General features: G+C 54.4%; 25 protein-coding genes. 4 read left to right on the top strand and 21 right to left on the bottom strand.

Annotation, left to right across the window (positions count from 1 at the left end):
- Window positions 1–30: 30 nt before the first annotated feature.
- The 7 genes from AC3WUF_RS20795 to AC3WUF_RS20765 form a co-directional block, all read right to left on the bottom strand.
- Window positions 31–339, bottom strand: a complete 309-nt coding sequence (locus tag AC3WUF_RS20795) for a hypothetical protein (RefSeq protein WP_492429284.1) — start codon at window positions 337–339, stop codon at window positions 31–33.
- Window positions 340–722: 383 nt separating this feature from the next.
- Window positions 723–1,529 (bottom strand): hypothetical protein, encoded by an 807-nt coding sequence (locus AC3WUF_RS20790; protein WP_492429282.1) that lies wholly within the window; start codon window positions 1,527–1,529, stop codon window positions 723–725.
- Between the two features lie 328 nt (window positions 1,530–1,857).
- Entirely contained in the window at window positions 1,858–3,027 is a 1,170-nt protein-coding gene (locus tag AC3WUF_RS20785) for an SH3 domain-containing protein (RefSeq protein WP_492429280.1), read from the bottom strand.
- A 107-nt stretch (window positions 3,028–3,134) separates the two neighbouring features.
- Window positions 3,135–3,350 carry a type II toxin-antitoxin system MqsA family antitoxin gene (locus AC3WUF_RS20780; protein WP_492429278.1) on the bottom strand — a complete coding sequence of 72 codons (216 nt, stop codon included), beginning with the start codon at window positions 3,348–3,350 and terminating at the stop codon, window positions 3,135–3,137.
- 241 nt (window positions 3,351–3,591) lie between these two features.
- On the bottom strand, window positions 3,592–4,179 hold the full coding sequence (locus tag AC3WUF_RS20775) for a hypothetical protein (RefSeq protein WP_492429276.1): 588 nt from the start codon (window positions 4,177–4,179) through the stop codon (window positions 3,592–3,594).
- A complete protein-coding gene (locus AC3WUF_RS20770; RefSeq protein WP_492429274.1) occupies window positions 4,179–4,673 on the bottom strand; it encodes a GIY-YIG nuclease family protein in 495 nt (164 codons plus the stop codon). Before AC3WUF_RS20770 ends, AC3WUF_RS20775 begins: the two co-directional genes overlap by 1 nt.
- A gap of 9 nt (window positions 4,674–4,682) precedes the next feature.
- On the bottom strand, window positions 4,683–5,693 hold the full coding sequence (locus AC3WUF_RS20765) for a DNA-binding protein (protein ID WP_492429272.1): 1,011 nt from the start codon (window positions 5,691–5,693) through the stop codon (window positions 4,683–4,685).
- A 112-nt stretch (window positions 5,694–5,805) separates the two neighbouring features.
- On the opposite strand from AC3WUF_RS20765, the gene AC3WUF_RS20760 reads away from it, so the two are divergent.
- A complete protein-coding gene (locus AC3WUF_RS20760; RefSeq protein WP_492429270.1) occupies window positions 5,806–6,912 on the top strand; it encodes a site-specific integrase in 1,107 nt (368 codons plus the stop codon).
- 540 nt (window positions 6,913–7,452) lie between these two features.
- Here AC3WUF_RS20760 and AC3WUF_RS20755 read toward each other — a convergent pair.
- The 5 genes from AC3WUF_RS20755 to AC3WUF_RS20735 all read right to left on the bottom strand — a co-directional run bounded on the left by AC3WUF_RS20755 (window position 7,453) and on the right by AC3WUF_RS20735 (window position 17,854).
- Complete coding sequence (locus AC3WUF_RS20755) at window positions 7,453–7,902, bottom strand: DUF5675 family protein (RefSeq protein WP_492429268.1); 450 nt, start codon at window positions 7,900–7,902, stop codon at window positions 7,453–7,455.
- A 316-nt stretch (window positions 7,903–8,218) separates the two neighbouring features.
- The gene (locus AC3WUF_RS20750) at window positions 8,219–9,694 is read right to left on the bottom strand and encodes a hypothetical protein (protein WP_492429266.1); all 1,476 of its coding nucleotides are present in this window, start codon (window positions 9,692–9,694) and stop codon (window positions 8,219–8,221) included.
- Between the two features lie 671 nt (window positions 9,695–10,365).
- Complete coding sequence (locus tag AC3WUF_RS20745; protein ID WP_492429264.1) at window positions 10,366–10,779, bottom strand: hypothetical protein; 414 nt, start codon at window positions 10,777–10,779, stop codon at window positions 10,366–10,368.
- Window positions 10,780–11,191: 412 nt separating this feature from the next.
- Complete coding sequence (locus tag AC3WUF_RS20740; RefSeq protein ID WP_492429262.1) at window positions 11,192–14,878, bottom strand: RHS repeat domain-containing protein; 3,687 nt, start codon at window positions 14,876–14,878, stop codon at window positions 11,192–11,194.
- A gap of 60 nt (window positions 14,879–14,938) precedes the next feature.
- Window positions 14,939–17,854, bottom strand: coding sequence for an FG-GAP-like repeat-containing protein (locus tag AC3WUF_RS20735; RefSeq protein WP_492429260.1), 2,916 nt, complete (start codon window positions 17,852–17,854; stop codon window positions 14,939–14,941).
- A gap of 932 nt (window positions 17,855–18,786) precedes the next feature.
- Between AC3WUF_RS20735 and AC3WUF_RS20730 the strand changes: the two genes are divergently transcribed.
- A complete protein-coding gene (locus AC3WUF_RS20730) occupies window positions 18,787–19,308 on the top strand; it encodes a hypothetical protein (protein WP_492429258.1) in 522 nt (173 codons plus the stop codon).
- A 368-nt stretch (window positions 19,309–19,676) separates the two neighbouring features.
- Here the strand turns inward: AC3WUF_RS20730 and AC3WUF_RS20725 are convergent, their stop codons facing one another.
- The 4 genes from AC3WUF_RS20725 to AC3WUF_RS20710 all read right to left on the bottom strand — a co-directional run bounded on the left by AC3WUF_RS20725 (window position 19,677) and on the right by AC3WUF_RS20710 (window position 27,625).
- A complete protein-coding gene (locus tag AC3WUF_RS20725; RefSeq protein WP_492429256.1) occupies window positions 19,677–20,336 on the bottom strand; it encodes a HEAT repeat domain-containing protein in 660 nt (219 codons plus the stop codon).
- Between the two features lie 12 nt (window positions 20,337–20,348).
- Window positions 20,349–24,617 (bottom strand): RHS repeat-associated core domain-containing protein, encoded by a 4,269-nt coding sequence (locus tag AC3WUF_RS20720; RefSeq protein WP_492429254.1) that lies wholly within the window; start codon window positions 24,615–24,617, stop codon window positions 20,349–20,351.
- Window positions 24,618–24,721: 104 nt separating this feature from the next.
- On the bottom strand, window positions 24,722–25,729 hold the full coding sequence (locus AC3WUF_RS20715) for a TolB family protein (protein ID WP_492429252.1): 1,008 nt from the start codon (window positions 25,727–25,729) through the stop codon (window positions 24,722–24,724).
- Window positions 25,730–25,732: 3 nt separating this feature from the next.
- The gene (locus tag AC3WUF_RS20710) at window positions 25,733–27,625 is read right to left on the bottom strand and encodes a M4 family metallopeptidase (RefSeq protein ID WP_492429250.1); all 1,893 of its coding nucleotides are present in this window, start codon (window positions 27,623–27,625) and stop codon (window positions 25,733–25,735) included.
- Window positions 27,626–28,284: 659 nt separating this feature from the next.
- Here AC3WUF_RS20710 and AC3WUF_RS20705 point away from each other — a divergent pair.
- The gene (locus AC3WUF_RS20705; protein ID WP_492429248.1) at window positions 28,285–32,562 is read left to right on the top strand and encodes an RHS repeat-associated core domain-containing protein; all 4,278 of its coding nucleotides are present in this window, start codon (window positions 28,285–28,287) and stop codon (window positions 32,560–32,562) included.
- Complete coding sequence (locus tag AC3WUF_RS20700) at window positions 32,535–32,924, top strand: hypothetical protein (protein ID WP_492429246.1); 390 nt, start codon at window positions 32,535–32,537, stop codon at window positions 32,922–32,924. Before AC3WUF_RS20705 ends, AC3WUF_RS20700 begins: the two co-directional genes overlap by 28 nt.
- Before the next feature lie 291 nt (window positions 32,925–33,215).
- Here AC3WUF_RS20700 and AC3WUF_RS20695 read toward each other — a convergent pair whose 3' ends face one another.
- The 5 genes from AC3WUF_RS20695 to AC3WUF_RS20675 all read right to left on the bottom strand — a co-directional run.
- Window positions 33,216–34,148, bottom strand: a complete 933-nt coding sequence (locus AC3WUF_RS20695; protein ID WP_492429244.1) for a hypothetical protein — start codon at window positions 34,146–34,148, stop codon at window positions 33,216–33,218.
- A 37-nt stretch (window positions 34,149–34,185) separates the two neighbouring features.
- Complete coding sequence (locus tag AC3WUF_RS20690; protein WP_492429242.1) at window positions 34,186–35,700, bottom strand: TolC family outer membrane protein; 1,515 nt, start codon at window positions 35,698–35,700, stop codon at window positions 34,186–34,188.
- A complete protein-coding gene (locus tag AC3WUF_RS20685) occupies window positions 35,700–37,127 on the bottom strand; it encodes an HlyD family type I secretion periplasmic adaptor subunit (protein ID WP_492429240.1) in 1,428 nt (475 codons plus the stop codon). Before AC3WUF_RS20685 ends, AC3WUF_RS20690 begins: the two co-directional genes overlap by 1 nt.
- A 1-nt stretch (window position 37,128) precedes the next feature.
- Window positions 37,129–39,276: a type I secretion system permease/ATPase gene (locus AC3WUF_RS20680; protein WP_492429286.1), complete on the bottom strand. Its 2,148-nt coding sequence runs from the start codon at window positions 39,274–39,276 to the stop codon at window positions 37,129–37,131.
- Between the two features lie 262 nt (window positions 39,277–39,538).
- Window positions 39,539–40,687, bottom strand: a 1,149-nt coding sequence (locus AC3WUF_RS20675; RefSeq protein WP_492429238.1) for a calcium-binding protein, incomplete at its 5' end; no start/stop codon positions are given.

Below are 40,687 nucleotides of genomic sequence, written 5' to 3'. Positions count from 1 at the left end.
GATTTACCATCCAGTTCGAAGACAGGATGCCTATCCGTTAACCCACCCGCCGTTTACACAAAAATCCGGACACGCTCTTCTGTCGATTCGGTTCCAGTTCGCGAAGGCAGCTTTACCTGAGGTTTTAGTCAGCAGCTGCGACAGGGCGACTTGGCATAGAACGATGTGCTCCGGCAGAGCCTCCTGGAGTCGCCAGTAGAACTTCTTCTCCGTGGCATTAACGAGGTCGCGGGCGGGAAAGGCGAACGGAGAGCGCCCGGACCCGGCCGTCGTTTTGGCACCGGCTTTGAGCAACAGCAAAACGACGATGACGGCAACAACGATCAGGAACGTGTTCACGAGGAGTCCTTGTCGGGCAGCGTTAGGAGAGGCTTCTCGTCAGTTCTCAGGCAGCGAGTCCGCCATGGGGGCAACGATGGCCTCGCTGACTCCGCGGCTGAACTCGCCATAAGTCCGGCCAGCCTTGCGTGCGGTCGAGTCTTCAGCCTGGGCCGCTGTGACAAGCGCCAGTACCATCAACGCCAGAGCAAGGGAACGCATGCGAGATTTCCTTGAGGTGAAAGTTGAAGCTTTCCCTAGGCTCCATCCTAATCGCAATCTAGCATAATGTATATTATGTTAAGTTATCGAGATCTCAATCAGCCATAAGTTGTCGGGACGCAGAGATTTCCGTCCTTGGACACTAGTTGTTGCCCCCAGCCTCCAAGGACGTGTTCGCGGGTTCAGCCCTTAGACTTCCGGGGCTTACGGCGAAGAACAGCTAGGCGTTCCTGCGTCAGCGCGGTTCGAAGCGCCTGTATCGATTTCAGTACCACTAAGGGCGTCGGGACGCTCCCAATGTGGCAAAAAGCCCCCTTTAGATCCTTAAGCTCGATGTCCGCTTGCCTCGCGAAAGCACTCAGGCTGCCGAAGGCGAATATTCCCCCGCAGATGACATCAATCGCGATTTCCTCGTTCAGCCGCGTGCGCCGGAAATAAGCACTCGCCGCGAAGTTGAGCATCTGTTTGGCATCTGCCCCTGACTCTAGAAAGGCTTGTCTCGAAAGCTCCGTAACGAGCTCCCTGAGGTGTTCACGCTCCGATTGCGGCCCTATCCAGAGGGCCTCTTCATCCAGATATTTGGCTTGGATGTCTTCCGGAACCCAGGCGAAATCTGCCGGGTCCGGCGGATTGGGACTGTCGCAAGCCAGCACCGTTGGTTCATCGTCCTCCGGAAACTCCCTTGGCTTCACGATCAAACGTTCGAACATGCCCTTCCGCTTGCTTTTCGTACGCCGCTTTGGTGCTGAGCTTGGTGGGCCGTTTGGTGAGGCTGCCTCTGTTTGCTCAGCTTTCTCTCTGAGCGCGCGCACCTGTTCCTCCGCTTCTCGAACCTTTCTCGCCCCGCTGATGGCGCTTTGGCAAAGTTCGTCAGACCACGCGACTTCGAGATTCGCGGCCGCGTGAATTGTCGAGAAAGATTTGAGATACGCCCGCAAGCCTGAAGCTGATACGCCGGCGACGATGCGCTCAAGTAAGAACTGCTGCATCGCAGGCTGCCTCATGGGCAAGACCTCGCAGCGGTGTACTTCCGTAAATATCTTCCACGCGCGCCAATGTGCGTCAATTCTCTTGAGAGTCCCGACGGTGGCGCAGACATTTTGCTCCTGTAAAAGAGTGGAAATGAACGTGGCCACTTCTGCGGGGGGTAGAGACGAGATCTCAAAGGCGGCTGTGCGGTTTCGCATGGCCGAACGATATCGGGATTTTGGTAATACTCCCCGCTACGTCCTTAGAGTAGGAAGTCGTGGACCGCTGAGTCGCCGGTCTCTGCGCGTGCTTCTCGGTACTGCTTCAAAGTGACCGTAAGTCGCTGATTTATTGGAGATCCAAGTCGCGAATCCCGGTTTCTTTATTTGCCGCCGGAACCGGAACGAGAAAATCTGACTTCACCCAACCAGTTTTCCTGTCCTGCCACGCATCTACTGTGAAGCCTGCGGACCAACCGTCAACTTCCTTTGTCACAACGAATTGCGCGCCCGCGTCGAGGGTTTCTAGGACATCGTTCTGCAAACTAGGCCCACTCCGGAGATGAGCCTCGGTGGTCACTTGGGTTACAACGAAATCCAAACTCGAATGTATTTTTTCTCGCATTGACTCGACCGCTGCGAACGACTCCGCAAGCTGAGTCTCTACTTGTTTGGCAATCTCGGGGCGATCACGCGCAGCGACTGCATCAGCGATTTCCTCCTTAGTCGGCGCAGTCCACGCGGCATACGCCTGGTAGATCGTCAGCACGAAAATCAGCGCAGCGTACGCTCTATTGAGTGCTACTAGGACCTCCGCCCTCTTGAGGGTTCGCGCGTCCTGATCAGCCGGTTCCTGGCGAACCTCCGCAGCGACGTCGGCCCCATCCTCTGACGATTCGTCCTCTAGATTTCTAAACGTCGCTGCAACCCTATCAATATCTGCCCGAACTGGTCGCAAAAGGCTCAGCCAGTCGGTGGATGCGAATTGCGCATAGTCCTCGGTGTTGAAGCCCTCGGTGATAGCAGCAATATCTTCAAGGGTTTGCTTGGTCGCGAGATGGAACTGTAGCGTGGAGGGATCTGTGGAAATCGCCCTCAACGCAGCAATCGAATCGTTCTGAAACGTCGAAAGCAGCGTATTGATTGAGGCAATAGCCGGCTGAAAATACTGGCGATATGAATCAATTCCTGCTCGCGTCAAATCTCGAAGCCGGCTAACTGCTTCCGAAGCGGAGCGAAACTCGCGCATCGCTTCTGAAGACATAAATGCGGACTGTTGCCGACCCAGTTCTTCGATATCCTTTAGTGCAGAAGAGCCGAATGAAGACGATAGTCGACGGATCTCGTCTGCCTGGCGTTGGTGGCTCAGCACTATTTCGGCAGCGCGAGTTTGCCACCGCGCCTTTTCGAATTCGCTGTGTTCTCGGATGGAACGTTCAACATCGCGCTGCTCCTTCAACATCCGCTCGATGTCGCGTTGCTGCCTCAGGAACCTCTCAAAGTCGTCGTCAGAGCTCATCGTTCACTCTCTTCGTCAGCTGTTCATTCGGCTCAAGCCTTGGCAGGGATTTTGACGGATCGAGTACAAAACCTTCGTAAGTCCCTAGTTGAAATACAGATAGCCTTTTAGTGGCTTTGCAGCACGAAGCCCGGTACCTGCTGGTTGAAGTCCCTCATCTCCAGCATCACGCGGTTCGATTCCTCAGGCGCCAGGATCGCTTCGCCGCAGGCTGGGCAAAGCTCGCCGCTCACGCTGCGAATAACCGTCTTTTCGCCCTTGCAGAGATATTCCAGATCGCGAACGTTGACGATCAACTCTGCTGTGCCGCAGTTGCATTTCATAACTCGCTCTCCATAGAGAGTCGCAAGCAGCATGTCGTCGATCGCAAGAAATTTTGAAATTCTAGGCTAGCTCGCAGTTCTAAGTCATGCAGCATTTTCCCAGCAGCTTGGCTGCCGACATCGTTGAAGATCACCGACGAAACCATCGTGGCGCTGATGCGATGCAGTCTCGATCCCAAAACCGCGAAGGACGTCGACAGCCAGTGCGTGAAACGAGTGCGCTAGGGAGACCGTGCGCGGGCTAAGGCGACGTAACGCAAGTTCCGCTCAGGCCCACGGCGACGGTGGTGACGCTGGCTAACGCCCAGATGCCAAGGGCCATCGGGGTAAAGTCCCAGAGGCAGTGTCTCGGACGGAACATTCTGCAGATTCCGCTCACTACTGCGGACCAGTGAACGGTGCCTGCGAGTAACACGAACGTTTCGTAGCTCTCCGTACCGTCTGGGCGTGGAAATCTGCCCAGCTTCTGGACCGAAGGAAATATCGATGCGCGCAATCCACCGTAAGGCGATGGGCGGTTCGGGTCCTGGGAGGCAATGACAACCTCAGATCGAACGAGTTCAATCACGCCCGGATTTGACCGGTAACCATTACCAAAGCTTTCCGATAAATCCGGCCAGACGTAGATCGTGTGAAAAATCAATGCTGCCCCTAGCAGGGCAATTGAGGCAACCGGAAACAGCAAGTCGCTGGCCGTGACGCCGGCGAACGAGATGATGCCGGCACTGAAGCTAAAGCCTGTAAACGCCAGCCAGCCATGCGATACGGGCAGCACAACGAACGCGGTCATCAGCAGAATGAACGTAGGGGTTCGAGGTGAATCGAACATCACTCGTACTCCTCTGGCTCGTCGTACGAGATGTCGAGAATCCCGCATTTCAAACAGGCTTCCGCGCCGATTGCGTCGTCGTAGTGCACCCCGTAGCCTGACCCGCACTGCGGACAGAAGTCACAGAGGTCTACGTCATCCCATTTCCAAGGACCCACGAACTCGGGAACGCCGTTTTCGTCGCGCGATGCGATTTCGAAAGCGTCGCCCTGCAGTTCGATGAATGAGTGCATTCTGTACTCGCGAAGGATGTTCAGTACTTCCTCCTGCGACAAAATGAACCACTCGCCGCGGTGCCTTTTCGCTTTGAGTTGCTTATGTAGCTGTTGTTCGAGCGAGCGGTCCGCCTCAATCTGCCCCATCAGGGCAAGCTCACTGGCGTTTCCGGTCTGTAAGGCTTGCAGGCGCTTCTTGATCCGCTTGCTCCATCCGATCTTCACTTCTAGGCGATCGAAATCCGTCAGCTCATTGTTGGCTACGAAGTAGACAGGCATGGCGGAAGGTTATTTTGCTTTCTGCAGGCGCCGGATTTCGGCTTTGGCTTCGTCAAACTGGCTCTGAACAGCGGCGAGCCGGCCCTCCAATTTTGCCGCATCACGTATGGCCTCATCGCGATCGCGTCGATGCTGATCGGCTGCGGCCGTGAGTTGCTCGTTGTCGGTGCGTGCCCGATCGAGTTCCGTTTGGCGCGAAGCCAGATCCTTCGTGAGTTGCTCTTGCACACGGCCAAGCCCGATTTCAGCCGCAGTTGCGGCTTCCCGTGCCTTGGCCAGCTCGCGCTGTGTCGACGTTAAGTCGGCACGTAAGGAGGCATTGAGCTTTGAGGATTCGGAGAGGGAGGTTTCCAGCGTGGCAGCATGCTTCTCTGCGGCTGCAGTTTCGCGCTCTCGATCCTGGACTAGCCGCTGGAGCTGGCCCTTCTGCTCCTCGATGCGGCTCAGCAAATGGCGCTCATTCCCCTCTGATTGTTCCCGCTGCCGCTGAAGCTCGGCCGCATGCTTCTGGATCACGCGATCGCGTTCCTCCTCTGCCGCTCGGAACTGCGCTTCGGCGGTCGCGGCGCGTGTGGACTGGGCAGACAGCTCCTTCTCGGCGACTGCGAGTTTGCCGCTATTAGTCTTCAACTGATCGCGCGTTCGATCGATGTCCGCGACGAGGTCGGCCACGCGCTGCTGATTCGCCATACGCTCGGCATCGAACTCTCGCTTTTCCTGAGCAAGCCGCTCGCGATCGTCCGCCATCCTTTTTTCGAGGGCCGCGCGTTCCGAAGCTAGGTCGTCCATCGCAGTCGATCGGACCTTCTCGTAGAGCTCGGCTGCGGCCGTGGCGATCGGCGCCGGCAGATTCAGGCGCGCGGGCAGGCTCTGGTAGTACTCCTTGAGCAGCGTGTTGACGGTGTTCGGGGAGCCGGTGCCTAAGACCTTGCGTATGCCTTCGACGGTAGGCCGATCGCCAGCGGCGAGAAGCTCATCGGCCGCCCGAGTAATGTCCGCCAGAGTGACGCCAGTGCGCATAAAAAACGTCCCCAATTCTCAAAATCGTGCTTTCCTGCTATACCTACGTTAAGTGTTCGTTAACGTAGGTACACGACCCATAACGTAATGAATAATACAGAATACATAACATATGAACTATGATTTGGATATCTTCGACACTGGCAGCGGCCCCAGCCAGCTTGCCCGAATTCCAGCCGATCCCGCGGAAATCCAGCGCGACGTCGACGACGCCGTGCGCGCGATTCACTTCACCGCGAAGCCGACGAACACCTGGAAAGCCTACGAGAAAGCGCTACGGTACATCGGCGCCTGGACTCAAGTCCGCTTCGGCGAGCCGCTGACGCTGCCGGTTTCGATTGAGCGCATCCAGGCCTTTGTTATCGATCATTTCGGGCGCCCAAAACGCGTACGGACCGACAGCGATCTGCGCTTGATCATCCATGAGGCTATGCCACCAGCCGTGGACGCCGCGCTGGTGGCTGCCGGCTTCAAAACCGAGCTGGGCCGGCACCGAATGACGACCATCGATCAGCGCCTGGCCGTGTTGTCCTGGGCGCACCAGCAAAAGCAGTTTGAAAGCCCAGTCCAGGATCCGGCCGTTCGCCGTCTGCTATCGGCTTGTCGCAAGCTCGCCCTCGAGTACGGCGAAGGTCCCAAATCGAAGACTGCCGCGACACTGGACGCCTTGGATCTGATGCTCGAGACCTGCGACGACTCGCTCGAGGGACGCCGCGACCGCGCCCTACTCCTCTTTGGCTGGGCCAGCGGTGGCCGCCGGCGATCTGAGATTGCGAGGGCTGAGGTCCGCGACTTCGAGTGGATTGGGCCGAGCAAGGCGGTGTTTCGGATGCGGCAGTCGAAAACGGGAGATCACACGCCCAAGCCGGTGATCGACGAAACGGCTACTGCGCTGAAGGCGTGGCTCAAGGCTGCGGAGATCACCGAGGGCGCGGTGTTTCGACGTCTCTGGAAATCCACGAGGGTTGGTGAGGCGCTCTCCCCTCATGCCATTGCAGCGATTGTGCAGCGACGCGCCCTACTCGCCGGACTGCCAGGGGACTTTGCTGGCCATAGTCTGCGTCGGGGGTTTGTTACGGAAGCAAGTATGCACGACGTGCCGCTTGCCGAGACTATGGCACTCACAGGACATCGCCTTGTTAAAAGCATTGTTCGGTACGCTGAGGTTGGCGATGTGTTGCGTAGTAAAGCCGCGTCGCTCCGTCGCGGGAAAAAATAAACAACTTTGGTTAAAACCTACAGTGCCGAGTTCTGAAGTTTCTCTAACGAATCTCTATTCTCTGAATCGATTCTAGACTGCAGTCTGGATAGGCAAACTGAAGTAATAACACAGCCGATTGCATACAGAACAATCTGGTAGTAGTTCGGAGAGCTTAGCGATCCTGGCTCCACAATCGCGCCGAGAGTCGCGATTGAGAGAAGTAGCCCGCCCACGCTTCTGTAAACTCCCAGAGTCGCGGATCCTGCCTGACTTAGGCAATGAGATAGAAAGGAAAATGTGTACTTAAGCCGTCTATTCTCATTATAGGTGGCTTGATTTAAGGCCCAAGCTACAGGGTGCGCTGCGGTCCATGCAAAGAAGTACCAAACTAAGGAGTTGTTCACAACAAGCGATTTGACAACCTCGGTCATCGATCCCGCGTCACTGGCAGCGAGGAGCAGGAAGAAAGGACCGCTCCCGAGAGCCATCGATACTGCTAACTCAGAGAATATTGATGTGTGCAGCTTGAGCATGCTCAATTTCCCTGATACGTCATGGTTATCGATCGCGATCCAAAAACTCGATCTTCAAGTTCTCTTCGGCTGCCGCATCTACAACATATTTGTAGAGACGAGTGTAGGCAACCGCGCTACCTCTTACATTCATGGCGCCGGGCTTCGTTGATGCCTGATCACCAACTAGTAGGCACCCCTCTGTGTCGGAATCTGTATTTCCGATGTGAATAAGAATCCACTTGAACTCGGGCACGTCGACGATGTGTAGCATGCCTTTATGGAATGCCCCAAAGCGCTCACTGTACCGAGCATGCATCGCTCCACTTTTGCGCAATCGTACTTCGTAGTTGCCGGCCCAAATTCTCGTCTCCTTAGGAACTTTGATTGTTTGGTACTGATCTTCAAGGCCGAAGCAAATTACCTTTCCGTCGACACTAACGTGGCTGATCGTCGATTCGGAATCAGAGACGAAGCGGTTCACCGATATCAGCATTTCTCATCTCCCAATCTACTTGCAAACTTAGTTTGACTATTAATAAGGCTGATTCGAGGCGGCTGTTCGGATTGCTGCGACCAATCAAGCGGTAGTGTCCGCGGAACGCCGATCCCTGCAGTGCCGCTACGTTCGAAGCAATGAATCAAGGCTCTGAAGGCGCTGCCTCCGCCGCAAGATCCCCAGTAAATATTCATTCAGCTCACCGGACAGGGTGCCCAGATAAAATGGCTATTTCCGTCGTAGTTGATTTCATAGTTAAGCCCTGCTGAGCCTGGTCGTCGTTGGCCGCGCCGATGATGTTCGAGCGCCCGCTTCAGTACAATCGAAGGATCGGCAGGTCGTAAGCGATCGAAAAGAACACCGCATCGGTCTCCCGCACATCGCTAACCTTAATATCCTGCTGATAACCGAAGATAAAGGTTACGGGTCTCCTGGGGAGGCTCAGGGATAGCGAGACGCTTGGGGCAACGACGTCCGAGAACTCTGCCGAGTAGTCCTCGCCTTTGAGCTCTTGGGTGATGTACGCGCCTACGTCGATCGGCGCATACGTAAGCGATACCGGCATGCCCCGAATGCTGAATAGCTTGAGTTCGATGCCCACCGGCCCGTATGAGCGGAACTCAACGCTGTCGCTTCCGTCTCCGTCCTCGTCCATGTTAGCCGCAGCTACGCCAAACGAAGAACCGACAAATATCGAGTTATGGCACATAAACGGTACAAGGCATTTAACTGAATCTGTTCTCAGCCTTTTAGCGCGATAGGCCTCGTCTTCGTCCACAAAAGCTTTAATCGCTGACTCCACCCCGTCCGGATCGTTGTCTTCTCCGGCGTCGACTACTTGGGCCAAGAATAGAAGGCTGCTTTGGAACCCATGAAATTCGGCCACTTCGTTCGCGCCAACAATTTTGATGATCCTGAAAAGCCAATGAACCATCATGGTGTAGGGAATTTTCTCGATCCCGGCGGCACTATTTGTTTTTTTATACTCAGTGATTTCGTTCAGGAGACCCGCGAGAGCATTTAGCGTGGGCTTATATTGACCATTCAACCTTAACTTAGCGGCGAGGATATTTGCGTCTAGCCTCGACTGCGCGAGATTGAATGTCTTGGAGCCCGGGGGCGCGGCGGCTGTGTCTGCCTTTGGTAGGTCCTTCTCGGGGCACTTCTCTATTCCAGCTAGAGCGCTTTGATCACCGTCCGCGGAGCTTTGTATCCGGCGGCTCTCTTCGCGCTGATATTTCTCCGGCGTCGCGCAAATATCTCTAATCTGCGTAGCATTTTCCCTAGCTTGGAGCGCCGACAGCGCCTGCATGTCTTCGAGAAGTTCCTTTGTCGTGCGCTTGGGTGTGTCTTCCTTCACGAATTTCTTCAGCAGTGCGAGGGCTGCTAAGACGTTGGGGGGAATATCTCCACCCTCTGGAACCCCTCTCATGGCCTCTACGATATGGCTTACTTCCTTGGAGACCCTCTTGATCGTCTCAACATCACTTTTGAAAAACTCCCTAACCGTTGGCAGAAGTCGCTGCCCTGAGATGCCGTCATAGACTTTGACGGCGTTGGACGTTTCCGGAAGAAACTTTCTGAGAAGGTCTTCATCCATTAAGTCCTGAACGAACAGATCAAGCGTAGCGCTCTCCACGCGCTTTGCCTGATACTGAACGAAACCTTGAACTATCGCATCACCACTACTGGATGGTGAAACTCCGTTTGCAAGCGCGATCCCGCAAAGCGATCCCGCAGTAACCGCGGACGCGAAGGTGTGCAATCCGAAACGAACCAGCGTGTTCATGTTAGCCCCCCGGCCAGAACAAATTTCCTCGCGTGCCCCCGCACAGCGAAGTACCTTGGACTCGACAACTTAACTTGATCGATAAAGCTCTAAAGATTCGAGAGTGCGATCTCCGGCGATCATGCGGGTGAAATTCTCACGTGCAGATTGGGCCTCGAGTGAATATAGCAATATGTAACTGACCCGCTGCACTGACCAAATGGACAGGTAAGATTTGGAACTCCCGCTTGCCGGACTCACATTAGAACTGCTGACGGATGAACTCTTTGATCTCAGGCCTATCGGAATGAATCGGAAAGGCGAACTGGCTCCAGTTGCGTTTTTGACGTGGACTTCGGCGTGCAACAAAGAGTGCCCGTTCGGCTAACTCCTTTGGTTCGAAGTTCGTCTAAAGCTGGCCGCCTTGCTTCACCGCTTGAGCGTACGATTCAACCAGGTCATGTATGACGTACTCAATACGTCTCTTCACTAGGCTGATGCCGTCCTGGCCGTGCGCCAGCGCAGGGCGATCATTCGCTCTGATCAAGGCTGTCAGTAAGGCAGCGACGACTGGCGGCTTCTACCTTAAACCGTCGCACCACGACGGCTGCGCCGCCGAACCTCGCAACTCAAAAAATTGGTCCAGCCCTCAAAATCTCGGGAGTAGCACGCCAATGGGGCTGGATTCGCGCCTACCGCAGGCTCGCTGCAACTGCGCTCACGCCGGCCATTTGAGCAAAAAGCCGGTGTTTAAGATCCAATGAAGAGTCGTCCCCACTCTCGTAGTAGCCGTAACCCGGGATAATTGCCGATAGCAGGATGGGGTGAGGCATATCATCATCGGACCGATCGATAAGTGCCACGTTTAGCGAAACTGCGAGTGGCGATGATCCGCTCTTGATATCGGCTGATACGGAGATCGAAAGGCCTTTGCATGCATCAATAACGTAGGTCTTTCGGTCTTTCACAAAGCCTTGACTGGCCGCGGAGTTTTCAAATGCGGCACGAACAAGAATCTTCGATGAATTTAGTTCCGATTCTGGATCAGTGAGTGCAACGACCTTTCGCGACTCCTCGGATATTGATATCCGCACCTGTTCGGACACTGAAAGCGCATATTTTGGATCTGAAGCGCGTCTAGCATAAAAGCTATCTAAGCAGGGATGGGGTGCTCTGACTCTCTGTGGAGCCCCCTCTCCCTGCGTCGCTGCGAGGCGCTGCTCGAGTACCAGTCTATCGATGACTGTCGATCGAAAAGCCGCCTCGCCTAACCGATTCCAATCAAAAGTTGCGCGTCGGCTCTCGCTAATTTTTCCGCCGGAGCATAGGTACTCCTTGCCACGTTCGTCGAAGTAGGTGGCTAGAGAAACATCGCAAGCGTCAAAGCGCGTCGCGCAGTGCTCTAGTACGAGCTCCTCATAGCGTCGATACGCCGTGAATCCTTGCGAACTCAGGGCGGAATGTATCGACGCCAATCCCTTCCAATGCCGCCCTAAACTCGGAAAGATCATGTGTTTGTTAGCAGGCCATTGCACAAATAGCGGCTGCAGCTCCCGAGGCAGCTCGTGTTGCAGGTAGCGCTCGAGCCGCTGCCCCGATCGGAACCATAATAACTCCCGGGTTGAGACGATAGGAGTACAGCACGATTCCTGGCGCCGGCATCGTATACGTGTAGACCGCGTAACGGCCAGCAAGGGTCAAAGTCTGACCGCCGGAGAAGAGGAAATCCGATCCACCCGGCGAATAGGTTTGTCCAGTGAGGCTGCTTGCTAACGCGTACACCAACAGCTGCGCCGCACCTTGAGAAATTCCTGTTTGCTCTGACTTGATCTCCCAGATTTGGAAGAGACCGCGATGACCTATATCTGGGCGACCAAAGAAGATGGTGCCCTCTCCATCGGAAAACCTATCGGTGAAGACATTCTCAGGATCTAGTTCGCGAGCATACTTCTGCAGAGGCCGATGTGCGTCTTGACCTAGAGCCAGCTGAGAGATCATCTGGTTGAACAGATAACCGAATGCGCCGGTTACAGCGCCATTGGCGAACGATCCTCCTGTAATCTCAGACGTCAATCCGGCCGAGGCGGACGCAGCAGCGAACCGCAGCGCACCATTCATGATGTCCTTGGTCTGAATTGTGGTCCACTTGCCGACGAACGCCGCGGCGGCTCCACTGGCGCAGTTGCCTCCCCCAGCGCTCGCGCTCAAGCAACCAACAGCGGCGTGCCCTGCGTACCGAGTGATATCGTTGGATGCGTTCAATCCAACGTGTCGAAAAGCAAGCGCTGTGCCGGTTGCGATAGTAACGCTCCGAAGTAGCGCGCTACCGGTTACGCCCTGGGCTCGTCCTACTCCAGCTTCAGTTGCAGCAACCACGGCAGCGACGCACCCAGGGGTCCCTGCAGTGCATAGAAGAGAGGCAGCAGAACCCGCCACACGGAGAGCAGGCCCGAGCAGGCTGTCCGGTCGCCGAATCTCGTGTCTGAAATCTCGCTCGAATCGCTTTGCTTCATGCCGAACGCTGCGTTCGACACTTTTGAAAGCGCGACCGATTCCAAATATGTGCCCGCTAGGATCTGAGTAGATAAGCGGATTATTGATGACGTAGCTGTATCGGTTATAAGCAGCTATGTCTGTTCCATAGGGAATGATCGCATCTGCGCTCATGAACCGTCCAATCGCAGCGTCGTAGACGCGGCCATTCATGTGGATGAGGCCGAGGTCTTCCAGGTGCTCATGATTTGTAAACCCGCGGTGGCTATAAGTGCCGGATAGGCCAGCTGCTTCCTGGCCGTCTGGCTGCCGCCTTGTTCCAAATGGTTCGTACCCCGCTCGTTCAACAACGACTGCCGAAGCGTTCGTGATTGCTACTGTCGATCCAAGTGCGTCCCGATGGAAGTACTGCGTTGAAACAACCACACCTGCATCCGTTCTACTCACTTGAGCGACTGGCATGCCACCCGCGGATATGTAGTAGATATTCAGAGTCGACGAAGGTGTTGTTCGCTTCTCATACTGCATGTTTCCGACATTATCCGGATGCAGATAGATGGTCGTGACGTTTCCTTCCTGCTGTTTAATGCGCTGCCTCTCCGGTCCGTAAGTAAAACTCTGTGACACTGGAGGCACGACGGCGTCGCCGGTTCTAACGAACGAAGTCGGCAGGTTGTAACTGCTGTAGCTGGTTGTCACTGCTCGGGAAGCAATCGGCGTCCCACCTGAGTCAAGCTCGGACCTCTGATGCAAATTTCCGTTGGCGTCGTACTGGTACTGAAGTGTTCCACCTGCAAATAACGCGACCGATTGAACCGCATGTGGCTTTACGCTTGATGCTCCGCTGGAGTTATAGCTGTATGTACCCACACCATCTCGCGAAGTCAGATTTCCAATCTCATCGTACGAGTAGTTGCGCACTGTCGTGCCTAGTGTCGACGACGCGAGTGTGGCTTTCTTCAGGCGGTTCAGTACGTCGTACTCGAATCCTTCAACATACCCTGCGTTTCCGTCGCTACGACTACTCAGGTTCCCAGCGGCGTCGTACGTATAGCTCCAGTTTAGGATTCTGTTGGTCAAGCCGGCACGAATGAACTCTATGCGCCCGTTCCTGGGGTCGTAGCCATACTGCGTTGACGTCCCGCTGCCATATGACTGAACTGTGGCTCGTCCCTCTGCGTCTACGGTGGTGGCTGACCAGTACAGGGAGTTGTTGCCACCGTTGCGAACTTCCTTGAGATGACCCAAAGCGGTGTAGATATTTTTGGTTGAGAAGCCCCCTGGAGATGTCTGAGTTTCGACCCCTCGGCCGAGAGCATCGTAGGTCAAACTTGTCGAGTAGCTAGAACCATCGATCGTCGTTGCCGCAGATGCGGGACGACTTAGACTGTCATACGACTGGACACGGCGGTATCCGTTACTGGATTCGGACTCGCACAACTGTCCTATTCCATTGCTGCATGTCCCACCGCCCTTGTACGCGTCGTAGTACCAGTTGGACGATAGATCCGGCTCAGTTCTGGCCGTCATTCGTCCAAGTAGATCGTACTGTAGAGAAGATATTTGGGACTTCGCGTCGGTCTGGCGGAGAAGTTGTCCGATCGCGTTATAGACGTAAGTCCACGTCCCCATGTCGGGGTCTGTCATACCGATCTTTCGCCCGCGAGTGTCGTACTGCATCTGCACGACGTTCCCCAGAGGGTCTATTGTTTTGAGTAGATTGCCGACTGGATCGTACTCATAGTTCAGGATTTTTCCGGCTGCGTCTTTTGTCGCCGTAAGCCAGCCCTGACTGTTGACTGTTTTCGATTCCGTCTGACTTAGTGCATTAGTGACGGTGGTTTCGACGCCGTTGTATCCCATCGTCATTGTCTGACCGTCTGGATACGTAGTGACAAACGGGCGCCCTAGAGCATCAAACGTTGTATAGGCCCATTGAATAGTGCTGCCGACGAAATATGGCCTTGACGTTCGCCAAACCCGGCCAAGAGCGTCGTGATTCCGATCGGCACGAATAACTGTCGTGCCATCGAATCCCACGGTGTCGGTTCGAAGCAAGCGTTCGAGCTGATCGTAATAGCTCTTTACCCAAGGGCCGTTAGCCGCCCCTGTCGAACTTTGAGGCTGCACCGTGACGACATACCTCCCGGAAAACGGACAGGACGCGGTTCCGCCGTTGAATCCGCTACAGAACTCGTACGACCAAGATGTGCGCGTGCCGTCGGGTCGAATCTCCAGGGACTTCCGGCCCCATGCGTCATACTCAACGGAAGTTGATAGCCCATTCACGTCCGTTGAGCTAATCGGGCTGCCGTACCTCACTTCGTAGGCTACGGTCGCTGTATGGCCGAGGGCATTCGTCTGACCCGAAGGGTATCTTCCTATGGCGTCAAAACTCGTGCTCGTCGATCGAGGGAGGAATGTGGCGTCACCCACCGGCGCCGAAGCTTCATTCCCCGATGAAAGCGGACTGCCGTTGCAGTTTCTGGTGGTCTCCCCCGTGGTGTTTCCGAACTCGTCGTAGCTATAAACCACGACCAGGCACAGATTTGATATGCCAGGTTCGACTACTTCCTTCTTCAGTTGTCCATTTGAGTCGTAAGTAAACGCTGTTGTGCGAGTCGTCGTTGCAGCCAACGACACTTCAGCCCAAAGAGCGGTGCAAAGTGAGAGCGTAAGAGCCGCGCGTAGCGAAATAACCAGCTTAGGCATGTCAATCCCCTATTCCCGTGCGTGCCATACAGAACAAAGTCCCAGCTAGACCTGCACTGGCTAAGGCGAAGTAGTGGTAACAGTCGCGCTCGTCAACCGTCCTAAAATCCAGTCGGCTACGTTGTTCGCATATGAGTTTGAAACAGTCTTCCCGTACCCATCACTTGTTGTTGTTATAGATTGAGTGGCGTTACCAAAGTTGTCGTACTGAGTGGACGAGCTTACGGTGGGGAACGCGGATCCATTCAGGTCTGTGCTCGTGTCCACAGAGCTCGACGCATATGGAAAGTATCTTTGTCCTGCAGATATGGTGCACGCAGCGCCACTTGCCGGATTTCGGCATGCATATGTTGACGATGTGGTGCTGAGTGTTTTATCTGTTCCGCTATCTGAGTAGGTTTTGACCACAGAGCTTGGAAGACCAACGTAAGGGAAGTCTTGTCGGTACTCCGTACGGACTCGGAGGTTTGTCTGAACTTGAAACTCTTCCATCCAGCGAAAACCCAATGAACCTCGGCCCCGCTGCTGAGCCTTGAGCCCGCCATACTTGTACTCAGTGGTCAGGCTACCGCCTATCCCATCTGCAGCGACGGCCCAGTAGACCACCCAGAGCGCAAACTGTAGGTCAGTGACTGGATACACCGCCGTGGTGTCGCGCGTATGCATACCCAACCACGGCAGTGGCTTGTGAAAGATGCTGGTCGAGTGTCCTAGACCATCAACGATCTCAAGAATCAGATCGGCACCCGCTCCAGATGCGAACCAATGTCTGATCCCTGCGTCACTTCTATAAACCAGATCACCTAAGCCATCTCCATTCACATCCGCCAGGTCAATGGTCCGGTAATTGTCCCCGTCATTGCATTGCCCATTCGCGGTTGAGCCGTTTGCGCAAATTGTAGTTGACTGCCAGTTCGTGAAGCTCAGGCCGGTCGAGTACCAAAGCTGAATGCCTTGATCGCCGCGGTACATCAAATCAGAGCGACCATCGCCGTTTAAGTCTCCGAAGAAGCTGATGCTCTCGAAATTACCCCCGCTATTACATCCGCCATAATTGGAGGAGCCATTCGCGCAGATATCGGTGATCAGTGGGTTTGCGAGGTCAAGCCCCTTGCCAGACGATCTGTAGCATCGGATGCCATCATCTGATCGGTAGCACATGTCAGGAATGGCATCTCCATTGATGTCCGTGTACCGAATGGTAGTGAAGTTATCGGAGCTATTGCATGAACTCGGAGAGATAGAGGCATTGGCGCATACGTTCGTAGATTGAGCCAGCTCGAAGCTAATAACCCCATTTGGAGCTTGCTTCGTGAACCAGAACTGCATCCCTTCGTCACCGCGATACGCGAGATCCGCGCGGCCATCGCCGTTAAAATCCACGTAAGAGATAGTGTCGTAGTTGTCTGGATCATTGCAGACGCCATGTAAGTTCGAATTGTTGGCACATACATCACTTGTTACAGGAACAAGCAGAAGGCCGGTACCTGTGGAAATGAAGCAGCGCACACCCTGGTTGCTCCGTAGGCACACATCGGTACGGCCGTCTGCGTTGATATCTGCCAATCGAATTGACTTGTAATTGGTGTCGTTACCGCACCCTCCATAGAGAAGCGAATCATTTGCGCAAACCGTGGACGAATACTGATTGGCAAAACCAGCTCCTGTGGAGTACCAGATCTGAATGCCTTCATCTCCCCGATAAACCAAGTCGGCCAAACCATCGGCGTTCATGTCTGCGTAGCTAATCGTGTCGAAGTTATCGCTGTCGTTGCAGACACCATGAGCGAGAGAGCCATTTGCACAAATGGTAGTTTCGATGGGATTTGCTGTGTCCCAAGAGTTTCCGTTGGAAAGCATGCATCGAATGCCTGCATTTGACCGAAAGCAAACGTCAGAACGACCGTCGCCGTTAATATCTGGATACTTGATGGTGTAGTGATTGTCCGATCCGTCGCATCTTCCATAAGACGTGGAATCGTTGGCGCAAATATCCGTATTTCCCACCTCTGGGAATCTTGCCGAAGAGAGTGATGGGCTGTTCCAAATGAAGGTGGTCGGTGGCCTGCATTGCACTGGACCGACAACAGGTTGTGCGCACTCTGTAACGCTTTCGACCCTGGAAAGGGTCGACGCCGGGCTCGCCCCGTAGGCGATTCTGTACTCCTTTACGAGTGCCGAACCAACCGTTGTTCGTATTCGATTGACACGCCGCGCCGCGCCGAAACGCGCTCCGGCCTGGTAAAGGTAGAAGGCATCGGGTCTATTCTCGATATCAATGTTGATCGTGGTGTCTGGGGCTTTCCCGGCGTTAGCGTTCCCCGTGTAACTGATCGACGACGCATGGTAATCGCTAAGATTCTTAACATAGGCAACCGTAAGATAGTTCGTTTGTCGGTCGGATACCCGATTCATGGCCCATACGCGAATCGTCTGAGAGCCGGGAACGTCCATGCGGGAATCGCTAGTATTTCCATACTCAATAATCTCCCCCGCCTTTGTCCAGACCTTGAAACTCTGCGGGCCGGATCCCGATACGCCGTAGGACACAACCTTCGAGAATGAATCGATCTCGGTGCGATACTCGGCTCCGTCGGCGCCGTATGCCGATCCAGCAACCAGCATGAGGCGCTGTCCGTCCAGGCAAAATCGATCGTCGGCATCGAAGTTCACGCCTCCGCGCATCGCATCCTGATCTACTGTCCGCTGGCATCTATGGATAATCGATAAACCGGTCAGGGTCCAGCCGATGCCCATCCACCCGTTGCCTCCTTGGCTGTTGTAGTTGAGCGCCAGCTTGGGCTCCATACCCGCTGTCCCTGGCGGGGTATCAATCGGGATCGTGTAGCTCGCTGCGCCGGATGGGGTGATAGTGAGATCGCCAGGAGTGCTCATGGGACCACCAAAAGCGGAGACCGGCAGCGTCAGCCAAATAGCTGCTGCGACGATACCCGCAGCGGAACGGCGAAGGTTCATGTCTCTCTCCAGCGACGATTTACTTCGTCGATAAGTCGTTTGGATTCTGTTTGACGTCTGTTCTTTTCGCGCACAATGCAGCGAGCCGAACGCGCGCGGCATCACGGCGAGTGCGTTCGGCTCTTTGGTCGATGGAAAATCGATCGTCGCGTAAATCTTTTGCGAATGGAAAGTACGGCACCCGCGTGGCTGGTTTCATCCCTAAAACCCCCGATCGAGATCAGCGTCACAACTCAGATGTTCGTCCAACGAAAGCCGCTGCCGGACTCAAACCTCACTTAAGTTCGATGTATATAAATCCTGCGTTGATAGAGAGCATCCGGCCCCGTATCAGGCGAATCGAATTCAAGCTGTCGATTAGGAATAGCAAAGTTTAGTGACACTCGCAAGCGCATGAGCTTAGTGACTGCTCTGCTTCCCCATGACAGATTCGGTCACATCAAACAAGCCAGAAGCGTCGCTTGTCCGTAGAGTTTGTGGCCTGTAAAAGCAGATTGCTGTCTATAAGAGAAATCGCAGGGAATCTGTTCATTGCATCTGACTTTGAAAAAAGGGCTATTCACCTGTCCAATTGGTCAGGTTGTCAGCGCGTGTGTGCTGATGTTTCCTTACAAGACGTCAGACATTAATCAGTTGAGACCGCTTCTAGGTTTGGCTAACAGAGTTCGACAGACACACGATCGTGTGATCAGCAGTTAGAGCTGCGTTCACGTCAGTCGGAGCGCCGTATCTTTCTTAACCAACCTTATTAACTCCCTGGGAATCACATGGCAAAGCCTAAACTGGAGCGAGTCAGAGACAACTAGATTGCGGAGGTAGACGCTGCGGTAACCCTCTGTGCTGCTATTGCAGCCGTTCCTAGCTCTGTCAAACCGAGCACCACGCCTTCGCTTCACCCAAAGTACAAAAGGCAGGTTATCGAACTGGCCTTCATGGGCGTTGTTGCGGCTTGGGAGGAGTTTCTCGAGGGCAGCTTGATCAGGTATGTGGCCGGAACAAATCCCATAAGCGGGGTCGTTGCGACTCCGAAATTCGGAATCGCTAACGATATCGGTCATGCGTATCAACCAGTTGCAGGGCGGTCAAATTTCGATCCGGCAAACGACTATTTGAAGGTTTCAGACACTTCGTGGGTCAAAGGAAAAGCAGATTTTTTCTTCTCCGCGCACTCCTACACCACACTCGCGGGAAAGAAGGCGGTTTTTGAGAGGGCTAATAAGATCAGGAATCGTGTTGCACACAGCTCGGAGAAGTGCCGGGCAGACTTCAAAGCGACGGCGCTGCACATGCTTCAGCAACCGCAAGCTGGTAATTTGAAGCAGGGTTACTCTGCAGGGAATCTCTTACTTGAGCCACCTACAGCAGTAGGATTTGGATTGGCTCCAGTCGGTGCAACCTACTTTGCTGCTTACATGAATCTTTATAAGCAATGCGCCCTGGCAATCGTACCTTGATCTCCGACCGTTGATCGGGGCCGAAAACGCCGGCACGAGGTGGTTGCCATCGTCCTTGTCCGCCGTTACCGCGCCACAGTTCGATCGGACATTGATCGGCCTTACGAGCAGCAGAAATGGATGCTTAGCGGAATTGTCACGGCCCTCCGAGCCATCATCGGCGTTGCACTCGCTGTGATCTTTCTATCTCTGCCAAATCCGAGAGGCGCCGACACCGAGTGACGGCGTTCGGCCCCTGGGGAATCATCGGACTACTGCAGGCGGGAAATACTTACCAGGCGGGCCACCGACGCATTCGATCCACAACCTCCTGTCTTGGCTCGGTGATTTGACGCTAGTCTAAGATTACCGCGACTGCGCTCTGACGTTTAAGAAGAGCCGCACCACTTAGCATTCGTTTTGAGCGAGTCCGATTTCGCAATCGCGCCACGCACATACTCGCGATTCTTGTCCCCTACTTTCCTTACCAAGTCGCTTAAAGCCTTCACAGATTCCGTGCCGCACATTCGCGACAGAGTTAGAACCGACGCGCGGAATGTTCGAGGGTTCTCTTGACGCGCAATATCAGCGATCGCAATGACATCCCTCGGATCCTCAAGAAAACCAAGCGCCATGACGGCTTTGTTTGAGATCAATGGATCTCGATCGTGGATTTTACTTCTGACATAGGCATGCACTTCGTTGATCGCAGGGACATAGCCGCCATTAGCTTTGTCTTGAATAAGAATATCTGCCAACTCCAGACGGACTGCATCTCGATTGACAAATTTCCACGGTAAATCCGGGTAAAGATCAGTTCGTTCATGCCAGAGATCAGAAATCAGAGAGATCGTATTGGGTTGTGGTTGAGATCTCTTAATTTCGTTCAGCATCTCAATACTACGTTCTGTGTCCTGCTGCTGAAGACTGGATAACAGTTCGGCGCTAATGGAGCGCTCATCTCCCGCCGCACTTTCGTAAACAAAAGCCATCTGACACAGCGCGACCAAACTCAGGACGCGCATCAACTTACTCGAAGTCTGACGCATTCTTACTGCCTCCTAAGGGGTAGATGATGAGCCTACCGAACCAATCACCCTTCGCACCTCGTGGAGGTACTCGTCGTACACTTCCGTGTCCAGTACGGTGGTTCGGGTTTTATCGTACTGAAAATCATATGACTGCTCCCGACCGCACTCATCGATTCGAGTCTCTTGACAAAAAATCTTCAGTTTCTCGATCAATGCCAGCTCACTGATCAGCTGGACCCAGAAGTATTTGTACTCGACCGCGATGAAATCGAGAGCGATACCAAGACTTAATGGCATCCTAGGCATTCTAACGCCATGTTGAATGTTGGGCCCTACATCTGCTCTCGGGAATCCCAGTTCTATCATGACGACGTCAGTTAGAAAAGTCGTGTTGCTTCGCTCAGACCTGTTTCTCACGCTCGAGAGCACGTGCTCAACGCACGTCGGATACAGACCATTTCTATCGACATACTTCAGAGGACTCGACTCTGCGTAGCTGTATGTCGACAAGCTACCGCCGTACAAGCCTGTCGGGTCAGCTTGAATGTATCGACCGATAGCGGGGTTGTAATATCGATGCCAGTTGTACATCTGGCCACTTTCGATGTCGGAGTACTGTCCCGGTAGTCGAAGGTTGTAGACGAAGTCTACCCCAGTGCTCAGCGGATCCTCATCCGGTGCATCAAATCCAAACGCATCTCCGCTCCAAATCCATACGACATCACCACTTGAATCCTCGATCTGACGAGGGGTATTCAAGTGATCGGTCTGGATATAATAAGTTCCATTTGACGTCAGTACTGCTACGGGCGTCTCTCCCATCCAAATGGTCTCTGAAATGGGCACGCCCGCTGAATCGTATTCACCTTGAATGTGACCTTGCTCGTCGTATGCAAACAGAGTTGAAACTCCGTTTACACGCTTCACAACTCGTTGGCCAAACCCGTTATACCCATACTCACTTGGGGATGGAGTACTTCCGTCCAGAAGCGCCAGCCTCCCCGCAGAGTCATATTCATATGTATGGCTCCCGTCTGCAATTAAACTTCCGTTGGCATCGTACGAAAGGTTTCGAGTCACGGCCCCTGTGGCAATTACATTCAACCTATTACTAGATGGGTCAATGGTAAAGCTAGTCGTACCTCCACCTGTTCCCTGCAGAGTTCTGTTGCCATTGGCGTCGTAAGCGTAGGTCAACCCCGGTCCGATGCTCTGACTAGAAAGTCGATCCAAGTCGCTGTGCGTATAGGTCGCCGTACCGGTTAAAGCAGAGTTGCTACCTTGCGTGATGCTGACAATACGATTGTCGGTGTCGTAAGCAATGGCTCCCAGACTATTGGCGACCATACGACCCGACAGGTCGAATGAACGTCTGACTTGGCGGCCATTGGCGAAGTCCCATGCCGATATCAGACCGTCGGAGTTGCGCTTGACGTCGTCTAGCAACGGTACCCCGTCAAGGGTCATGGAAACCACATGGTTATCCACCCACTGCATCTCCACCAAGCGGCCGGACGGCAGCGTATGACTGATTAGCCGCCCGGCGCTGTCGTAGATGTAAGAGCTCTCAAGAATTTTCGAATCTGTAACCTGCTCCTTTGCGACAATTCGCCCATGGGCATCGTACGTCCAGGTCGTGGTGCCGGTTGCATCTGTTACACCCGTTAGCCGGCCTTTTCCGAACGTGCCTTGATCGTATGAGTAGATGACCGGACTCGCTCCTGCATAGGTAATTTTGGTCGGACGGTTCAATTCGTCATACTCAAAAGCAGTTAGCTGACCTTTCGCGTCCAGATGGCTCGTTAGATTCCCTGAAAGGTCGTACGATGAAGAACTCGTGCCGCTGTCGGGGCTCTGAAGTTGAGTCGCGTCACCGAATGCATTTCTGCTGTAAATCGTTGCTAGACCGCGCGGGTCGTTAACACCGATCAAGTGGTCTAGTGCGTTGTAACTTAATCCGGTTACGCCGGCGGCAAAGTCCGAGTGCTGAATGACTCTATTGAGCGCATCGTACGTTCGAGTAGATGTGCGACCACCCGAGGACTCTGTAAGAGGATTTCCGTTCAAATCGTAGGTAAAGTCGGTCCGCTGGCCTGCACCCCCGAGGTCAGCAGTGAGTAGTCCGAGTGCGTTGTATTCCCGATCCTGGCTGCGCTGTAGTACTCCGAGAGGATCGCGAACCTGCTCGGCAGTGCGATTGCCCATCATGTCTAGGGTGTACTCAATGTGGTTGCCGAGCTGATCACGAACGTCGGTTAATCGGCGCGCTGCATCGTACTCGTACTCGAGAAAGGAGCCGTCCTCTTCGGTGATCTTCAATACCTGCCCGGTGGCGTCATAGTCGAAGGACGTAGAGCGTGCATTGACCGTTCGGCTTACCAGGTTCTGCCGAGCGTCGTACGCCAGATCGGTAACCACACCGTTTGCATCGATGAATTTTCCCGGCTTCCCGTCCGCGTCGTAATTTTGGATTTTAATGAGGTGACCAGCAGCATTCTCGACTTGGATTAGGTTGCCGCTGGCGTTGTACGAATAATGCGTGACGTCGACCACATCAGAGCGCGGGCCATCGACCGTGGCGAGCAAGCCCGCCGCATTGTAGGTGAAGCTCGTTGAACGACTGGCATTCGTCAAGGTGTCAATGATCGTCATATGGATACGACGGCCTACCGCGTCATACTGATGAACTGTTCGGCGCCCTGGCTCATCAACTTGGGTCGGCAATCTGTACTGTGGATGCCATTGCGTCGTAATGCTGCGCTGCAGCGGAGTGCCGCTAGCTTCTGTGCGAGATGTTTCCAGCCCCCTGGAGTTGCGAACGTACGTTGTTAGGTTTCCTTTTAGGTCGGTTTTCGATGCGACAAACCCATTTGAGTCATAAGTTGTCTGCGCTGTGCTACCGCAACTCTGACACGTGCTTCCAGTCACGGATGAAACCTTCGCCGCGCCTTGGATCTTCTGGAACTGGTACGAGCTGTTTGATGAAACTGCACTGCTCCTCCACTCAGTAACCAGCGCGGATCCGCCGGAGCCATACGCAACCTCGACCTTTCCTGCGCCTCCGCTGTGCTCTGAGGAAATGGCGCGCCCTTGACCGTCGTACAGCCATGTTGCAAATCGCGCGCCGTTCTCGTCGGTTATTCCGGTGAGATTCCCGGGGAAAGAGGAGTCCTCATAGTGGTACAGCCGCGTCGGGTTATCGAGGCTCGAACTCGGAGTGTCGTCCGGGTAGGTGACCTCCTGCAGGTTCCCGAGCATGTCGTAGCGATACAAGAAAATCGCGCCGCTTGGGGTTTGCAGCTGACTCGGCCGGTTGTTCACGTCATAAGAGACTGTCAAGGTGCGCGAGACGTCCGATACCGTTGAGAGGCGTCCCTGCGCGTCGTATGCAAGCGCTACCGCCAAAGCACCGATCGGCTGAATGGAAGTCAGCCGCCCCAATGAGTCATAAATCTCAACTGTATTGTCGGGCGCCGTTACCCTCCATCCGGAAGCTAAATTCTGCAACGTATAAGTGACGTCCGGGTCAGCAATCCACCAGCTGCCGGCCTTTACGAATGTCAGGGCCTTCCCGTCGGATCGCACCAGCGTCGCAACAGTGGTGCTGTTCGGCCCCGCCCCGATAGTCAAATTCTGATCGAAGGACGACCTCCACTTAGTTCCGAATATGCCCGGTTGCGTAATGGAGTCGCTGTTAAAGAACCGTGTCCATGAAAGAAGAGGGTTCGCCTTATTAACGTAGTCGTGCTCCTCCTGAAACTTATTCCCATTCGCGATGTTGATGGGATTTCCTCGAAACGGGGTTGAGCCGTCTTCGCAGTCTCCTAGATTCTTCTCCGGCCGGTCCGGAAGCGGTGGGGGCGGCGGCGGAACCTCGCACTTTCCAAATGTTCTCCAAGTCGAAGTGTAGTTATTGTTCTGCAAGCTGTTGTCCCAGCAGCTCTGTTCCTGCAGACCGGACCCCGCATAAACGATCTGCAGCTGCTTTGTATTGCCGCCAGATACTCCGACGTTCCCGCCATTCAGCGTCGCCGCGAACTGCCGGAGTTGTCGTGATCCTGGCCGACAAGTATGGCTGATGACCTGTGGCTTGACGCAGGTCTGGTTGTAACCCTGCGCCGAGTCGACGATTCTGTCGCCGACATTCACCGCGCCTCCACCTGAGCAGTTGGTCCCCGAATACTTGAAGGGAGCCGTCGTCACCAAGAACGATTGTCCCGCAGGGCAAATCGCAGCCGCGCGCACCTCTTGCGATACAGCGATCACCAGGAGAGAGGATATGAGTACAAATATTTTCATTCGTCACCTGTTTTATGGGCAAAGGTGCTTCGGTAATGCATGGACTGTGTCCGCGGCATTCGATGGGTAGAAATTCGAATTAATCTGCGCGATCGGATTTCTTGCTATCGCTCAAAAAAATCCCATTTCAGCGGCAATGGCGCGGAGACGGGAATGTGGATGTACTCGGGTTGTCTCGCAGGAGAACTAGGATCCAACTTGGCTAAGAAAGGTCTCTGTCGAGTAAAGACTTCGCCTTCTGAGATGACCACCTGCTCAACAGAAATGAGATCGCGCGAGCCCGACGAGAACCAGCCGGTGTACAAGCCATCACCCGGTCCCGACGCTGCAACGTATCCACTAACCTCATCGGGGAAAAGCGTTCCTATGGATTCAAACTCGTTGTCCCCTGATGCATAAAGCAACGTGCGGTCTCTCCAAAGATCCTGGAATCGACCATCGGGCAAATCTCCGAGAATCTTCTCTTCCTTGGTAGCCACATCAATCCAGCTAAGACGCCGCGCCGAGAAAATGGACTCGCTGGAGCTACAGTAGATTCCGGTTGAGTTCTCGTCCCATCTCAAAGTGTCGACGATTCTCTCGTCAGTGGACGTCAAAATTTGAACGTCACCGGTCGAGATGGTGGTAAAAGCAACCCGCGGTGGCGCCGAATCATCACGGACTTCCAAGTAAGTAAGGAGGCGCCCATCCGAGGACCAATCGATGAAGCGAATGTCCTGGACTAAGGTGCTGGCAGTAGTGACTAGATTCGCGTCGGGATCTACAACTAGTAGTTGCGCCTGGGCCCCTCTGACTGCCACTACCGCAAAACGACTTCCACTAGGGTCCCACTTAGGCCGGCCGAAGCTCTCGATATCAGTGGGCTGCAAGTTGTCAGCGCCGGCGTCATGAGTTTCAAGGACGTTGATTGACGATAAATCTACCTCTCGGGCCGCGTTTGCTGTGCTTCCGTCAGCCACGAACAAGCGCTGCGCGCCGTTAACCGTACCTACGTAGGCAATGACTCCTGGGAGCGTAGTTTCTGACCCTCCCCCACCACAGCCAAGAAGCGTGAATGAAAGAAGGGCTCCGAAGAGCCCTCCGGTTAAACCGTTTAAGTTTTGGAATGCCATCGCCTAGTTGCAAACTGTTGTGCCATGTACAGTGTCAACAGCGCTGGAAAGTGCGCTGCAGCCATTCGCATTGCAGGCTGCGACCCTCACATAAGCGAAGTTGTTGTTGTTTCCCATGTTATGCATCACAAACGTCCCAGTTGGCGTTGCAACCGACGTCGCCACAGTGAAATCGTTGGGAAGATCAGACTTCAACACCTTGTAACTGGTTGCTCCACTCACACTGCTCCACGAAATGTCATTCATTCCGTAGCAGATGCTGCTAGGCGATGGAACGCTTACCGTGGCCGGCGGCAAAAGGGTGGCATTGAGGTCCGGACAATTAAGTCTGTTATGAGACACGCCGACTGCCTGCCACGCAGCACACGCTGACTTCAGCTCAGCCGACAAACCGCCGTAGGTTGCTTTGGTATACGCACCGATCTTGTTTGCGGTTTGAATAAAGCCATCATTCGAGAGCAAATGATCTCTCATGGTTATATAGAAAACCTGCTCTGCTACCGCGTAACCGACCGCCGGCACGGAAATGGCAGTCTTTCCACGCGGGTGAGTGCCGCCTTGCGACATCAAATAGAACGCCAGCCCCGGAATTCCGGCATTCCAATGAACGCCGCCGTAATCGTTCGCCGACCCAGGAGAGGTTCCACTCGGAAGGACATAGCGCTCTGGGTAGTAGTCCGAGTAGCTGCTCCCGATAGTTCTCGGAGCGCTGAGAGAGCGAAGGCCCTTCCCGTTTGGCGTGCCTGCTGTTCGGGTGATTTTGTTACCGAACTTCCATGTATTCGCGTCCAAGCCGTCTTGGTATCGTTCCGCCATCGACCCAAGAATATCTGCCATGCCCTCGTTCACAGCGCCTGGCTCATTGTGGACTCCCAAGCCAGCTTCATCCTGAATGACGCCATGGGTGAACTCGTGACCGACCATATCCAGCGTATGGAATGGTCCATAGTTCGTAGTATCTCCATCGCCGAAGTAGGTTCGGTTTCCGTTACTGGTCCAGTACGCATTTTTGAAGTTCACGCCGAAATGAACCCACGCTCTCATGTCGCCGCCAGATCCATCCCAGGAATCTCGCGCGTGCGTGTTTAGGTAGTAAGCGTGAACTCTACCCATATGAATGTAAGTGGACTGAGCGCTGGGGTCAGTGCTGCTTCCGCCTTCTGCAATCAGTTGATTGTTGGGCAGCGTTTCTGTGTTGTTGGACGTATAGACCCGGCGGTATAGCGCGCTATGGACCTGAGGGTGTCTCTCTACTAAAGCCCCGGACTGCGTGTCGATGTACAAGTCGTCAATCGACTCCATGCCGTCGATCTCTCGGTACCGAACTTGTGCTTTCCATACGAGGTAGCCCTGTCCCGACGCGGCGCGAAGGTATCTCAGCTCAGGTGCGCTTTCGATGATTACACCTGGGGGAAAGTCCGCCTTGAGCACCTCTGACAGCGCAACATCCGGCTTCTGAAGGGGTGCCGTCGGGAGCTTATGCGCGGACAAAAACTGAAGATCGATGCTATCGATTTTTCCAGTAGATCCGTCTGCATGCACAATAATCTCACCGCCGACGACGTCCATGCCATCGATCACCTGCCGCATGCGGTAGTGCCGCATGCCACGATCATCCTCAGACCACTTTCGGACAGTCCATCTTTCGGTGCCATTGCCACCGAGCAGCGCGGTCGCTTCCGTGGATAACTCGAACTGACGTTTACCATCACGACGCGGAGCGTCGAATAAGCCCTCTGGAATTGCCCCCAGATCACCATCAAGCCGAGTTGGGCTCTTCTCAGTAAGCAGCCTTGACGAAGAGGTGTTTGACTGTGCGCTCGCATCGAACGCGAATGCAATCACAATCAAAGCAGCGACAGAAACTCTAGATGGCCACGCGACTTTGTGTTTCATTATTCCCCCGATACAAATTTTGAACTTCTGAAGTGAACAGCCAAAACAGCGACGACACGACAGAGTAGATCTGCCCATCGTCATGCACTCGACATTCGCCGAATGTCTGCTGTGTGACTACCTGTCCGTACGGACAGGAGATTTTTCTCATCACTCCCCGCCTAATCACGGTGCCATCCGGAAATTTATCTACTTGTAAGAAATTTCAGACATACAACGCCGGACAAACCCCCAGATACTGGCGTCTGGACTTTGCTCACGACGCTACTATCCGGTGCGATCGCTTGGATGGATATCTACATCAGAAAATTGCAAGGTTATGGCGCAGAAACGTCGAAGATATTTGATGTTTCTGTTGGTTATCAGTGCGAAGCCTTAGCCTGGAGAAATAAGGCGGAATTGATATCCCCGGTTACAAACTAGCGAAGATGCGAAATACGCGACTACCGACCCACAAGCTGCTCAGAAACCTTCGTAGGCCCTGAATGAATATTCGTACCTGCAGCTCTCTCGCTCTTGTTGCGGCCCTGGCTCATGGGACAGTCGCCGCGCACAACTGCCCTGTCGGCCAACATCACTCCTATCGTGTCTCAAGCCAGGCCTACTCCGCTGGCGGCAGAGGATTGGTATTTACCTCCTGTGCGGTCGATGACATAAAAATGACGACTGCCGAGGTTGGCGCATGCTACAAGGACGCCTTTACCTTTCGCCTGCCGAGCACCGCTGGTTACAAGAACAATCAGCACTCAGCTGTTCAGAACAGCGGCCCAATTTGGGCGAATAGCACCAACACGCACCGGCGGTACATAGAGACGCTGGTGAAGGACAACGGAGGAACGATCTCGCAGTCAACGGCCGGGTACATCTACGTTGCGCATGCCTGCTCGACCAATTTCTTCTACCTCGAAGCACCGGCTCCAGATGAGGATCTGGGGTCCAGTTGTGACTCGCCGCAAGCGGGAAACCCCGTAAGCATCTCTAATGGAAACAAAGTACAGATTGAGTCGGACTATTCTGTCGCGACGATGCCGGATGGCCCAGTATTTTCTCGCACCCACAATAGCCATGATGCAGCTTCGTCGAATCTAGGAAAGTCGTGGCGTCACAGCTTCAGCCGGGCAGTTGTACCGCGCTTCTCCAGTTCTCCGTCGTCTGCATCCCAGAGTACCCGCACCTCGGCGTTCTACGACGCTGCAAACGCCTGCACCAAGGGTTGGCTACAAATCCGCAACGGTGTTCGCGGCCTCGAGCAGGCGACAGCGGCTTACTCCTCCGGAGTATGTACCCTCTCAGTTGGGGGGGCTCCCGCACGCACAATCTCTGTACTGAGCACCGCTTCTGCACCTGCAAGCTGGGATAGCCCAGCGGTAGTTGGGTACTACGCTATCGACGATAGCGGTCGACGCGAGTACTTCGCGCTGAGCGGTGGAAACCTTGTTGCCAGCCCCGGAATCTCGTCCACGCTCACGATGACGAGCGGCGGCTTCACTCGCAGTGATCTCAATGGAAATGTCGAAACTTACGATGCCGATGGCTTGCTTATGGCAGTCGCAGGTCGCGGACGCCCAGCAACCACATTAACTTACGATAGCAATAATAGGCTGCAAGCTATCGCTTCAGCTTTCGGGCACACGCTGACCCTTGGTTATGACTCTCAAGGTCGGCTCTTGTCGCTACAGGATCCCCTGAACCAGGTCACGTCTTACTCATATGACTCTGCGGGGATGCTATCCAAGGTTACATACCCTGACAGCACCGAGCGTACGTACCTGTACGAAAACACTGCATTTCCATCCTCTTTAACCGGAATCATCGACGAGAATCAAAGCAGATTCGCCACATGGAGCTACGACTCGGCAGGCCGCGTCACGTCGAGTTCCCATGCTGGCGGCGCTGACCACACGTCCTTCGTTTACAACTCAAACGGAAGCACAACTGTCACGGATGCGCTGAATGCCACGAGGACCTACTTCTTCCAGACAGTCGGTGGGCATAAGGCATTAAGTTCTATGTCTGGGCCAGCCTGTAATCAGTGTGGCGTTGCTGAGTCGATCACGTACGACACGAATGGCAATGTCACGAGCAGGACCGACTTCAATCAAAACACGACCAACTTCTCATACGATGCAATGCGAAACCTGGAGACCTCCAGAACCGAGGCGTTCGGCACACCTGAAGAACGCACGATAACAACCGCATGGCACCCTGCCCACAAAGTCCCAACGGTAATCGCCGAGCCGGGTCGTAGAACGACGCACGGTTACGACTCCGCAACAGGCCGGCGCGTATCCACCACAGTAGAAGATCTCTTAAGCAACGAAGTGCGTACCGAAACCTATTCTTACGATTCGAGCACGGGCATGGTGGCCGCGGTTGATGGTCCGAGAACCGATGTATCCGACGTCACCCTCTATGCCTACTATCAGTGCACCTCAGGTGGCAAGTGTGGACAAATCCACACGATCGAGAATGCGATGGGGCACGTTACAACGGTCACGGACTACGATGCCAGCGGCAGGCCGCTCTCGGTCACAAACCCCTCAGGATTGGTGTCGGAGTTCACCTGGAATGAGCGTGGGCGCCTCAGCTCAAGAAGCGTCGCCGGAAACCTTACCAGCTTTGACTATGATGATGCGGGCCTGATCTCGAAGGTCACAGGACCGACGGGAGCGTACTTCGAGTATGAGTACGACTCGGCCCATCGACTAGTCGGTATTGAAGACGAGCTTGGCAACAGAGTTGAGTACGAGCTCGACACCTTAGGAAATCGGATCGAGGAACGTCACCATAACTCCGTGGGGAGTATCGTCAAAGAGAGCTCGGCAGTTTTCAACACGGCGAATCAGCTCATCGAAACTAATGGGGGTAACGGGCAGCTGATCGAGCTTGACTACGACTCTCAGGGAAACCCAATCGCAGAAACCACTGCGGGAACTTTCTCGACGACTCTAGACTATGACGCGTTGAACCGGGTCAAATCGGTAACCGATGCGGAACTTGGGGTTACGTCGTACCAGTACGATCCGCTGGACAGGCCCGCCGGCGTGACCGATCCCAGAGGTCTGGTCACTAGATACACCGTCAACGCCTTCGGCGATCTCTTAAAGCTAGAAAGTCCGGACTCCGGAACTACCACGTCCACATACGACAGTGCCGGCAACCTCACGTCCCGCGTGGATGCCAAAGCCCAGACCACAACGTACAGCTACGATGCGTTGAATCGCCTCCGCGAAATTAATCATTCCGGCATTCCTTCGATCACGTTCACGTATGACCAGGGTCTTTACGGGAAAGGCCGTTTGACGACCATGAACGACACGTCGGGGACGACAAGTTGGGTTTACAACGCTGAAGGGCTAGTTGAATCCAAGACCATGGTTGTCGGATCCAGCGTCATTAACACTTCTTTCACGTATGACGTTCACGGTAGGTTGCTTACACGCACACTTCCGTCAGGAAATATCGTCGGGACGACATGGTCGACGAACAAGATATTGACCGTGACTATCAACGGCAATCCGCTGGCTAACAATCTAGTTCGCGAAGCATTCGGTCCCTTGAATGCATGGAACTTCGCCAACGGAGAGGTGGTACTTCGCACATACGATCTCAGTGGACGCATGGTCGGTCATAGCCTAGGTTCAAACGTCTATGACACCTCAGATCGCGTAGTTTCGATCAATCAGGGCGGGCTGTCGTTGTCGACGGGAATTACCGACTATGAATACGATGCAATAAATCGACTTGTCAGGTATGACGACGCCGTCAACAGCATCGTGTACTCATACGACGCAAGTGGAAACAGGACTCAAGTGGTGGGCGGCAGCGGAACACAGACCATCACCACAGACATAGCCAGTAACCGATTGCTTTCTGTAACGTCTTCCAGCGCAGCAGCGGTCTATTCATTCGATGCAAACGGAAGTGTCCTGTCTGACGGTAACAACAGTTACTCCTACGATTCGGCGGGCCGGCTGAGCACCGCCAACAGTGGCAGTTACACCTATAACGGCTTTCGGCAGCGTGCGAGAAAGTCAGTGGCCGGGTCGGCTGTTTACTTTACGTACGACGAAAATGGACGCCTTGCAGGCGAATACGATTCGTCGGGCAACTTGATTCAGGAGACCGTCTGGATCGAGAACGTTCCTTTTGCAGTACTGAAGCCAAGCGGCGTCTTCTACATTCACAGTGACCACCTGAACACGCCGCGCCAGATCGACGACCAGAATGGAGATGCCGTCTGGCTTTGGGAAACGGTTACGTTCGGCGATAACGCGCCCAATGAGGATCCCCTCTCCACAGGTACGCTGTTTTCGTACCACCTCCGCCATTCTGGGCAGTATTTCGACATCGAATCTGGGCTCATGCAAAACTGGCATCGGAGCTTCAGTGCAGAAACAGGCCGATACCTGGAGAGTGATCCAGTGGGTCTAGCAGCTGGGATCAACACCTATGCATACGCAGATGGAAATCCGATCTCCGGTGTCGATCCTTTGGGCCTATGGGTCGAGGGCACCTATGATCAACGCACGGGCATACTCAACTTGATGGACATGGATACGGGCGCCTCGGTTACTTCCAGATACTTCTCGGGGGGCTCGCAAGGAGATCCTGTTCCCAACGGGGTGTACGACATTCTCAGCCAGGATGGGCGCGACGGGTTCTATCGACTCGAGCCAGTCGATGCGGTATACGGCGACGATCGCCACGACAGGACCGGCAGAGACAAATTCAGACTACATCGGCCGGGAGGAAGCCGTGGCTGCATCACCGCTATAGACTGGACTGAATGGGACCCGGTCAAGGGTCTTATAGATATCACTTCTACGGACAGTGTTGAGCTGCCTTCAAAGTGGATAAACCCAGTAAAAAAGCACCTGTACCCGACTGAACAGCTGAGGCGTTTCGGATGGATAACTGTGACGGGGTCGAAGTGAAATCAGATAATGCAATGGCGCGCGGCAACTTTCTGTTTTCTGCTTTTGCAGCTCTTTCTGTAGCTCTCTCTGTAGCACTCTACTGTTTGTACTGGGTGCTCGAGAGAATTTGGGCGAGCTACCTTCATGTACAGAATTTCGGCGCATCAGACCGTCCCTGGGTGACTCTAAGCGGCGATACTGTTGTGGCTGGCTCTGCGGTGCTTCTGGCCGTATTGCTGCTCAGCATCAAAGTGCAAACGTCTGCACCGGTTAACGCTAGCATCGGTCGATGGATTGTTCTCGCTGTAAAAGCGACATCATCCGCGGCCCTGGTTCTCCTGATCGGCCTGCTCTTATTGCCGGGAACCGCCTTTCGATAGGCTATTTGAGTACACCCGTACCGCGATATCGGTACGGGTGTACCAGCCTCTTATGTATCGCTATCGGCCACACGCCCAAAGCGGCTGGAGCAAGCGCTGGAATTGTGGGAAGCCGATGCCGAGGGTACATCCAAAGACTTCGGACTGAGCTAGAAAAACTTGAGGTTGCTCTGGTTCATAAGCCATTTGCCCCGGCTGGCTGTAGAACTTATCCCCCTCGCCGAATGGGTTCCATCTCAGACTCAGCAGCACTAATGCCCCTTCCATCGGTGTCGTATCGGACGCCAGGACTTATCCCTTTGGGCCAAATACGCCGATGGCGTAGTGAACTTGGATCGCAGTTCTACTGCTCCAGGGAATCTGCCGAACAATGCTGTGCAGAGAAGGAACCTCAGCAAGCAAGAACGGAGATCCTGACGTCCATGAGTAGTTGCCCTGGGTGCCCGTAATTCCAGGGATTCTCCGAGCTGACTCAATATGGAGATAGCCGCCACGCACACGTGCGCCCATAGGATCGATATACCGGATGGCGAATCCAGATTCATTCCTATCAATCGATTCTGGGACTGAGGTGACAACGACAAAGTGACTGGCAGAGCCATCCCACTTCTTGGTGTCGAGATTGGGGATAATGGGCCACAGGTGGACCACCGGCGCAATTCCAGCAGAGATTGATGTAACCAAAACGTTGTGTATGCGCCGCAGCAAATCCCCGTCAGATTCCCCTCGCTGCCGATCCAAGCTGCGCCCCGCAATCACTTTCGAGTCAATTCCGCTTCCTAGTACGTCCAGGTACATCTGCAGAAGATTGGTTGCGGAGACGCCGCTTTCTGGATTGAATCGGGGACGTTTTTTTCTCTCTACCGACGCGCGAGATCCGATCTCGTCTATCACGTGCCTCAGCTTCTCACCATCGGACCTTCCTGGTAGTTTCGAAAACGCCTTCTGATACGTAGCACTACCGAACTTCAAGGCATTCAGCATCGCTGCGGGTCCGCATGCCTTGTTCGAGTACGTCTTCTGGTCAATCAACCCCGACTCGTCAACCTGCATGGATACAAATCTGCGCACCTCAATGCCAGGTTGAGCTATCGTCGCCACCGGAAGCAGCACGCTCAGTATCGATAGCAACAAGAGAGCTCGCAAAGGGCCCCTGTTCGAGATTTTCATAGCTTCAAATAATCGATGACCGGCGAAGTCTTGCTCAACATATCGGCGCGACACTCTATGCTCAACTAGCGGACAGCACACCTGGGCTCGATTAGTGTTTTGATGATATCCCTCGTTCCATCTTGAGATGCACTTCCACTCCGCGCCTACTGGGTGCAATCGGCTGGTAGTTATGTCCTCTATCGTCCTTTGTCATGTCAGCCTCTTGACCGCGGACGCCGGAGAGAATCGACGAGCTTTGACTCATGCCCGAGTAAAGCAATTGGTTGGTTTTCATAATCACCCTATCGTTTAGAATTCCCACCGCTGCATGTAGTTTCAGTCCTTGCATTAACGACTCATATCGAGCTTTTGCGGCCTCACGCTGCGCAAGGAAGAGTTTTTGAGTGGCAGAGAGAACTTCAACATTGTCGCGGACGCCAACTCGATAGCTGGCTGTGTTTGCCTTAACAGAAAGCTCTCCCGCTGATACCGCGGAGCTCAGCGCCACCACTTGATTTGCTCCATTCTGAACACCAGCGTAGGCCTGCCGAGCCATAGCTTCGGCCTCACGCCTAACCGCTTCGAGTTCGGATTGGGCGCGGCCCAAGTTTTCTCTCGCCTCGCGTACCCTCGATGCAGCAAGCCCGCCGGCATATAGCGGAACTGTTAGACGCAAACCAACCTGAGCCGACTGATTCAGTGACTCAGTGTCCGCGAGAATCGTTGCATTGCCAGACGTGTAGTTCTCTCCGTACGAAGCTGTGACATCCAAGACGGGCATGTGTGCTGCCTTATTGCGATGCAGTTCGGCAATCGATGCGTTCAGTGCGGCCTCGCGCGCCACCACGGGTGGATAGTTATGCCGGGCGCTTTCGATCCAATCGACTGGGGAGCTCGGCTCGGGAATCGGAAGCTCGATGTCACTTCTCAGCTCAGCGAGCTCCTCCGCCAATGGACCAATGAGTCGTTCAAGCTGTGCCCGCTTGATAGATCTTTCATTCTCCGCAGCGATTAGGTCTGCGCGCGCGATGCCCAGCTGCGACGTAACCTCATACACATCCGTGATCGGGGCAATGCCTACTTCGTAGCCTTTCCGCGCCTGAGCTGCCTGCAGGGCAACCGCCGAGACCTGCGCCTTTGCCAGTCGGATCGAGTCGTCCGCTAGGAGAACATCGAAGTAGGCCTGCGCCACGCGCAGAATTAGCTCCTGATGCGCTTGATCAAACTCCGCAAACGCCTGCACCCCTTGGTATGAAGCTTGATCGTAGGCCGCCCAGCTTTGCAACCGAAAAAGAGGTTGTGTTAACTCAATGTTCCAGCCGTAACTCTCGATGTCTCTTTCGGAGCTCGGTGCCTTACCAAATTTGACGCTGTTGTCGCCTTGCCCGTACGTGCCACTCGCCGAAATCGATGGAAGCATCGCGGCAAGGGCTTGTGGTCTCTTCTCCAAAGCAGCTGACAATGTATACCTGGCTGCTGTGAAGATGGGATCGTTGTCCATCGCGAGCTGATAACTTCCTAGCAGGTCCAACGCGAACGCCTGGCTGCACTGAACGAAGAACGCAGTCAGTGCGAGGGCTATCTTCGGGCGCCGCGAACCGGTTCGTTGCTCACGACTCGCCATTACCGCTCCTTGAGGCTCTCGCTCTGGTATTGAAGCAGAGGGCCAAGAAAGTACTCGATCACACGCCGTTTACCCGTCTTTATCTCGACAGTTGTTGCCATTCCTGGCGCGACCTTGACCGTCCTCTCCCCAACCTCCATCTCTCCGCGGTTCAGTTTCACCCGTATCGAGTAAATGAGGCCTTTTTGTTCGTCGATGATGGCGTCGTGCGACACATGAGTTACCCTGGCCGGGATAGTTCCGTATTTGGTGTACTGGAATGTTTCAACTTTTACTTCTGCTTCATCTCCAGGCTGAACGAAGCCCACATCTTTGTTCTCGAGGAACGCCTCCACCTCAACTTGCTGGTCTTCTGGAACCACAAGCATCAATGGCTGCGCGGGGGTCACAACACCCCCAACCGTATGGACAACCAGTTCCTGAACAGCGCCATCGACCGGTGATACCAGTCGCATCTGTCCGCTTCGCGCCTCGGCCTTGATCATTTCTTGGGACAGCTCAGCAATTCTTTGCTCAGCATCGTTGTAGCTATCGAGCGCACCTCGGTACGCCTCTGCTCGGAGTGCCTCTAATGCGCTCTTCCCCTCTAAAATACCGGCGTGAATTTCAGAGAGCTTGCCCTGGTAGTTGGCAAGACTTCCCTCTTTATCCAATCGGGCTTGCTCACGCTCCAGGTATGCGTGCTTTGACACTAAGTCTAGTTCGACGAGCTCCTTGAAATCCCTTGCACGCTGCTGTTCTAGAGGGGTAATCCTTTCCAGTGCGCGCACGAGCTCTTCCATAGACCGCAATTCCGCCTTACGGCGCTCAATGTCTGCCCTGATGCGGGCGCTCTTGGCGACGAACTCAGCGTGTTGGCTGTCGACCCACCTCTGAGCGTCGGACAATCGGATCGGATCCACATCCGTGGCCGCCGAAATACGAGCCGGATTTCCTGTTTGCATCGACTCCAGAAGCGCGACTGCTCGTAAAGACTGCAGTCGCGCTTGGAGTAGGTCACCAGCAGTTCGCGTGCGGTCTGCGGTCGGCATCGTGCTGTCCAGCTCAATCAGTAGCTGGCCCGCCTTGACCGATTGCCCCTCTCTTACATAGATGGCTTTGACCAGCGCGGCGTCGAGTGACTGAATTGTCTTCGTTCGGTCCCCTGGGATAATCTTTCCCTGAGCCGAAGCAACGATGTCGATCTGGCCGATAGATGCCCAAAGAATGGTGATCGCGGCGAATACGCAGAGAAGCGCCGCAACTACCCGCGGAACGGGCGAAACGGGAGACTCCTGCAGCGCGAGAGCTGCCGGGAGGAAATTTGCTTCCTCTATCTTGTAGACATTGCCGGTCATCTCATGCCGGCAATTCCATGCATGCGAGAATACCGTCCGGTATTTCTGATACAGATTCATGAATCCTTGAACACGGGTGCCGATATCCATCTCAGTGCCCCTGCTGAATCCGATAGAGTCGGGCGTAATGTCCGCTCTCTCGGTTCAGGAGCTCAGCATGATTACCCTGCTCGACGAACTCCCCGCGATCCATGACTAGAATACGGTGCGAATCCCGGACAGCAGACAGCCGATGCGCAATGATGAGCACTGTTCGACCTTTGCAGATCGCCTTCATATTGCGCTGAATAATCTGCTCAGACTCGTAGTCGAGCGCGCTTGTTGCCTCATCAAATATCAGAATCTTGGGATTACTCATGAGAGCACGAGCGATAGCTACACGCTGGCGCTGACCTCCTGAAAGGCCTACACCATGCTCCCCAACGAAGCTGTCGTACGCTTCCGGTAGCTCCGTGATGAACTCGTGCGCACCTGCGAGTCGCGCGGCTTGAATAATGGCTTCGATAGGCGCCCCGGGGTCCGCGAGAGCAATGTTCTCCCGGATAGTCGCATTGAACAGCGTGTTTTCCTGGAGAACTACGCCGACCTGTCGACGCAGCGAGGAAGCGTCGATCAAGGCGAGATCAATTCCATCGATAAGCACTCTCCCCTTCTCTGGCGAGAACAGACGCAGAATTAGCTTCGTCAGGGTGCTCTTACCCGAACCTGAGCGGCCGACGATTCCGATGACCTCGCCGGGTTGAATTGCCAGATTTATGCTTCGAAGAACTTCTTGTCCGTCAGGGCGATAGCGAAAGACGACGTCATCAAGCTGGATATGCCCCTTTATCGGTGGCAGTGAGCTTCTTGAACCAGATATCTCCGTCCTAGCGTTCAGAATGTCGCCGAGACGTTGTACAGAAATTCCCGTCTGCTGAAAATCCGTCCACATCTGAGCCATCCTCATGATCGGCGTAGACACATGTGTGGCCAGCATATTGAAGGCGATCAGCTGGCCGACTGTTAGTTGCCCGTCGATAACAAGTCGCGCTCCAAGCCACATCGTTGATACGGTGACGAGCTTGCCGATCAACGTGACTCCACTATTAGCCAGAGTTCCGATCGTGGCCGATCGGAATCCAGAAACTACATAGGCTGCCAGGTGGTTGTCCCATTTCCGGGTCCATTGCGGCTCGACGGCCATCGATTTGACTGTGTCGATTCCGCTTATGGTCTCGACTAGAAAGGCCTGGTTCTCAGCACCTCTGCCAAACTTCTCATTGAGCCTTACTCGAAGAAGTGGCGTGAAAATCAGCGACAGCACCAGATAGCACGGAATTGATAGAGCCACGATCAACGTCAGCCATCCACTGTAGTGCAGCATGACTGCGATGAAGACAACTGAGAACATCAGATCAAGTACAAGAGTGATCGCATTTCCGGTCAAAAAGGACCGAATGTTCTCAAGCTCGCGTATCCGAGCAACAGAGTCGCCAACTCGGCGCGCCTGGAAATACGCCAGTGGAAGATTAAGTAGATGTCTGAAAAGACGTGCGCCCAGTTCAACATCAATTCGGCTACTCGTATGCGCAAACACGTAGCTGCGCAGGGTAGATAAGGTGACTTCAAAAATCGTGACTACCAAAAGACCAACCGCGATGACGTCCAAAGTGCTAAATCCGCGATGGACAAGAACTTTGTCCATAACAACCTGAAAGAAAAGTGGCGTTATCAGCGCGAAAATCTGAAGTACGAAAGAAACTAGAACAACCTCTCCTAGCAGTCGTCTGTACTTGATGATTGCCGGGATAAACCAAGTGAAGTCAAACTTGGCCAAGTCACCGATCATTGCGGCCCGAGAGGTGCAGAGAATGACCTCTCCCGACCACCGATCCCTAAACTGCTGCGCAGTGATCACCTCGGGCCGGCCGGCATCGGGGGCATGGACTAAAATTTTGCCGGCGGGTACATCTATCCGAGCGACAACAAAAAAATCGCCGTCTTTGGACTTGGCGATGGCGGGTAACGCGATTGTCCCCAGCCTTCCCCAGGCCGGCAACGTAGATTTGGCGACAAGCCCAACCTTCTTAGCTGCCAACAGAATTTCGGCGGTCCCAAAGGGGCTTCCGCCTACGGAAAATTCGTGACGAACCTGATTCGGATCGATGGCGAGCGCGTGTAGCCTCGCCAGCATAGCGAGGCACGAAAGCCCGGTATCAGTAGTTGCCTGTTCCGGCACCCCTATACCGGGGTTGTTCACATGCTCGGCCATTGCCCCTCAAAGAGTTTCAGCCACAAATTGCGTTCTCGACTGAGACGCTGGTCGCTTGAAGAGCCCACGATGGCCCTGTTAGTTCGGCTCAGGCGCCTTCCATGGCACCTACAGGATCAGCACAGCCGTAACCCGCGGACAAACTCGCCTTCCCATCTCAAGTTCACGTATCGCAAACCATGCGCTCCACGCCAAACTAGACCTCGGCGTTCGAGATTTTCCACGACCCGCCCAATGATCCCCGTTGTAGCTACCAGTTCGAGGCAATCACGCTTGATAGGGAATCCTGGTAGTTCTGGGGTAACGTCGTCTGACCAGGGGCCGGCGGACTGAAAGAAGCCATCGCACTAACCAGGTTCTGGACCTCATTCGTAAGCAATGCATGCCCGTCTGCGGTCACCAGTTCATCCAACTTGTATGCGTCGCTTGTGTACCAATTGGCAACGGTAACTTTGTCGTTGGTTCCGATAATGGAAACCTCTAGAGCTGACCCCACTCTTCGGAACCAAAGTTGATCTGGACGAATGTCAGATTCAAATTCAAGTCGGTCAACCGAACCAACAACTGAATCGTTGTTCGTTATCGTGTCTTGACCAGAACCCAAGCCAAATACATACGTATCGCTTCCTGCACCGCCATTCAGTTGATCGTTACCCTGGCCGCCGATCATCCGGTCATTTCCGTTTCCGCCATCGATTGAGTCGTTGCCGGCGCCGCCATAGATCACGTCATTCCCGTTCTCAGCCTTGAGAACGTCATCCCCAATGCCACCATCTAGGGTGTCATTCCCCTCTCCTCCCTCTAAGTGGTCATTGCCCTCATCGCCACTAAGAACGTCATTGCCGCCGTAACCGTAAATTGCGTCGTTACCACCCAAGCCGTGCAAAATGTCTGCCGAGCCGTAGCCTAGAATGGTGTTTGCCGCTTCGGTTGGGATCTGCACGATCTCCTTGATCGCCGTGACGTCCTGAACCGTGCCGTCCGCGAAGCGGAACTGGTCGATGCGGTATGCGCCCGCGGCGTCACCATCGAAATAGTTGCTGATCGTCAGCGTATCCGTCGTACCCGCGATCGCTACGATCAGGTTGTTACCGGTGCGACGGTACGTGACGTCGGTCACCAGGACATCCGCATCGAACTCGACGACGTCGAGACGCCCTGCCCCCGTGTCATAGCTCGTGATCGTGTCCTGACCTGCCCCACGGCCGAAGACGTACACATCGTTTCCGGTGCTACCGATCAGCGTATCGTTGCCGGCGCCGCCGTCGATTCGGTCATTCCCCGCCTCGCCCTCCAAACGGTCATTTCCGGCACCGCCCAAAAGCGTGTCGTTTCCGTTATCGCCACGAAGTGTGTCGTTTCCGGCGCCTCCATTCAGGGTGTCGTTCCCTTCGCCACC

It is taken from the genome of Fontimonas sp. FW305-C-3, assembly GCF_058783185.1.
This window is presented reverse-complemented; position numbering and strand designations above follow the sequence as displayed.

Coding starts and splice junctions, on each gene's coding strand:
- AC3WUF_RS20750 (WP_492429266.1), bottom strand. CDS start 9,694: ATGAACACGCTGGTTCGTTTCGGATTGCACACCTTCGCGTCCGCGGTT.
- AC3WUF_RS20730 (WP_492429258.1), top strand. CDS start 18,787: ATGGGCGTTGTTGCGGCTTGGGAGGAGTTTCTCGAGGGCAGCTTGATC.
- AC3WUF_RS20700 (WP_492429246.1), top strand. CDS start 32,535: ATGGATAACTGTGACGGGGTCGAAGTGAAATCAGATAATGCAATGGCG.
- AC3WUF_RS20685 (WP_492429240.1), bottom strand. CDS start 37,127: ATGGATATCGGCACCCGTGTTCAAGGATTCATGAATCTGTATCAGAAA.
- AC3WUF_RS20785 (WP_492429280.1), bottom strand. CDS start 3,027: ATGAGCTCTGACGACGACTTTGAGAGGTTCCTGAGGCAGCAACGCGAC.
- AC3WUF_RS20710 (WP_492429250.1), bottom strand. CDS start 27,625: ATGAAACACAAAGTCGCGTGGCCATCTAGAGTTTCTGTCGCTGCTTTG.
- AC3WUF_RS20790 (WP_492429282.1), bottom strand. CDS start 1,529: ATGCAGCAGTTCTTACTTGAGCGCATCGTCGCCGGCGTATCAGCTTCA.
- AC3WUF_RS20690 (WP_492429242.1), bottom strand. CDS start 35,700: ATGGCGAGTCGTGAGCAACGAACCGGTTCGCGGCGCCCGAAGATAGCC.
- AC3WUF_RS20765 (WP_492429272.1), bottom strand. CDS start 5,693: ATGCGCACTGGCGTCACTCTGGCGGACATTACTCGGGCGGCCGATGAG.
- AC3WUF_RS20740 (WP_492429262.1), bottom strand. CDS start 14,878: ATGCCTAAGCTGGTTATTTCGCTACGCGCGGCTCTTACGCTCTCACTT.
- AC3WUF_RS20760 (WP_492429270.1), top strand. CDS start 5,806: ATGAACTATGATTTGGATATCTTCGACACTGGCAGCGGCCCCAGCCAG.
- AC3WUF_RS20720 (WP_492429254.1), bottom strand. CDS start 24,617: ATGAAAATATTTGTACTCATATCCTCTCTCCTGGTGATCGCTGTATCG.
- AC3WUF_RS20705 (WP_492429248.1), top strand. CDS start 28,285: ATGACGACTGCCGAGGTTGGCGCATGCTACAAGGACGCCTTTACCTTT.
- AC3WUF_RS20725 (WP_492429256.1), bottom strand. CDS start 20,336: ATGCGTCAGACTTCGAGTAAGTTGATGCGCGTCCTGAGTTTGGTCGCG.
- AC3WUF_RS20770 (WP_492429274.1), bottom strand. CDS start 4,673: ATGCCTGTCTACTTCGTAGCCAACAATGAGCTGACGGATTTCGATCGC.
- AC3WUF_RS20775 (WP_492429276.1), bottom strand. CDS start 4,179: ATGTTCGATTCACCTCGAACCCCTACGTTCATTCTGCTGATGACCGCG.
- AC3WUF_RS20735 (WP_492429260.1), bottom strand. CDS start 17,854: ATGAACCTTCGCCGTTCCGCTGCGGGTATCGTCGCAGCAGCTATTTGG.
- AC3WUF_RS20755 (WP_492429268.1), bottom strand. CDS start 7,902: ATGCTGATATCGGTGAACCGCTTCGTCTCTGATTCCGAATCGACGATC.
- AC3WUF_RS20715 (WP_492429252.1), bottom strand. CDS start 25,729: ATGGCATTCCAAAACTTAAACGGTTTAACCGGAGGGCTCTTCGGAGCC.
- AC3WUF_RS20780 (WP_492429278.1), bottom strand. CDS start 3,350: ATGAAATGCAACTGCGGCACAGCAGAGTTGATCGTCAACGTTCGCGAT.